Annotated in this window: 52 protein-coding genes (2 of these 52 cut by a window edge); 15 read left to right on the top strand and 37 right to left on the bottom strand. The window is 60.1% G+C overall.

Translation table 11 applies throughout. The features are described 5' to 3' along the window. The 3 genes from PYR65_RS21800 to PYR65_RS21790 form a co-directional block, all read right to left on the bottom strand. Nucleotides 1–926, bottom strand: the 5' portion of a protein-coding gene (locus PYR65_RS21800; RefSeq protein ID WP_276121551.1) for a DUF1403 family protein. 37 nt of this gene lie to the left of the window's left edge; the window shows 926 of its 963 coding nt (coding positions 1–926); the start codon lies at nucleotides 924–926; the stop codon falls past the left edge of the window. A gap of 162 nt (nucleotides 927–1,088) precedes the next feature. After that, a complete protein-coding gene (locus PYR65_RS21795; RefSeq protein ID WP_276121550.1) occupies nucleotides 1,089–2,450 on the bottom strand; it encodes a HAMP domain-containing sensor histidine kinase in 1,362 nt (453 codons plus the stop codon). Nucleotides 2,451–2,491: 41 nt separating this feature from the next. Then, nucleotides 2,492–3,214, bottom strand: a complete 723-nt coding sequence (locus tag PYR65_RS21790) for a response regulator (protein WP_060637566.1) — start codon at nucleotides 3,212–3,214, stop codon at nucleotides 2,492–2,494. A gap of 273 nt (nucleotides 3,215–3,487) precedes the next feature. Here PYR65_RS21790 and PYR65_RS21785 point away from each other — a divergent pair, with 273 nt between their 5' ends. The 3 genes from PYR65_RS21785 to PYR65_RS21775 all read left to right on the top strand — a co-directional run bounded on the left by PYR65_RS21785 (nucleotide 3,488) and on the right by PYR65_RS21775 (nucleotide 8,407). Next, nucleotides 3,488–4,738 carry an efflux RND transporter periplasmic adaptor subunit gene (locus tag PYR65_RS21785; protein WP_060637565.1) on the top strand — a complete coding sequence of 417 codons (1,251 nt, stop codon included), beginning with the start codon at nucleotides 3,488–3,490 and terminating at the stop codon, nucleotides 4,736–4,738. A 9-nt stretch (nucleotides 4,739–4,747) separates the two neighbouring features. Continuing rightward, a complete protein-coding gene (locus PYR65_RS21780; protein WP_276121549.1) occupies nucleotides 4,748–7,894 on the top strand; it encodes an efflux RND transporter permease subunit in 3,147 nt (1,048 codons plus the stop codon). Between the two features lie 312 nt (nucleotides 7,895–8,206). Next, nucleotides 8,207–8,407 (top strand): hypothetical protein, encoded by a 201-nt coding sequence (locus PYR65_RS21775; RefSeq protein ID WP_276121547.1) that lies wholly within the window; start codon nucleotides 8,207–8,209, stop codon nucleotides 8,405–8,407. 396 nt (nucleotides 8,408–8,803) lie between these two features. On the opposite strand, the gene PYR65_RS21770 is transcribed toward PYR65_RS21775, so the two are convergent. The 3 genes from PYR65_RS21770 to PYR65_RS21760 all read right to left on the bottom strand — a co-directional run bounded on the left by PYR65_RS21770 (nucleotide 8,804) and on the right by PYR65_RS21760 (nucleotide 12,138). Then, the gene (locus PYR65_RS21770) at nucleotides 8,804–10,732 is read right to left on the bottom strand and encodes a methyl-accepting chemotaxis protein (protein WP_276121546.1); all 1,929 of its coding nucleotides are present in this window, start codon (nucleotides 10,730–10,732) and stop codon (nucleotides 8,804–8,806) included. 50 nt (nucleotides 10,733–10,782) lie between these two features. Next, nucleotides 10,783–11,055, bottom strand: coding sequence for a hypothetical protein (locus tag PYR65_RS21765; RefSeq protein WP_276121545.1), 273 nt, complete (start codon nucleotides 11,053–11,055; stop codon nucleotides 10,783–10,785). A gap of 138 nt (nucleotides 11,056–11,193) precedes the next feature. Beyond that, nucleotides 11,194–12,138, bottom strand: a complete 945-nt coding sequence (locus PYR65_RS21760; RefSeq protein ID WP_276121544.1) for a helix-turn-helix domain-containing protein — start codon at nucleotides 12,136–12,138, stop codon at nucleotides 11,194–11,196. A 436-nt stretch (nucleotides 12,139–12,574) separates the two neighbouring features. Here PYR65_RS21760 and PYR65_RS21755 point away from each other — a divergent pair, with 436 nt between their 5' ends. Next, a complete protein-coding gene (locus PYR65_RS21755; RefSeq protein ID WP_276121543.1) occupies nucleotides 12,575–14,113 on the top strand; it encodes a putative bifunctional diguanylate cyclase/phosphodiesterase in 1,539 nt (512 codons plus the stop codon). Between the two features lie 91 nt (nucleotides 14,114–14,204). Here the strand turns inward: PYR65_RS21755 and PYR65_RS21750 are convergent, their stop codons facing one another. Then, entirely contained in the window at nucleotides 14,205–15,665 is a 1,461-nt protein-coding gene (locus PYR65_RS21750) for a glycosyl transferase family protein (RefSeq protein ID WP_276121542.1), read from the bottom strand. 241 nt (nucleotides 15,666–15,906) lie between these two features. Between PYR65_RS21750 and PYR65_RS21745 the strand changes: the two genes are divergently transcribed. From PYR65_RS21745 to PYR65_RS21725, 5 genes are all read left to right on the top strand, one after another. Beyond that, on the top strand, nucleotides 15,907–17,943 hold the full coding sequence (locus PYR65_RS21745; RefSeq protein WP_407951358.1) for a TonB-dependent receptor domain-containing protein: 2,037 nt from the start codon (nucleotides 15,907–15,909) through the stop codon (nucleotides 17,941–17,943). Nucleotides 17,944–18,016: 73 nt separating this feature from the next. Continuing rightward, entirely contained in the window at nucleotides 18,017–18,940 is a 924-nt protein-coding gene (locus PYR65_RS21740; protein ID WP_276121541.1) for a siderophore ABC transporter substrate-binding protein, read from the top strand. A gap of 47 nt (nucleotides 18,941–18,987) precedes the next feature. Further along, nucleotides 18,988–19,953, top strand: coding sequence for an ABC transporter permease (locus PYR65_RS21735; protein WP_276121540.1), 966 nt, complete (start codon nucleotides 18,988–18,990; stop codon nucleotides 19,951–19,953). Further along, nucleotides 19,943–20,914 carry an iron chelate uptake ABC transporter family permease subunit gene (locus PYR65_RS21730; protein WP_407951347.1) on the top strand — a complete coding sequence of 324 codons (972 nt, stop codon included), beginning with the start codon at nucleotides 19,943–19,945 and terminating at the stop codon, nucleotides 20,912–20,914. The genes PYR65_RS21735 and PYR65_RS21730 overlap by 11 nt, the downstream gene beginning before the upstream one ends. Further along, nucleotides 20,911–21,669, top strand: coding sequence for an iron ABC transporter ATP-binding protein (locus tag PYR65_RS21725; protein ID WP_060637559.1), 759 nt, complete (start codon nucleotides 20,911–20,913; stop codon nucleotides 21,667–21,669). The genes PYR65_RS21730 and PYR65_RS21725 overlap by 4 nt, the downstream gene beginning before the upstream one ends. A gap of 9 nt (nucleotides 21,670–21,678) precedes the next feature. Here PYR65_RS21725 and PYR65_RS21720 read toward each other — a convergent pair whose 3' ends face one another. From PYR65_RS21720 to PYR65_RS21640, 17 genes are all read right to left on the bottom strand, one after another. Then, complete coding sequence (locus tag PYR65_RS21720; protein ID WP_276121539.1) at nucleotides 21,679–22,404, bottom strand: amino acid ABC transporter ATP-binding protein; 726 nt, start codon at nucleotides 22,402–22,404, stop codon at nucleotides 21,679–21,681. Then, nucleotides 22,382–23,041, bottom strand: a complete 660-nt coding sequence (locus PYR65_RS21715; protein ID WP_276121538.1) for an amino acid ABC transporter permease — start codon at nucleotides 23,039–23,041, stop codon at nucleotides 22,382–22,384. Before PYR65_RS21715 ends, PYR65_RS21720 begins: the two co-directional genes overlap by 23 nt. Next, the gene (locus tag PYR65_RS21710; protein WP_276121536.1) at nucleotides 23,038–23,709 is read right to left on the bottom strand and encodes an amino acid ABC transporter permease; all 672 of its coding nucleotides are present in this window, start codon (nucleotides 23,707–23,709) and stop codon (nucleotides 23,038–23,040) included. Before PYR65_RS21710 ends, PYR65_RS21715 begins: the two co-directional genes overlap by 4 nt. Nucleotides 23,710–23,788: 79 nt before the next feature. Then, nucleotides 23,789–24,574: a transporter substrate-binding domain-containing protein gene (locus tag PYR65_RS21705; protein ID WP_276121535.1), complete on the bottom strand. Its 786-nt coding sequence runs from the start codon at nucleotides 24,572–24,574 to the stop codon at nucleotides 23,789–23,791. A 4-nt stretch (nucleotides 24,575–24,578) separates the two neighbouring features. After that, nucleotides 24,579–25,328, bottom strand: a complete 750-nt coding sequence (locus tag PYR65_RS21700; RefSeq protein WP_276121534.1) for a GntR family transcriptional regulator — start codon at nucleotides 25,326–25,328, stop codon at nucleotides 24,579–24,581. Between the two features lie 227 nt (nucleotides 25,329–25,555). After that, nucleotides 25,556–26,917, bottom strand: coding sequence for an amidase (locus PYR65_RS21695; protein ID WP_276121533.1), 1,362 nt, complete (start codon nucleotides 26,915–26,917; stop codon nucleotides 25,556–25,558). A gap of 10 nt (nucleotides 26,918–26,927) precedes the next feature. Next, a complete protein-coding gene (locus PYR65_RS21690; protein WP_276121532.1) occupies nucleotides 26,928–28,148 on the bottom strand; it encodes an ABC transporter substrate-binding protein in 1,221 nt (406 codons plus the stop codon). Continuing rightward, a complete protein-coding gene (locus PYR65_RS21685; RefSeq protein WP_276121531.1) occupies nucleotides 28,148–29,218 on the bottom strand; it encodes a CobW family GTP-binding protein in 1,071 nt (356 codons plus the stop codon). The genes PYR65_RS21690 and PYR65_RS21685 overlap by 1 nt, the downstream gene beginning before the upstream one ends. After that, nucleotides 29,208–29,543, bottom strand: coding sequence for a hypothetical protein (locus PYR65_RS21680; protein ID WP_060637551.1), 336 nt, complete (start codon nucleotides 29,541–29,543; stop codon nucleotides 29,208–29,210). The genes PYR65_RS21685 and PYR65_RS21680 overlap by 11 nt, the downstream gene beginning before the upstream one ends. Before the next feature lie 222 nt (nucleotides 29,544–29,765). Next, nucleotides 29,766–30,647, bottom strand: coding sequence for a polysaccharide deacetylase family protein (locus PYR65_RS21675; RefSeq protein ID WP_060637550.1), 882 nt, complete (start codon nucleotides 30,645–30,647; stop codon nucleotides 29,766–29,768). 38 nt (nucleotides 30,648–30,685) lie between these two features. Then, the gene (locus PYR65_RS21670) at nucleotides 30,686–31,795 is read right to left on the bottom strand and encodes an ABC transporter ATP-binding protein (protein ID WP_276121530.1); all 1,110 of its coding nucleotides are present in this window, start codon (nucleotides 31,793–31,795) and stop codon (nucleotides 30,686–30,688) included. Between the two features lie 161 nt (nucleotides 31,796–31,956). After that, a complete protein-coding gene (locus PYR65_RS21665; RefSeq protein WP_060637548.1) occupies nucleotides 31,957–33,189 on the bottom strand; it encodes an ABC transporter substrate-binding protein in 1,233 nt (410 codons plus the stop codon). A gap of 110 nt (nucleotides 33,190–33,299) precedes the next feature. Continuing rightward, nucleotides 33,300–34,067 (bottom strand): SDR family NAD(P)-dependent oxidoreductase, encoded by a 768-nt coding sequence (locus PYR65_RS21660; protein ID WP_276121529.1) that lies wholly within the window; start codon nucleotides 34,065–34,067, stop codon nucleotides 33,300–33,302. Between the two features lie 10 nt (nucleotides 34,068–34,077). Further along, complete coding sequence (locus tag PYR65_RS21655) at nucleotides 34,078–34,821, bottom strand: SDR family NAD(P)-dependent oxidoreductase (RefSeq protein ID WP_276121528.1); 744 nt, start codon at nucleotides 34,819–34,821, stop codon at nucleotides 34,078–34,080. Further along, entirely contained in the window at nucleotides 34,821–35,666 is an 846-nt protein-coding gene (locus PYR65_RS21650; RefSeq protein ID WP_060637545.1) for an ABC transporter permease, read from the bottom strand. The genes PYR65_RS21655 and PYR65_RS21650 overlap by 1 nt, the downstream gene beginning before the upstream one ends. 2 nt (nucleotides 35,667–35,668) lie before the next feature. Further along, nucleotides 35,669–36,568: an ABC transporter permease gene (locus PYR65_RS21645; protein ID WP_276121527.1), complete on the bottom strand. Its 900-nt coding sequence runs from the start codon at nucleotides 36,566–36,568 to the stop codon at nucleotides 35,669–35,671. A 45-nt stretch (nucleotides 36,569–36,613) separates the two neighbouring features. Further along, entirely contained in the window at nucleotides 36,614–37,687 is a 1,074-nt protein-coding gene (locus PYR65_RS21640) for an ABC transporter ATP-binding protein (RefSeq protein WP_276121526.1), read from the bottom strand. A gap of 571 nt (nucleotides 37,688–38,258) precedes the next feature. On the opposite strand from PYR65_RS21640, the gene PYR65_RS21635 reads away from it, so the two are divergent. Further along, nucleotides 38,259–39,269, top strand: a complete 1,011-nt coding sequence (locus tag PYR65_RS21635) for a GntR family transcriptional regulator (RefSeq protein ID WP_060637652.1) — start codon at nucleotides 38,259–38,261, stop codon at nucleotides 39,267–39,269. Between the two features lie 72 nt (nucleotides 39,270–39,341). On the opposite strand, the gene PYR65_RS21630 is transcribed toward PYR65_RS21635, so the two are convergent. From PYR65_RS21630 to PYR65_RS21610, 5 genes are read right to left on the bottom strand one after another with little or no spacing between them, the layout of a single operon-like run. Further along, complete coding sequence (locus tag PYR65_RS21630; protein WP_276121525.1) at nucleotides 39,342–40,313, bottom strand: 5-oxoprolinase subunit C family protein; 972 nt, start codon at nucleotides 40,311–40,313, stop codon at nucleotides 39,342–39,344. After that, nucleotides 40,303–41,178 carry a 5-oxoprolinase subunit B family protein gene (locus PYR65_RS21625; protein WP_276121524.1) on the bottom strand — a complete coding sequence of 292 codons (876 nt, stop codon included), beginning with the start codon at nucleotides 41,176–41,178 and terminating at the stop codon, nucleotides 40,303–40,305. The genes PYR65_RS21630 and PYR65_RS21625 overlap by 11 nt, the downstream gene beginning before the upstream one ends. Then, a complete protein-coding gene (locus PYR65_RS21620) occupies nucleotides 41,178–42,563 on the bottom strand; it encodes an acetyl-CoA carboxylase biotin carboxylase subunit (protein WP_276121523.1) in 1,386 nt (461 codons plus the stop codon). Before PYR65_RS21620 ends, PYR65_RS21625 begins: the two co-directional genes overlap by 1 nt. Continuing rightward, a complete protein-coding gene (locus PYR65_RS21615) occupies nucleotides 42,560–42,802 on the bottom strand; it encodes an acetyl-CoA carboxylase (protein WP_060637540.1) in 243 nt (80 codons plus the stop codon). The genes PYR65_RS21620 and PYR65_RS21615 overlap by 4 nt, the downstream gene beginning before the upstream one ends. Nucleotides 42,803–42,823: 21 nt before the next feature. Then, the gene (locus PYR65_RS21610; RefSeq protein WP_276121522.1) at nucleotides 42,824–43,600 is read right to left on the bottom strand and encodes a 5-oxoprolinase subunit PxpA; all 777 of its coding nucleotides are present in this window, start codon (nucleotides 43,598–43,600) and stop codon (nucleotides 42,824–42,826) included. A gap of 285 nt (nucleotides 43,601–43,885) precedes the next feature. Here PYR65_RS21610 and PYR65_RS21605 point away from each other — a divergent pair, with 285 nt between their 5' ends. Continuing rightward, nucleotides 43,886–44,794 carry a LysR family transcriptional regulator gene (locus PYR65_RS21605; protein ID WP_276121521.1) on the top strand — a complete coding sequence of 303 codons (909 nt, stop codon included), beginning with the start codon at nucleotides 43,886–43,888 and terminating at the stop codon, nucleotides 44,792–44,794. Between the two features lie 63 nt (nucleotides 44,795–44,857). Here the strand turns inward: PYR65_RS21605 and PYR65_RS21600 are convergent, their stop codons facing one another. The 8 genes from PYR65_RS21600 to PYR65_RS21565 all read right to left on the bottom strand — a co-directional run bounded on the left by PYR65_RS21600 (nucleotide 44,858) and on the right by PYR65_RS21565 (nucleotide 52,168). Next, complete coding sequence (locus PYR65_RS21600) at nucleotides 44,858–45,577, bottom strand: nucleotidyltransferase family protein (protein ID WP_276121520.1); 720 nt, start codon at nucleotides 45,575–45,577, stop codon at nucleotides 44,858–44,860. Then, on the bottom strand, nucleotides 45,561–46,034 hold the full coding sequence (locus PYR65_RS21595) for a MarR family winged helix-turn-helix transcriptional regulator (protein WP_276121826.1): 474 nt from the start codon (nucleotides 46,032–46,034) through the stop codon (nucleotides 45,561–45,563). The genes PYR65_RS21600 and PYR65_RS21595 overlap by 17 nt, the downstream gene beginning before the upstream one ends. A gap of 154 nt (nucleotides 46,035–46,188) precedes the next feature. After that, complete coding sequence (locus PYR65_RS21590) at nucleotides 46,189–47,502, bottom strand: MFS transporter (RefSeq protein ID WP_060637537.1); 1,314 nt, start codon at nucleotides 47,500–47,502, stop codon at nucleotides 46,189–46,191. Between the two features lie 179 nt (nucleotides 47,503–47,681). Then, the gene (locus tag PYR65_RS21585; RefSeq protein ID WP_276121519.1) at nucleotides 47,682–48,713 is read right to left on the bottom strand and encodes a M29 family metallopeptidase; all 1,032 of its coding nucleotides are present in this window, start codon (nucleotides 48,711–48,713) and stop codon (nucleotides 47,682–47,684) included. A 43-nt stretch (nucleotides 48,714–48,756) separates the two neighbouring features. Continuing rightward, nucleotides 48,757–49,398, bottom strand: coding sequence for an N-carbamoylsarcosine amidohydrolase (locus PYR65_RS21580; protein ID WP_276121518.1), 642 nt, complete (start codon nucleotides 49,396–49,398; stop codon nucleotides 48,757–48,759). Nucleotides 49,399–49,408: 10 nt separating this feature from the next. Continuing rightward, complete coding sequence (locus PYR65_RS21575) at nucleotides 49,409–50,161, bottom strand: maleate cis-trans isomerase family protein (protein ID WP_060637649.1); 753 nt, start codon at nucleotides 50,159–50,161, stop codon at nucleotides 49,409–49,411. 73 nt (nucleotides 50,162–50,234) lie between these two features. Then, entirely contained in the window at nucleotides 50,235–51,035 is an 801-nt protein-coding gene (locus PYR65_RS21570) for an alpha/beta fold hydrolase (protein WP_276121517.1), read from the bottom strand. After that, a complete protein-coding gene (locus tag PYR65_RS21565) occupies nucleotides 51,032–52,168 on the bottom strand; it encodes an FAD-dependent monooxygenase (RefSeq protein ID WP_276121516.1) in 1,137 nt (378 codons plus the stop codon). Before PYR65_RS21565 ends, PYR65_RS21570 begins: the two co-directional genes overlap by 4 nt. A 357-nt stretch (nucleotides 52,169–52,525) precedes the next feature. Here PYR65_RS21565 and PYR65_RS21560 point away from each other — a divergent pair, with 357 nt between their 5' ends. The 4 genes in view from PYR65_RS21560 to PYR65_RS21545 are tightly spaced (at most 13 nt apart) and all read left to right on the top strand, a layout consistent with a single transcriptional unit that may run on beyond the window. Beyond that, complete coding sequence (locus PYR65_RS21560) at nucleotides 52,526–53,050, top strand: (2Fe-2S)-binding protein (protein ID WP_276121515.1); 525 nt, start codon at nucleotides 52,526–52,528, stop codon at nucleotides 53,048–53,050. Continuing rightward, the gene (locus tag PYR65_RS21555) at nucleotides 53,047–56,595 is read left to right on the top strand and encodes a molybdopterin cofactor-binding domain-containing protein (protein WP_276121514.1); all 3,549 of its coding nucleotides are present in this window, start codon (nucleotides 53,047–53,049) and stop codon (nucleotides 56,593–56,595) included. Before PYR65_RS21560 ends, PYR65_RS21555 begins: the two co-directional genes overlap by 4 nt. A gap of 13 nt (nucleotides 56,596–56,608) precedes the next feature. Continuing rightward, nucleotides 56,609–57,634 (top strand): XdhC family protein, encoded by a 1,026-nt coding sequence (locus PYR65_RS21550; protein WP_276121513.1) that lies wholly within the window; start codon nucleotides 56,609–56,611, stop codon nucleotides 57,632–57,634. A 4-nt stretch (nucleotides 57,635–57,638) separates the two neighbouring features. Further along, nucleotides 57,639–57,671, top strand: the 5' portion of a protein-coding gene (locus PYR65_RS21545; RefSeq protein WP_276121512.1) for a carbohydrate-binding protein. The gene runs 2,634 nt beyond the window's last position; only the first 33 of its 2,667 coding nucleotides appear in the window; it begins with the start codon at nucleotides 57,639–57,641; the stop codon falls past the right edge of the window.

The raw sequence follows: 57,671 nt of genomic DNA, 5'->3' as shown, positions 1-57,671 counted from the left end.
AGTTCGCGCACGCCGCCCAGCGTTTCCAAGCGCTCGAACAACCGGCGGCTCGCCCAGCGGGACAGATTGCCGTTGGCCGCAGAAGCCGACAGCGCATCCTCAGCCAGCAATTGCCGGAAGACCGTTTGCGCGCCCTTGGTCCGCACCTTGGGCGCGACGGCCAAAAACTGCGCGGCACGGCGTTCGGTTTCAACCGCCTGGCGCAAGGCCTCCCGGACGCCCTGGATCAGAGCGAGACAAACCGACCGGGGAAACGCCTCGTCATCGGGTTTGATGCGCCCTCTTCCCGCCGTCATCCGGAAGGCTGCGTCGTATCGTTGCGCCATCAACAGGGGAACGGGCCTTTGCCAATTGAGCTTTTTCGCCATAACCAGATCCGCCAGCCACCAGGCCAGGATTTCTGCATCCGGCCGAAGACGGCACACGGTCGTGACCAGCCCGGCAACGGCAAACGGTGCCGCCTGCGCATTCTGGCCCAGATCATGCGCAAGACCGGAAAACTGCGCCAGCGTATCGTCCCACTTCATCGCGAAGAGATCCGCGAGATCGCGCAGCGTTTTTTCGTCAAGCAGTCCGTCTTCTTGTGTACTAGACACCGATAGTTTTCTATAGGCCAAGAAGATATTGCCGGCCGGTCCCGCATCGCCCCCTGGTGCACGCAACAGCACGGCATCGCGCAGCGCCGCGTCGTCTTCCGTTCTCCCGCTGAGCCGCACGGCAGCGGCCGCACATTTCAGCGCAAGACGCTGGCGCCAGACGCCGGACCAGACAGGCTCCGACCGCACCAGCTGATCCAAGCTACTCAGTGCTGCCCCGGACAGAAACACGACATCGGCATCGCTCATTTCGCCGGAAGGCTTGACCCAGCCGGGAATGACGGGCGTAGCAATCGGCGGGACAGGCTTTGACGCTAATTTCGAATCCATGCGAAAAGCATAGGAGATAAGGGCGGTTGTCACTAGAACGAATATTGAAACCGCACAGCATGTTTTGAAAACTGGAACATCAGGTTTCAGACCGGGCTGAGATCATAGCCATTAGATCGGACAAGGCCGGCAAGCCATCTCCAGCCAGGCTGCCTATTGACCCTACCCCACCGGCAAGACGACGACAGCCCGCAAGCCAGGATCGTTGGGCGACAGCACGATATCTCCGCCATGGTGGCGCACGATCGCTCTGGCGATCGATAGGCCAAGGCCGACGCCTCCGGTTTCCCGGTTTCTCGATGTCTCCAACCGGTAAAACGGCATGAAAACCTGCTCGAACTGATCCTCAGGAATACCTGGCCCATCGTCCTCGACGAGGATCTCTATCGAGTCTGGCAGCCTGCTGACCTTCAGCGAGGCCTTGCCGGCATATCTCAGCGCGTTTTCGATCAGGTTTCGAAGTGCGCGCTTGAGATTATCCGGACGGCAGCGATAGCTGATGCGTTCGCTTTCCTGGAACGTGACGTCATGACCGAGTTCGGCGAGATCATCGCAAAGACTGCCCAAAAGCGCGGCAATATCGATCTTGCGCGTTTCCTCAGCTGTCGCTTCGCTTTTCGCAAAGGACAGCGTTGCCTCCGTCATGGCCTGCATCTCATCGACAGTCGCAAGGATCTTGCCCTGCAATTCCGGATCGCTGACGAATTCGGCCCGAAGGCGAAGGGTGGTGAGCGGCGTGCGCAGATCATGGCCGATCGCTGCCAGCATCTTCGTGCGATCATCGACAAAACGGCGCAGCCTCATCTGCATGCCGTCAAAGGCCTCGTAAAGCTGCCTTATATCTTCTGGTGCACGCGGCGGAGACAGCTGAATGGCCTCGCCGCGGCCCAGCGCTTCTGCCGAAATGGCGAGACTGCGCAAGGGACGGGCGATCTGGCGGGCAACGAAGACACCGATAACGCTCAGAATAATCGCCGTGATCCCCATCGAGAGCAGGGATTGCATGCCCCAAAGGCCAGGCTTTGCAGGCTTGTAATAGACCGCATTGAGCCAGGTGCCGTCATTGACGGGTTGCACAATGCCCATGCCTTCCTGACCGGAGAAGTGCAGGAAGCGCGCGTTTGCAATGTCGGGATCGGATAAGAGTGGTTGCCAATCCGAAACATCGGGATCGCCCAGCGCCACTGGCCGGCTGCCGGATGGCATGGTGAATCCGTCAAGACCCTGCGAGCGGATCAGGTCTTCGATAGGAATGCGCAAATGAGATTGCGCTGTTTCGTACCACGCGCGTGCGTCATTTGCCGGATCACGATCCGATAGCCAGAAGCGTGAATTGCCCACCGAACCCGCCAGGAGAACATTCTGCCGCATGTCCGGTGCAACCTCGGCCAGCATGCTCGATAATGCGTCTGTGCGGGCTATGAATTCGCTTTCGATCGTCTGCCGGATCGCTGTTTCGCGCTGCCGCGATGAGATCATGAAGGCGACCGTTTGCCCAACGAGAAGCGCGCCCAAAATGAACACGATGAATTGACCCGCTAAGCTCCTCCTCCACAACGGCACCTTCATTGCACGCTCACCTCCACGGAGAGGCTGTATCCGCCGCCCCAATGGGTTTGAATGATGACCGGGTTTTTAGGGTCCGGCTCGATTTTCTTGCGCAACCGGCTGACTTGGTTGTCGATACTGCGATCGAAAGAATCCGCCGTGCGCCCGACCGTCAGGTCCAGCAATTCGTCACGCGTGAGCACAGAATGAGGATGGTCTAGGAAAACCTTCAGCAGGCGGAACTCGGCCGTACTCAGTGCCACCCCCAGTCCGTCACGGGACTGAAGTTCCCGCCGGCGCACATGCAGGCGCCAATTATGGAAATCGATGATCTGATTTTTCGCCACTTCCCTTGGCGCCGGTGCGTTGGTGGCGGTCCGGCGCAAAACCGCCCGGACGCGGGCGAGCAGTTCGCGCGGATTGAAGGGCTTGACCAGATAGTCGTCCGCCCCAAGCTCCAGCCCGATGATCCGATCGGTCTCGTCAGCCATGGCCGTCAAAAAAATGATGGGAAGCTGGTTGCCGCTTCGAAGCTGCCGGCAGACCGACAAGCCGTCCTCACCCGGCATCATGATATCGAGAATGATCAGGTCGGCTGCGCCACGTTCCAATATTCTGCGCAAGGCAGCACCGCTTTCCGCGACGCTCACTCGAAAGCCGTGCTGGGACAAATAGGCACCCACAAGATCGCGAATGTCGCGATGATCGTCAACGACGACAATGTGAGGTTCGTTGCTCATTACCGGGCCCGTTGGTTGAGAACCGCACTATATCGCCGCACGGAAATGCAGGCACTCAAAAAATTGTAATAAAGTGTCACAAGCTTGCTGCGGTGCAACAAATTTGGGCGGTGGAAACAAAATATTACAGACTGGAACGTCTCTGGCACATCTCTGCGACAAACGGCGGCTAGCGTGGCCGCACAAGAGCTCTTTTAAGGGCTTTTTCCCGGACAGGCCATTCAGAAAACCGGTCCGTATCAACGAACAACGCTGCTTAAACGAGGATTTCCAATGATCGCGCGACGAATGCCCCTCCATTTTGCCGCAGCCCTCTTGATAACGGCCAGCCTGGCTGGCTGCAGCGACGAACAGGCGGCCGCACCCAGGCCAGCACCTGCCAAAGTACAGGTGAGCGCGCAAACACTTCGCCCGCAAACGGTGACATTGACCGCACAATTGCCGGGCCGCACAAGCGCTCATATGGTGTCTGAAGTGCGACCGCGTGTCGGCGGGATCGTCCGCACCCGGAACTTCGACGAGGGTAGTGATGTCAAAGCCGGTGACATTCTCTATGAGCTGGATCCGGCCCCGTTCGAAGCCGCCTTTCGAAATGCTGAAGCGGCCCTGCAGCGCGCAAATGGTGCCATTCCCAGCGCCACGGCCCGCCTTGAGCGCTATATGAATTTGACCACGCGCAACGCCGTCAGCCAACAGGACCTGGACGAGGCGCAGACCACCATGCTGCAGGCGCAAGCCGACGTTGCCGCAGCCGCTGCGGCGCTGGAGACAGCACGGATCAATCTGGAATATACCAAGATCCGCGCGCCGATCGACGGCCGCATCGACGCGTCGAGCGTCACGCCGGGCGCGCTCGTCACTGCAGATCAGGCGACGGCACTCGCGACGATCCGGCAGCTTGCCACGATCAATGTCGATGTCGTTCAATCCAGCGTCAATCTGTTAAATTTGAAGAAAGCTGTCGCGGAAAACCGGATCACCACGAATGGCGGATCCGTGACCGTCGAGTTGCTTTTGGAGGACGGGTCGCGCTACCCGCATCCCGGCAAACTGCAGTTCGCAGGCTCGTCCGTGTCCATGACGGCCGGCACTGTTTCGACGCGCGCGCTCTTTCCCAATCCGGATGGATTGCTGATGCCGGGCATGTATGTCCAAGCCATCGTCGAGGAAGGCATACGCGAAAAAATCTTCCTTCTGCCGCAACGCGGCGTGTCGAGAAACCCAAGGGGCGAGGCAACCGCCAAATTCGTCAATGCGGAGAGCAAGATCGAGGAGCGGGTTATTGCCGTCGATCGCAGTATAGGCAACAGCTGGCTGGTCAGCGGCGGCGTCGCAGATGGTGATCGCCTCGTGGTGGAAGGCTCGCAGCGGGCGCGCGCCGGTCAGGATGTCGAGGTGAGTGCGGTCCGGATCGATGATCGGACCGGTGCTGTGGTGGCCATTACGGAAGGCGCCGACAAACCCGCCGCTCAGGCAAACAGCAACAGCCCTTCACCCGGCATTTCCCTCGCCACGGCCCGCTAGGATTAAGACATGTCGCGCTTTTTTATCGATCGCCCAATCTTTGCCTGGGTCCTTGCCATTATCGTGATGCTCGCAGGCGCCCTGTCGATCACGACGCTGTCGATTTCCCAATATCCGCAGATCGCCCCCACAACCATTCGCATCACGGCGAACTACCCCGGTGCCGATGCCGAGACGGTCGAAAACTCGGTCACCAAGATCATCGAACAGGGCATGACCGCCCTCGACAACCTCTCCTACATCACGTCCAACTCGACCTCGACAGGCCAGGCGTCCATCACATTGACCTTCGACAATGAGGCCGATGCGGACGTGGCGCAGATGCAGGTGCAAAACAGTCTGCAGCTCGTCCAGGGGCGGTTGCCCGACGCCGTACAAAATAGCGGCCTCACCGTCGCGAAATCCGGCGCTGGCTTCTTCATGATCGTGTCCTTCATGTCGACGGACGGAAAGCAGACGGTCAATGACCTCGCCGATTTCATCGATAATTCGCTTAACGATGCGCTGCGCCGCGTGCCGGGGATCAGCGACACGCAGCTGTTCGGCTCGCGTTATGCCATGCGTATCTGGCTCGATCCGGACAAACTGGCAAAATATCAGCTGATCGTCAGCGACGTCACTGACGCGATCGAGGACCAGAACAGCCAGGTCTCGGCCGGGCAATTGGGGGACCTGCCGCAAAGACAGGGACAACAGCTGAACGCCAGCGTTACCGCCGGCAGCAGCTTGCAGACCAAGGAGCAATTCGAAGCCATCATTCTCAAGAGCGAGAGCGACGGTGCCGTCGTTCAGCTGAGAGATGTCGCAACTGTCGAACTGGGTGCCGAGAGCTATTCAACAAGCAGTATCTATAACGACCTCGCCGCCGGCGGCATTGGTCTGCGGCTGACCGCCGATGCAAACGCGATCGAGACCGCAAAGGCCGTGAAAACGGTCATCGAGCAGCAGTTGAGCAGCTTCCCTGCCAATGTGCAGGTGGAATACCCCTACGATACAGCACCTTTCGTGCAGCTCTCGATCGAAGGGGTGTTCAAAACGCTCGTCGAAGCCGTCGTGCTCGTGTTCATCGTCATGTTCCTTTTCCTTCAAAATCTACGCGCGACGTTGATTCCCACGCTGGCAATTCCCGTCGTGCTTCTCGGAACCTTCGGCGTGCTGGCGCTCTTCGGCTATTCGATCAACACATTGACCATGTTCGGCATGGTGCTGGCCATCGGCCTTCTGGTTGACGATGCCATTGTCGTGGTCGAAAATGTCGAGCGCGTCATGGAAGAGGAGGGATTGGGGCCGCGCGAGGCAACCATCAAGTCGATGGGGGAAATCAGCGGCGCGCTCGTCGGCATCACCACGGTGCTCTCGGCCGTCTTCATCCCGATGGCCTTCTTCTCCGGCTCCGTCGGGGTCATCTACCGGCAGTTCTCGATCACCATCGTCACCGCAATGCTTCTGTCCGTTCTGGTGGCGCTCGTGCTCACCCCGGCGCTCTGCGCGACGATGTTGCGCAAGCCGAAACATCACGCGGACAAGAACGCCTTTTTCCGCTGGTTCAACCGGAGTTTCGAACGCTTCACGCAGGCTTATAAAAGCTGCGTGAATGTCCTGATCCGGCGCATGGCATTCTCTCTGATTTTGTTTGTGGCGCTTTTGGCAGGCACCGTCACGCTGTTGGACCGGTTGCCGACCGGCTTCCTGCCGCAAGAGGATCAAGGCCGTATCTTTTCGAGCATCCAGCTTCCACCGGGGGCAACGGCCGATCGAACCCGCAAAGTGCTTGACACCGTGATTGAACACTTCCGCACACAGGAAGCGGACTACGTCACCGGCGTGTTCGGTATTGTCGGCTTCAACTTCACAGGCCAGGGCCAGAATGTTGCGATCGCCTTCGTCGAGCTCAAGAATATGGAGGCGCGCGTAGGCCCGGAAGCCAGCGCACAAGCGATCGTCAGACGTGCCATGCGCGCTTTGGCACCGATCCGGGATGCCAATGTCGTCACCCTCAATCCTCCCGCCATTCAAGGTTTCGGCAACTCGGCCGGTTTCGACTTCTTCATTCGCGACAACCAAAATGCCGGTCACACGGCGCTGATGGAGGCTCGAAACGAGTTGCTCGGCCTTGCACGCCAGAGCGATCTTCTCTCCGGAACACGTCCGAACGGTCTGGAGGACACACCACAATATTCCATCTTCATCGACCGCAGCCGCGCAAGTGCGCTTGGCCTCAATCTCAGCGACATCGATTCAACGCTTTCGACCGCTTGGGGCGGTAATTATGTCAACGACTTCATCGATCGCGGCCGCGTCAAACGGGTCTATGTGCAGTCGCACGCGGATTTCCGCATGCAAACGGAGGATTTCGACCGCTGGCATGTCCGAAACGATCGTGGCGAGATGGTGCCATTTTCAGCCTTCGCAACCGGAAAATGGACCTATGGTTCTCCGCGGCTGGAGCGTTACAACGGCGCCTCGGCCGTCCAAATCCAGGGAGCAGCAGCCGCCGGCGCGAGCTCCGGCCAGGCCATGGTCGAAATTGACCGGATGATGGAGCAACTCCCGCCGGGATTCACCCATGACTGGACGAGCCTTTCGGCGCAGGAACGCCTGTCGGGCAACCAGGCCCTCCAGCTCTACGCCATCTCCGTCCTCGTCGTCTTTCTCGCCTTGGCGGCGTTGTACGAAAGCTGGTCTATCCCCTTTTCCGTCATGCTGGTGGTGCCTGTCGGGATCTTTGGAGCTTTGGCGGCGGCGACGCTGTTTGGGCAGGCCAATGACGTCTATTTCAAAGTCGGCCTTTTGACCACGATCGGCCTCGCCGCCAAAAACGCGATCCTGATCGTCGAGTTTGCAATTGCCCAACAGCAAGCTGGAAAACCGTTGCTTGAGGCGACGCTGGAAGCCTCACGCCAGCGCCTGCGGCCGATCCTGATGACCTCCTTCGCGTTCATCCTCGGTGTTCTGCCGCTGGCGATCGCGACCGGAGCCGGCTCAGGCAGCCAGAACTCGATCGGTATCGGCGTGATGGGCGGTATGATTTCCGCCACCTTCCTCGGCATCCTGTTGATCCCCGTTCTGTTCTTCGCAACCCGGTGGATTTTCAAGGGACGCCAGAAGCAAGCAGCATCTCCCGACCATTCGGGCGTAGCAGCGCCGGCGGAATGACGGCACCATAGCGGTCATCCCCTCTCCCTTCGGTGAAAGGGGATGGCTTTTTGACAAAGACGATGGCCGCAGCGATGCGGCCATCGTCTGTTTGCGTATAACGTCATTTTTCCAGGTGTTTTGCAGTCAGCCAACGACATAAGCGAGAAGCCAAAATGCCTGGTCCCGGTGCTCGCAGGGAACTTGTATGTCTGAACCGTGCCTAAGGGGATGTGCGGAAGACGGCCCGCAGTCCGGTCGTTGGCGACCGCTTGCTGGCTCTGATCCTTCGGCCGCTTTTGAAGCCCCAAACCTGAATAATCGACGGAGGCGGTGGCAGCCAACCTCGCATCACAGGAAGAGGCACGCCGCGATGCCATCGGATGCAATATCGCCAAAGCGCCTTTGGATTCATTCGAAAGCGCCCTCAGTCGCCATGCCCAGATCGGCGATGCGCCTACAGCGGTTGCCGTTTGGCTCGATGGTCTTGGCGACGGCAAGGTCCAGATCGTCCTTGAGACGACGGCGCTATGATCGGTCGTCCGTTTGGCGCTCTTAGCCGGGCAGTTTAAGTCTGAATGAGACGTGTGGCCGGATAGGCGCCGGATTACCGGATGTCCTCCGATCAAACCTGAGGAGGGCAGAGACTTGTGACCGCTTTTGCCAGAAACTCCGCTACATTCTCGTCGGCATGGCGCAGAGACGATCGTGTGCGATCCACCGGACAGGCTTGGCCTTCAGCCTTTGACCCGGTAAAGGAGAAGGCCGCATTCACGCGGCCACCTCCCCTGTTCAATTGCGATGTCTGCGCGCTCACTTGCCGTGCAGCGCAGACATCAGCCTCGGTTTGCGCAGGGCCTGCTAATGCCCAGGCCCCGCAGCTATTTTCGCCCCGGCTTACCCGTCCGAGCCCGGGGCCTGATCCCTGCCTCAAAACTCCTCCCACTGGTTTTCCTTCAGCGCCGCGTTGCCGTTAAAGGCTTTGGCGATGCGGCTGGTGAGCTTGTAGGGGGTGGGGGCAACGGCTGCGTGCCTTGTGTTGTCGGCGAGCATGGCGGCCGGTCTCTTCGCTGCCTGGCCGCCGAGCTGGAACTGGCCGATCAGCTCGCGCAGACGTCCGGCTTCGCTGGCAAGCGTGGCGCTGGCCGCGTTGCTTTCCTCCACCATGGCCGCATTCTGCTGGGTCACCTGGTCCATCTGGTTGACCGCCGTGTTGACCTCGGCCAGGCCGATCGATTGTTCCTTGGCGGAGGTCGCGATTGCATCCATATGGCCGTTGATGACGACGATGTAGTCCTCGATGGTCTTGAGCGATTGTCCGGTCTCGCTGACCAGCCGGACGCCGCTTTCGACTTCCACCGATGAGCTGGAAATCAGGCCCTTGATCTCCTTGGCGGCCTGCGCGGACCGCTGCGCCAGTTCGCGCACCTCCTGGGCGACGACGGCAAATCCCTTGCCGGCCTCACCGGCACGCGCCGCTTCGACGCCGGCATTCAAGGCGAGCAGGTTCGTCTGGAACGCGATCTCGTCGATCACGCTGATAATGTTGGTGACCTGGCGCGACGATTGCTCGATCTTGTGCATGGCCTCGATCGCATCCGTGACGATCTGACCGGAATGCTTGGCGCTCTTGTTGGCTTGAACAGCGACATTGCGGGCCTCATCGACGCGGCCAAACGAATGCGTCACATTGGTGGTGATCTGGTCGAGCGCTGCGGCGGTTTCCTCGAGCGATGCGGCCTGCTGCTCGGTGCGCTTGGCAAGATCCTCGGCACTCTGGCTGATTTCCCGGGTACCGCCGTCGATATGCCCGGTGGAAAGCGCAACCGCCTGCAGCGTGTCCGCCAGCTGGATGACGGCGGCGTTGAAGTCGGAACGCAGGCTTTCATAATCCGGTGCAAAGCGCTCTTCGAGCTTGAACGACAGATCGCCGCCTGCCAGATATTTGAGGCCGCTGGCCAGACCGGAGGTCGCCTGCGCCATTTCTTCAGACCGGATCCGGTCGGTTTCCGCCTTGCGCTTGCGGTCTTCCTCGGTCAGGTTGCGGCTTTCCTGCGCTTCCTCCTCCAGCCGCCGGTTGGCCAGGGCATTGATCCGGAACACTTCGACGGCTGCCGCCATCTCGCCGATCTCGTCGGCCCGGCCGGCAAAGGGGATTGGCGTCGCCGCATCGCCACCGGCGAGCTTCTTCATCGAAGCAGTGATGGTTTCGATCGGCCGGGCAACACCGGAAAACGCAAACCAGATGACACTGACAATCATGATCAGGCACAGCGCCACCGCGATCGACGATATGGCAAAGATCCGGCTGAAAATCTCCTGGGCCTGATCGTGGGATGTCTTGGAGCCGGCAACATTCAGGTCAACGATCTTTTCGATGCCCGAGGCGATCTGTTCGGAGACCGGCTCCATCGATCCATACATGAAGGCCTGCGCTTCCTCGTTGCGGTTGGCGCGCGATAGAACCAGAAGGTTCTCTCCGGCTTTCACATAGTCATCGAATTTGCCGCGCACATCGCTGAGCAACACTCTTTCCGCATCTTCCGAAATGAAGGTTTCGTAACGCGCGGCCTGCGCTTCGAAATTCTTGCGCTCGGTCAGGATCGCCTGTTCGGCCTCGCCCTGGCGGGTCGCATCGATCGAGAGGATGTGGTTCTTGTAGCTGATCTGGACATTGGCAAGGGCTGCATCCATCGCTTCGGAATATTGCACGCTGGGCAGCCAGTTCTCGGCCATTTCCTCGATATTGTTGTTGATCGTCTGCAGCCCAGCCAGCGAATAGACCGCAAAAGCGGCAACGATGGCGGCAAGCAGGCACAGGCTCGATATCAACGCAGTCTTAATTCTGGGACGTCTCATGGCGCATTCCTTGAAATCTGAAGTTCCAACAAATTGCCCACCAGTCCAAATCATTCGTCCAAGGCAATGAAGAGCGAATACATCCCGCCTGAAGCGGCTATACCGGCCAAACTGCTTAATTCGCCCATCACACGCACGCCCCAGCGCATGGCAATATTCGACCCCATCCGATCAAATTGGGTCGCATCCAAAAAGGCAGCATGCTGAGGTTGAAGACACAGCGTAAGCAGCAACGAACGGTTTAGCCGGGTAAGGAGAGGGGTATTGCGGCCTTGCGAATCGGCGGCAGCGTCCCCGGCCGCGATCGGGTCCGGTAAACGCATCCCGGATGCCTGGAAAATGAAAACGCACAGCTGCTATCCGCAGCAATGCTCGGCCCGTCACAGTGCAATCACACGTGCCTTTGACCGCTTGAAAAACGGCCCGGAAAAACCAGGAATTTGGAATTACTAACCGAAGATTTACGGTGCCATTGGACCCGGCAGCTCATCGACGGGAACAGCGGCCGCAGCTGCATCGGCAGCGCGCAAAACAAGCGCGAATTCGAGCGCCGCCATGGTTTCCACCAGGTCGACAAATTTCGGCAGCAACTCGACGGACCGTCCACCGGCCGCCTGAATGATCAGGAGGCCGTTTTTTTCGCTGCTTTCGATCAGCCGCCTCACATGCCCGCGGGAAACGCCGAGCGAGCGGGCAATCTCGCCGTAGGAGCACGAGACCGTTCGCTGCCCTGTGGCCTCCGCGTCTATCAGCGCAAGCCACAAGATGAACAGGATTTCCCGTCCGCCATTCTGATCAACAAAAAGGCTGTAAACCGGAATTTTCGGGGCAAACCGCCCACCTTCAGCGTAAAGCCGCAGGATTTCTGCGTAGAAATTTCCGATAAAACGCGGGTTTGAATGCAGCACATCTTCGTACTTGTGTTTCTCGGACAAGAGCTGCAGTGGCCGCAGCATTGCAACCGTGAAGGAGTGGGCAAGGGACAGTCCCCGCTCCGTCAATTCCAGCCGTTTCACCCGCCGGTCAAAGCTCACACTGTCTTGGCGGAGATAGCCGGAATGCACCATAAGGGCCACGAGAGCGGAGACCCGGTTCGGGCCGGAGAGATTATTCTGTGCCGAAAACAGCCGCAATTTCGACAGTGTGGCGCCCGAGCTCGGATCGGAGGCATCCCTGTTCAGACACAGGGCCAGCAGCGCCGCGCCGATCATGTAGCGGGTTTCCTCGCTGACAACCCTGACAAGCATGAAATTGCGGTGAAAAATCTCGATCGACAACTGCGCGAAGAGCCGCAGCGCAGCCTGAAAATTGTCATGCCGGTACACCGCCTTTGCGTCGTCAATAAACCATTTCGGCAAATCGATCGCGTCGATGTTCAAAGCACCGGCTTTGTCAGAAATACTCATGGTCTTGCTACAGAACTCCGTTGATTCCCAATCGGCGGGTTTGCGCTATACACATCTGCAACCAATTCCGGCAAGGCCGCCATCGGTCACGGCATGTGGGTTGCAAGCCAGATGTATGAACCGGCGCGCGGCGGCCGCCGAGCTGGTTTCGCGCCAGCGCAAGTCCACACCGAAATTTGCACCGTGCCTCCCCGTCCGGCGCGATGATCTGTATTCCAGTCTACGTCCGATTGTGTTTTAGCACATTATACATTAATGTCAGTCCGCAAAATTCCTGTTTGATATCGGGGAGGGCCTGCCAAACACGCGAGAGAGAGTCTTTAGATTTCTGTTTTGCAATGTCTACCGTTCTAGAATTCCGGCAAACCAGGCAGGTTGAACCATGGAGATTTCCTCAGCAATACCGCGTATCACCGCAGCAAGGCGTCGTTGGCCCATGCTGGAAGAGGTTATTTTGGCTGCATTCCTGCTGGGTGCCGCCATCTTCGCTGCTTATGAGTATAACATATTTTCGGACGCCCCCGACAAATCTGTGCACGAGCATGCCATCGATCTCGGCGAGGCGCTGATCCTTGCGCAGATCATGTTGGGCGGCCTGCTTTTGCTCTGCTGGAGGGTCGTTTTTCTTCAGCGCCGCGAAGTGGCGCGCCGGATCGAAGCCGAATCGCACGCCCATAGGCTTGCGCATCAGGATGCCCTGACGGGATTGCCCAACCGCCGCCAGTTCGATGAAGCTCTCAAGGCCATCCTGTCCAAACGGTCCAGAGCGACTGAACTTCACGCAGTCCTGCTTCTGGATTTGAACGATTTCAAACGCGTCAACGATGTCTACGGGCATGGCGCGGGTGACGATGTCCTCATCCATGTCGCCAAACGCCTGCAGCATGCGATCCGGCAACAGGATCTGGTGGCGCGGTTCGGCGGCGACGAATTCGCGATCCTGGCGCATCTGGGAACCGGTGAAGACGACGCCAAGGCCCTTGCGCTGCGGGTCATCCACGAACTGGACCAACCAATCACCGTCGGTTCCATCCAGCATCAGATCGGTGTCGCCATTGGCATCACGCTGCTGGCCCAAAACAGCGGCGACGCGCCCGAAATCATGCGCAAGGCGGATATCGCCCTTTACCGCGCCAAAGCCGAACCCGGTTCGGCACTTTGCGTTTTCGAAGCCGGCATGGATGCGCATGTTCGCGAACGCGACCTGATCGAGCGTGAATTCCGCACCGCCTTGAAACAGGGGACGATACAGCCGCATTACCAGCCCCTGATGAATCTGCAAACGGCCGATATTGCCGGCTTCGAAGCGCTTGCCCGCTGGAAGCACCCGAAACTCGGCAACGTGCCGCCGGATCGCTTCATCCCCATCGCCGAAAGCTGCGGTCTGATGAGCGAACTGACGGACCATCTATTGCGCCAGGCCGCGCAGGCGGCATGCCAATGGCCAAACGATATGACCTTGGCATTCAATATTTCGGCATCGCAACTGAAAGACCGGACCCTGGGCTTGCGCATTCTCTCCATTCTCGGAGAGGCCGGATTGCCGCCGTACAGGCTCGAAATCGAGATTACGGAATCGGCGCTGGTGCAGGACCTCGAAGGCGCGCAACAGGTGGTCGGCGCCCTGCGCGAAGCGGGCGTGCGCGTTGCATTGGATGATTTCGGCACCGGCTATTCCAATCTCTACCATCTGCGCAATTTCAAGGTCGACCGGATCAAGATCGACCGGAGCTTTATCGACAAGATGGAAGAGGATGCCGAAGCCTCCGCGCTGATCCGCGGTCTGATGGGATTGAGCCAGGGACTGGGTCTGAACGTCACTGTCGAAGGCATCGAGCTGCCCTCACAGGCCGCAGCGCTGCTGGCGCAGGGATGCCAGCAGGGACAAGGTTATCTGTTTGGCCGCGCCATGCCTGCCGCAGATGCCTTGGCCTATATCGCCAGGCATGAACCCAATATGGCAGTCCATAAATGAGCGCACGGTCCGGTGCATCCGGATCTTTTGGGTTCGCTCACGGCGTCTTTGAGTTGGCGCAGAGCAGCGAGAAATATGCCCGGAAAATGGTCTAAGCTTTGGCCATCCTGCGGTCGCTCCACAGCGTTGCGGCTGCCGCCCTCGCGGCGTCGAACGATTGCAGCGGGCAGGCTGGCATCGTCAGCAAGGCGGCTGCAGCCGTATCGACAATGACCGCCACAGCTGCATCGTCGCGCGCAGCACCGGTCCACACCGCATTCCAATATTCACGGCTGGTATAGGCAACGGGCGGGGTCACCGCCGCGATATTCCGGCGCGCAGCAATGCGCGTATCGAGCGGCTCACCGCCCACCAGCCTATAGAGTTCCGTGGCACGAAAAGGCGTGGCCTCCGCGAAATCGCGATTGCCGCCGAGGATCGACATATCGCGGACGCCGAGCAGCATCGCCGTATCGCGCATGATATCGCGCTGCGAGGACAGCGTGACGCCGAGCAGGCTTGCCGGCGCGCCCAGCGGGTTCAAGAGGCGCACGACCGCATTGACCGGCAGGCGCATTTCCAGAATGGAATAGAGCCCGAACAGGCTCTGGATCTGGGGCGAAGCTGCGCCGATTGGCAGATAGGCGATAGAACGGTTGGCAAGCGCCAGCTTTGCCTCGCTCAGCGATGCGCAAACCGGAATCCTGGCGGTTTCGGCTGCCAGTTCGAGCTTGCCGGCATCGGGTCCATGACCATAGTGACCGTGCAGGATGACCCTGTATCCGGCCTGGGCGACCAGTCGTGCCGCATGCAGGAACCACGGCGGGCTCCGGAGCCTTGGCGAAAGATAGGCCGGCCAGTCCAGATCCGCCAAGCCATCGGATGGCGCATAGACACCCACATGGCGGCGCAAGGCTTTCACAAAGCCCGCCATCTCCGCAGCGCTCGCACCCCGGTATTGCAAGATGGCCAGAAGCGCGCCGGCCTGCACCGGATCGGCCTCACCCGCAAGCACGATCGTCAGCGCGTCTTCGGCCTCTTCCACCGTCAGCGGGCGGCTTCGGCCGATGCCGTTTCCGGCGGTGGCGATGTATTTCGCAAGCCGTTTTTGCGGCTCTGCATTATGGCCGATGCGGGCGAGCTTGCGGGCAAAGGCTTCCGGTGGCGGCTCGCCTTGCAAAAGTGCGCTTCGGCGCACGGCAAGCGGCGGCGCGGCGATCAGCGGCGATCGTGTCCAGCCGTCGGCAACCGCTGGCGCGCCCGAAACCGGCATGGCAAGCGGCGCAAGGATCAGCTGCTCGGTTTCGGCAGCCAGCGCCCGCAGGCGCAGGCGCAGCCCCTCGGCGAGCGGCGTCGGCACGAGGCCCTTTGCCGTGCGCACAAAAAGCGGATCACCATACATGTCGCGCAATTGCCCCAGCATGCGGCTTACCGCCGAACTTTGCAGACCAAGACCGGCGGCGGCCTTCCCAACGCTCCCTTCCCGCAACAGCGCATCGAAGACCACGAGCAGGCGCAACTGGTTTGGACGGTCCAGTTTTCCCGCGCCGTCTTCGCGGTTCGCTTTTGCCATGTCACCATCCGATTTCACGCCGTCCAGCCTCTGCAAGTTGCGATAATTCGAATTTAGAACCGTTCGAAATCATCGTCATTGACCGCCCGTATACCGACTACATAAGTGGAACGGTTTCCTCAAGTTAAGACCACGAGGAATAACACAGATGTGAATGCAGGGGGCATCCATGACGGACGTGACAACGACAAAAGGCAATCTGTATCAAGGCGGACGAACCCGGCAGCATTGCGCCATCCTGATGACAGCCACGGCGTTGATGGCACCGGCTTGCGCATTCGCGCAGGCTCAGGAAGAAGCCACCGCTCTGGAGCAGATCGTCGTCACCGCCAGCGGTTTCGAGCAGAGCGTCAAGGAAGCGCCCGCAAGCATTACCGTCGTCACGCGTGAAGAGCTGGAAAAGGGCTCGTTCCGCGATTTGACCGACGCGCTGCGCGAGGTTCAGGGCGTGTCGGTGACCGGCACCGCCAACGAAAGAGACATCTTCATTCGTGGCTTGCCGGGCACCTACACGCTGATTCTGGTGGACGGCAAACGCCAGGGCACCCGCGATGCGCGCCCGAACGGCAGCGCCGGTTATGAGCAGAGCTTCATTCCGCCGCTTTCGGCGATCGAGCGCATCGAGGTCGTGAGGGGGCCGATGTCCTCGCTCTATGGCTCCGATGCCATGGGCGGCGTCATCAACATCATCACCCGCAAGATCGGCACCGCCTGGTCGGGCTCCGTCACCACGGAAGGCACGCTCCAGCAACATTCGCGCTTTGGCGATAGCGGCAAGGTCTCCTGGTATGCGAACGGTCCGCTTATTCAGGATACGCTCGGCCTTCAGCTTTGGGGTAGCGGATATCGCCGGGGCGAAGACGAACTGCTCGGCGGCGTTCTCGGCGCCAAGGATTTCGACCTTTCAGGCCGCCTGACCTGGACGCCGAACGAAGATCACGACATCGCTCTGGAAGGCGGACGCCAGCGCATACGCCGCGACGAAACGATCGGCAACACGCTGGATGTTGGAGATAACGAAGCCTACCGGGTCAATTCACGCGACCGCTGGTCGCTGTCCCATACCGGCCGTTGGGGGCCGACCACCTCCGATTTTTCCATTCAGCAGGAATGGGGCCAGCGCGACGCCTATACCTATAACCCGGTCTCCGGCCGCTACGATCTCGATCCTCGCAGACCCGAAATCCGCAACACCGTCATCGACGGAAAATTCACCACGCCCTTCGATCTGCTGGGTGAACACACGCTGGTCACCGGTGGCCAGTATTTCGAAGCGCGGCTGAACGACCAGAACCCCGGCCGCCGCTCAGGTCAGGCAGAGACGTTTTCCGCAACGCAATGGGCGCTTTTTGCGGAAGACGAATGGCGCATGATCGATGACTTTGCGCTGACCGGCGGCCTGCGCATGGACCACCATGAACAGTACGGCTCCCATTTCAGCCCGCGTCTCTACGGCGTTTGGAATGCGACGAGCGAACTGACGGTGAAGGGTGGCGTATCGACAGGCTTCCGTGCGCCGGAAATCCGCCAGATCGCGCCGGGCTATGCCATGACCACCGGCGGCGGCGGCTGCACCTATGGCCCGGCCGGCACCTGCGGCGTCATCATCGGCGATCCGAACCTCAAGGCCGAGAGCAGCACCAGCTACGAACTCGGCGCCATCTGGGATAATGGTGACGTCCTTTTGAGCGGCACTTATTTCTATACCGACTTCAAGGACAAGATCGGCAATGCCATGGTCCTGAACCCCGATGGCACCCCGGCCCGCTGGGACGAGGACCCGAACTATCGCCTTTGGTACAACTACAATATGGATGACGCCGTGATGCAGGGCGTCGAACTGGCTGCCACCTGGCATGCGACGCCGGATCTTTCGCTGCGGGCAAGCTACACCTATACCAAGTCGGAGCAGAAGACTGGCCTCTATTCAGGCTTTCCGCTCGCCCGCACGCCGGAGCATACGGCCAATATCCGCGCCGACTGGACGACCGGCATCGAGGGCTTGACGACCTGGACGAGCGCCAATTATCACGGTTCGGAGATTGCAGCGGGTGCCCGCATCGGCACCAACGGCAAGGCTGTGACCATCAACGGTCAGCCGGGCCGCAAATACGATCCCTATGCGACGCTCGATTTCGGCCTGCAATATGCAGTCAACGATACGGTGACGCTGAATGCGGCCGTCTACAACATCTTGGACAAGAAGGTGGAAGCGACGGATTTCAATACGGTGATGGAGGGCCGCCGGCTCTGGATCAGCATGAAAACGCAGTTCTAAACATCAAGCGCGGGGTTTCCCCGCGCTTCTCTTCATGGAATGGCGGTCTCGACGAGGCCAAGGGAGTTATCGCATGAGTTTCTTCAAGCCCGCATCGCTGCTTGCAGCACTTGCCTTCACAGCGGCCGCCGCCTTCGGCAGCGCGTCTGTCGCGGCCGATATCGTCATCAAGCACAAGCAGGGCGAAACGGCATTGCCCGCCAAGCCGGAGAAAATTCTCGTTTTCGATCTAGCCTCGCTCGACACGCTCACAGCGCTCGGCGTCGAAGTCGCCGGCGTGCCCAGCGGCCCCAAGCCGGACTATCTGAAGGGCTTTAATGACGACAAATACCTGAAAGCCGGCACGCTGTTCGAACCGGATTATGAGGCGGTCAATGCTGCCGAACCGGACCTCATCATTGTGGCAGGCCGCTCGTCCGGCAAATATGCGGAGCTCGCAAAGATCGCACCGACCATCGACCTTTCCGTGGACGCGAAAAACTTCTTCCCCGAAGCAAAGGCCAATGTGGAGACACTTGGTGGCCTGTTCGACAAGAAACCGCAGGCTGACGCTCTCATTGCCAAGCTTGATAGTTCGGTTGAAGGTCTCAAGACGCTCGCAAACGGCAAGGGCACGGGCCTGTTCATCCTGACGGCCGGTGGAAAGATCAGCGCTTTTGGTCCGGGCTCCCGTTTCGGCATGATCCACAGCGTCTATGGCATCGCGCCGGCTGCGGAAACCCCGCAGGCCGGCGGCCACGGCCAGGCGGTTTCGTTCGAATATATCCTGGAGACCAATCCGGACTGGCTCATCGTCCTCGATCGCGACGCCGCAATCGGCAACGAAGGCGTGGCCGCCGCGCAGTTTCTCGACAACGAGATCGTGCGCAAGACCAAGGCATGGCAGGCGGGTCATCTCGTCTATGTCGATTCCGGCGCCTGGTATCTGGTCGGCAGCGGCATCTCCGCCATGCAGCGCACGGTCGATCAGTTGACAACAGCGTTCAGCAAGGATTGAAAACTGATGGGGGGCCGGCTACGGCCTCCCATCGACATCACTGGTGCATGCGCGTTTTGAAATATTTCTTAGCCCTTACAGCCCTGTTGCTGCTGTCGGTCGCGAGCGTCCTCATCGGCGTCAGCGACATTTCGCTGTCCGGCCTCCTGTCCGGAGAGAATGCGACCGCGCGGCTGGTGCTTGTCGAGGTCCGTATCCCGCGCACGCTGGCGCTGATCTTTGCCGGGGCCGGCATGGCCGTGTGCGGCACGATCATGCAGATGCTGGCGCGCAACCGCTTCGTCGAACCCTCGACCGCCGGCACGGTGGAATCTGCCGGTCTCGGCATCCTCTTCGTGCTGCTTTTGGCGCCGGAATTGCCGGTCTCCCTGAAGATGCTGGTTGCGACACTTTTCGCACTGGCCGGTACCAGCCTGTTTCTTTTGATCCTCAGCCGCATTCCACTGCGCACACCGCTGATGGTACCGCTTGTCGGCATCATGCTCGGCGGCATCATCAATGCCATCACGACTTTCTTTGCCTATCGCTACGATATGATGCAGTCGCTGGGAGCCTGGACAACCGGTGACTTTTCCGCCGTTCTGCGCGGGCGCTACGAGCTTCTGTGGCTCACATTGGGATTGACGGCGCTGGCCTATGCCGCAGCCGACCGTTTCACCGTCATCGGCATGGGCGAGGCTTTCGCCACCAATCTCGGCGTCAACTACGGCCGCGTCGTCGCATTCGGTCTCGTCATCGTCTCGATGGTCACGGCCGCCGTGGTGGTGACCGTCGGCATGGTGCCGTTCCTCGGCCTCATTGTCCCCAATGTCGTCGCCATGGTGATGGGGGACAGGCTGCGGCGCTCGCTGCCTTGGGTCGCGATCTGTGGAGCGGGGCTCGTGCTGGTCTGCGACATGATCGGCCGCCTGGTCATCGCGCCCTTCGAAATCCCGGTCGGCAATGTGCTTGGCGTGCTCGGAAGCGCCTTCTTCCTTTATCTCGTGCTTCGGAGGCGCTCGCGTGCAGCCTAGAGCCGTTCTCCTTAGCAGCTCCCGGCGCACCCTGATCGTGCTTGGCATTCTGGCGCTGGCCGTCTGCTGCGCCTTCATGACGCTGGATGCGAAGGGAAGCTGGTCGTTCATTCTTCCGTTTCGCGGTGCCAAGCTTTTGGGCATGCTGCTCGTCGCCTATGCCATCGCCGTCTCGACCATCCTGTTCCAGACCATCACCAACAATCGGATCCTGACGCCCTCGATCATGGGCTTCGATGCGCTCTATGCGCTGATCCAGACGATCCTGGTCTTCTTTCTGGGCGCTCAGGCGACAAGCGCGCTCGATCCGCGCCTGCTTTTTGTTGCCGAATGCGGCGCCATGGTGCTCTTCTCCTGCCTGTTGTACCGCTGGCTGTTCTCCGGCGCGGTGCGCAGCCTGCATGTGCTGATGCTGGTTGGCATCATCTTCGGCATCCTGTTCCGCAGCATCTCCAGCTTTCTCCAGCGCGTCATCGATCCCAATGATTTCATCGTATTGCAGGATCGCCTGTTTGCCAGCTTCAATAGTTTCGATACCGGCCTTCTCGCCTTATCCGCTGTCCTGATCAGTGCGGCAAGCCTGGGAGCATGGCGGCTGTTTCACACATACGACATCTTGTCGCTTGGCCGCGAGAACGCGATCACGCTTGGGGTCGATCATCGCCGCGTGACGACACAGATCCTCGTGCTGATCGCCATATTCGTCTCGGTCTCGACGGCGCTCGTCGGGCCGGTCACCTTCTTCGGCCTGTTGGTGGCAAGCCTTGCCCATCAGATGATGCCGCTCAGCCTGCACCGTTTCACGCTGCCGGCAGCGATCCTTGCCGCCATCATCAGTCTTGTCGGCGGCCAACTCGTCCTGGAACGGCTCTTCGCATTCGATACGGCCGTTGGCATCGTTATCGAATTTGCTGGCGGTCTTGTCTTCCTGATCCTGCTCGTAAGGGGAAAAACCCGATGATCCGTGTGCACGGCGCAACCAAGCGTTATGACGAGACCGTCGTCGTCGATGGCGTCGATCTGGAGCTTCCCGCTGGCGGCGTCACCGCCATCATCGGCCCGAACGGCGCGGGCAAATCGACGCTGCTGTCGATGATCAGCCGTCTGATTGGCCTGGATGCCGGCACGGTCACGATCGATGGGCTGGATGTTACGAAAACACCGGGGGACGTGCTGGCAAAACGCCTGTCGATCCTGCGCCAGGATAACACCATGACGGCGCGTCTGACGGTCGGCGACCTCGTCGCTTTTGGCCGCTACCCGCATTCGCGCGGCCGTCTGACGGGCGAGGACGCCAGGCATATCGAACAGGCGCTCGATTACATGGACCTGACTGCGTTGCGCGACCGCTTCCTCGACGAGCTTTCCGGCGGCCAGCGCCAGCGCGCCTTCGTCGCCATGGTGCTGTGCCAGGATACAGATTACGTGCTCTTGGACGAGCCACTCAACAATCTCGATATCCGCCATGCCGTCTCGATGATGCGGATGATCCGCCGCGCCGCCGGCGAATTGAACAAGACCGTCGTCGTCGTCCTTCACGACATCAATTTCGCCTCCTGCCATGCCGACAGGATCGTGGCGATGCGCAATGGCCGCATCTTCCAGCAGGGCACGCCGGAGCACATTATCTCTGCGCCGCTGCTGGAGGATCTGTACGGCACGGCCTTCAGGGTCAGCGTCGTCGATGGCCGCAGGATCGCAAACTACTATCTGTAGCCGCTGCGCTTAAAGCATGCCGAGAAACTGGGTCAATTCCGGGGTTTTCGGATTGGCAAAAACCTCTTCCGGCGGCCCGATCTCATGCACCCTGCCCTGATGCATGAACACGACGCGCGAGCAGACATCGCGGGCAAACTTCATCTCGTGCGTCACCATCAAAAGCGTCATGCCTTCCGAGGCGAGTTCCCGCACGACGGCGAGAACTTCAGCAACAAGTTCCGGGTCGAGCGCCGACGTGATCTCGTCGCATAAAAGCGCAATCGGCTGCATGGCAAGCGCCCGGGCGATCGCCACGCGCTGCTGCTGGCCACCCGAAAGCTCATCCGGATAGGCATCGAACTTGTGGCCCAGGCCAACGCGGTCAAGCATCTTGCGCGCCACCACTTCGGCTTGCGCATCCGGCGTCTTGCGGACGACTTTTTGCGAGATCATGACATTGCCGCCGGCCGTCAGGTGCGGGAAAAGATTGAACTGCTGGAAGATCATGCCCACCTTCAATCGCAGCGCCTTCAAATGAACCTCATCATTAAGGAGTTGCGCGCCAGCGACGGAGATGGAGCCGCCGGAAATGGTTTCCAGCCCGTTGATGCAGCGAAGCAGGGTGGATTTTCCCGATCCGCTCTTGCCGATGATAGCGATGACCTCGCCCGGTTCCACATCCAGATTGATGCCTTTCAGGACCTCGTTGGAACCAAAGCTCTTGCGGACTTCAGTGATTTCGATGAGCGACATTGAGCTTCCTTTCCAGGATCTGGCTGCTCTTGGACAGAGGCCAGCACAGGCAGAAATAAATGAGGGCGACGAGGCCGTAGACGATGAAGGGCTGGAACGTGGCATTGGTGACCACCGTGCCGGCCTTTGACAGTTCGACGAAGCCGATGATGGAGGTCAGCGACGTGCCCTTGACCACCTGCACCGAAAAGCCGACCGTCGGTGGCACGGCGATCCGCATGGCCTGCGGCAAAATAATGTAGCGCATCTGCTGGAGCCGCCCCATGCCGAGACTGGAGGACGCTTCCCATTGGCCTTTGGCAATCGCCTCGACGCAGCCGCGCCAGATTTCCGCAAGGAAAGACGCCGTCCACAGGATGAGCGCCAGGCCGGCGGCGAGCCAGGCGGGCACGTCAATGCCAAAAAGCCCAAGGCCGAAGAACGCGATGAAGAGCTGCATCAACAGCGGTGTGCCTTGAAACAGCTCGATATAATATCTGCCGGCGGCTCGCAGCCAGCGGCGGTGGCTGATGCGCATGAAGAGGATCAGGAGGCCGACCGCGCCGCCACCCACGAAGGAAACGAGGGACAGCACGATGGTCCAGCGCGTGGCGAGCAGAAGATTGCGCAGAATGTCCCATGTGGTGAATTCGATCATCGCGCCAGCCTCCGGGGAAAGATCATGCCTCCGATGAGGGCAAGCACCTGCCGCAGCAGGATGGCAAGGGCGAGATAAATGGCGGTCGAGACCATGTAGGCCTCAAACGCGCGAAAAGTGCGGGACTGGATGAAGTTGGCGGCGAAGGTCAGGTCTTCCGCAGCGATCTGCGAGACAACGGCCGAGCCGAGCATGACGATGACCACCTGCGAGGACAGTGCCGGCCAGATTCTCTGCAGCGAAGGTACAAGCACGACATGACGGAAAGTCTCGAACGGGGTCATGGCAAGGCTGGCGCCGGCCTCGAACTGGCCTTTCGGCGTCGCCTGAATGCCGGCCCGGATGATCTCGCAGCTATAGGCGCCGAGATTGACGACCATGGCGATATTGGCTGCCTGCAATTCGCTCAATTGCAGCCCAAGCGATGGCAGGCCGAAAAAGATGAAGAACAGCTGGATGAGGAACGGCGTGTTGCGGATCATCTCCACATAAGCGGTCACGACGGGTTTCAGCCAGGCCGGTCCGAGCGCACGCGTCCAGGCGCAGGCAATGCCGAGTACAATACCAAGGACTGCACCGACAGCGATCAGTTCAAGGGTGATCAGGATGCCCTTGATTATTTGCGGATAATACTGAAGCAGCCAGTCAAATTTGAAATCGTAACTCAAATCGTTGCCCTCTCTTTATCGACGGCGGGACTGTCACCCCGCCGGCGGTTGGCGGGGTGACAAACGGGACTGAATGGGATCAGAGGTCGGCGGGAAGGCCGGTTTGCAGCCATTTTTGCGAGATGGCATCCAGCGAACCGTCAGCCTTGGCGGCGGCGATGATCGCATTGACCTTTTCCAAGAGCGCCGCTTCCCCCTTGTTGAGGCCGATATAGCAAGGCGAATTCTTGATCAGGAATTTCATTTCCGGGCGCTTGGGCGGATTGCGTGCAATAATGGCGGCCGCCACGACATTGCCGGTCGCGATCGTATTGACCTGTCCGGACAGGAAGGCGGAGATCGTGCCGTTATTGTCTTCGTAACGCTTGATGTCGGTGCCTACAGGCGCGATCTTTGTCAGTTCAAGATCTTCGACGGCACCCCGTGTCACGCCGACCGTCTTGCCCGCGAGATCCTCCACCTTCGTCACGGCGACGTCTGCCGGGGCAAAGACGCCGTTGAAGAACGGGGCATAGGCGGTTGTAAAGTCGATCACAGCTTGACGCTCGGCATTCTTGCCAAGGCTGGAGATTACCAGATCGACCTTGTTGGTTTGCAGATAAGGAATGCGGTTGGCGCTGGTGACGGGGACAAGCTCGGTTTTCACGCCGAGCTTTTCGGCGATCAGGTTTGCCACATCGATATCGTATCCTTGCGGCGACATATCGGTGCCGACGCTGCCAAAGGGCGGAAAATCCTGGGGGACAGCGACGCGGAGCGTCCCACGGGCGGCAATATCGGCGAGCGCATCGGCATGCGAAACCGATGCGAAGCCGACAGTGGCTGCGAGTGTCGCAATGGCAAAAAATACGCGTCTTGTAAGCATGTGTTCAAAACTCCTTTGAGGTTGTGGATCGTTTCACCAAAGGCAAATGCAATGCCAATGGTGCAGTCTTGGGGGGAAGGTCCAGGGACAGGCGCAGCTCGGAAAGCGCGTCGGGACGCATCGTCAGGTCCAGCCCTGTTTCAACATCGTCGAGATGCTCGACCGACAATTCCGCAGCTTTCACAAAATCGCCTGCGGCCATCGCATCGAAGATGCGGCAATGGCCGTGATGGGACTGTGCCGCATGAAAATCCGATTGGTAGAGCATCGAAATGAGAATGGTTCGCGCCGTCAGATCGCGCAGTATCTCGATGAGCACGGTGTTGCCGCAAAGCTCGGCGATGCGGATGTGAAAGTCGCCCATGAGACAGGTCAGGCGCTGGCGGTTGCCCGCAGCCATTGCAGCCTTTTCTTCCTGCAGATGTGCAACCAGAATGTTGCGCCCGGTTTCGGTCAGCGGCCGCATGCCGCGCAGCAATCCGGATTCAATGATGCGCCGCGCCTCATAGACCATCATCGCGTCTTCCGCAGATGGCTCAACGACAAACCACCCGCGCTTCGGGCTGACATGCACGATGCCGCGCGTCTCAAGCCGCATCATCGCTTCGCGCACCAACGTGCGCGAAACACCGAACAGGCCGGCCAACTGGTTCTCGCTCAGACGCGTGCCCGGACGTATGCGCGCAGAGAGAATTCCGGAAACGATGGTTTCCTCGATGTTCATCTGACGGGGCTCGGTATGTAAGTCTTGCATACATGTTAAAAAGCAAAGGCCGTGCCAGATTGCGGTATGCAGTTAAAGCAGCCGGTTCAGCGGAGGTGATTTTTTCCGCTGAGTAAATATTAAGCCAAAGCAATCATAAGTTGCCAAAAAAGTCATAAATCTGCCAAAACCTTCATCGTTCTGCAGGGGACAGATGTCGGTATCGCGACAATGAAAATTTCAATGAAGGTAATCGAAGTGCAGTTCGCGCTTTGCAGCTATCGTATGATCTCATCTGCGGCGAGAGCGGCTGACAGCAGATGCTCGTCACCATCCGGCAGGCCGGATATCAACAGGCCGACGGGCATGCCGGCGTCGCCGGTGCCGCAGGGAATGGAGACGCCGCAGCCATCGAGGAAATTGCCGATCAGAGTGTTGCGCAACGTCCGGGCGTTGGTTTTCACGAAGAGCTCGTCATCGGTCAGAAGCGGTGCAGTCAAGGGCGCAACATGCGGCAAGGTTGGAGACACGACCAGTTCACCCGGTCCGATACTGGATGCAAATTCCGCCTTCAGCCGCTCGCGAGCGGCAAGTGTTTCGATGTATCCGGTCACGGTGATCTTTTCACCCAGCCGCGCGCGAGCCACAACACGCGGGTCCATGCCTTCGGCCTGCGGTCCCACCAGACGTTCCCGATGCATCGCAAAAGCTTCCGCGGTCACCATCGGACCATTTTTTGCCATCAGCTCGAATATCTCGGCATAGGCCGGAAAAGCCTGCCGACGGATTTTCGCGCCGGATTTTTCGAGCCGCTTCAAAGCCGCTTCAAAGGCTAAGATGACGCCCTTTTCCGCACCGTCGAAAACGATGGTTTCGGGGACGACCAGCGACAGGCCCTCAACCGAGCCACGGCGAATATCAGGCGCGCCCAGACCGCGCATCGCCGCATCGATCCATACGGCGTCCTGCACCGTGCGGCACAGCGGACCGAGCGAATCGAGACTTTTCGACAGAGGATAAACACCGCGCATGGAATAGCGGCCGCGCGTTGCCTTATAGCCCACAATACCGTTGAAGGCGGCGGGAATGCGCACTGATCCTCCGGTATCGCTGCCGATCGAGACCGGCACGAGCCCTGCGGCCACCACAACGCCGGAGCCGGACGACGAACCGCCAGGGAGCCGCGCGCCATCTTTGGAGGCCGGATTTTCAGGCGTTCCGTAATGCGGGTTAATACCCAGACCGGAAAAGGCGAATTCGCTCATATTGACCCGGCCGATGCTGACCATGCCGGCGCCGGCAAGAGCTTGGACCACATCGGCGTCGCGGATGGCTGGTTCCGCCGTTGTCAAGATCGCCGATCCGGCTGTCGTTGCGATGCCCTCAATATCGAAAAGGTCCTTCCAGGCAACGGGAATGCCATCGAGCAACCCAAGCGACCGGCCCTCCCGGATCCGCTTCGATGAGGCCGACGCTTCCTGCAGAGCGCGCTCTTCCAGAAGGCTGACAAAGATCGACTGATCCTCGTTTGCACGAATTGCCGTAAATGTTTCCTCAGCGAGTGCGACAGGATCGAGCACACCGCTCTGGATCAGCACGGAAAGCTGGGCGATGGTTTTTCCACGGTTGCTCTTAGCCATCGTTCCCTCTCTATCGTCCGACGAGCTGCATCCAGCGGCGAACCAGATAATTGTGTTCATCCATCGTCGTGTTCCACACGGCGATGCAATTGGCTCTCTGCCAATAGGATCCGCCGGCCCTGACGCTGCCCTTGCTGATCCGCACCGATCCATCCGGCCCCGGAAGATCGGTCTTGGCGGGCAAGCCTTCGTACCAGTAATCCCATTCTGCCGGCGTCATGAACTGCCGGGAACGCTGCGGGGTCGAAATATAATAGCCCTGACGGGCGACGACCGAGCCGGGCCAGCCGGAAATCCACCAGTTGAGATAGTCATAGGCCACATCGAGTGCGCGTCCGCTCAAATCCCTCGACAGGCAAAGACCGCCATGCCAGGCGCGATAGCCTTCGACAGGGACGGCCTGCTCAACGGGAATGCCCTGCCCGTTGAGAATATTGATCCCGGTCGACCACATGCTTTGCACATCGGTTTCGCCCGTCACCATCAACCGCGCGGCATCTTCCGCCGTCCGCCAGAAACCCCGGAAGAAGCCATCCTTCTTGCGGGTTTCCAGCAGGTCGATCAGCCGGTCGATCTCCGCCACGCTCATATTGCCGATATTGTCGAACGACATCAGCCCGGCCGCTTGGGCTGCGAGCGCCGCATCGAAAATGCCAATGGCGGGCTCATCCACCAGAGAAACGCGGCCCGCCCATTTCTCGTTCAGCAGCGATGCCCAGGAATTCATCTCCACCGGCTGCTTCACGACATCGGTGCGATAGGCGAAACTGTCGAAATTATGCGTGGTCGGCAGCATCGAAATGCGATGCGACGGTGTATCGCCGAGCGCAAGATTGGGCTGAACGAACAGCTTCTTGGCCGGCACATCGCCCTGCCCCAGCCGCGCGTTCGGTCCGATATGCCCGGTCTTGGTCAGATCGTTGATCTCGGACCACAGCGTGATCCGCTCCGTGCTGATCGGCTGTACGGCGCGCCAGTACCAGACGATATCGAGATTGTGAAAACACTGATCGTAGATGTCGTAGCTGCCCGGCTCCTGTGCCGCCTTGTGCTGCGTCGTGAGAAAGTCGTTATTGTCGAAAGTCACGTCAATGCCGAGATCCTGCTCGGCCCGCAGACGCAATTCCTCCAGAAGGGAAATCGCGGTACCCAGCACGCGCAGTTTCGGCCGGCCTTGAAGATGGAGTGCAGGCGTGGCGGGTGTCTGTGGTGCTGGCTGATGCTTGTTCATCAAGAGGTCTGGACGTCCTGTCGTGTGGCCCGCACACCGCCCGTGATGGACGGCACCGGCCCTGCAAGGGTAAAGGCCTCGAAAGACCGTTTCAGCAGACTGGCATCGAGTCCGTCAACAATAAAGACGATATGCGACCGCCGGTCGTCCGACGGCCAAGCCTCCATATGGGTGGGCGGGTGCACCAGATGCTGGACGCCATGAATGGCCACCGGGCGAGCCTCGCCTTCCAGATTGAGAATTCCCTTGACCCTGAGCACGCGTTCGCCGTGCCGGTTCAGCAGCATGGTCAGCCAGACGCCGAAGGCCGTCCAGTCGATGGCACCTTCGACGCTCATGACGAAAGAGGTGACCGCCGCCTGATGGACGCCGCCACCAGCCGTTTCCAGCATGGCTGGCGTTTCGCAATAAAATCCGCTTGGCGACTGGGCAAGACTGCCGCGCGTGGACTGCGTCTCGTCAAACAGACCGGCGATATCAAGCACCTCATCGGCGGCCGACAGCAGAGCCGCATCGGGGTTGATGCGGCGCAGGCGTTCCAAAAGCAGCGCCAACCCGGCTTCGTGTGCAATATCCGTCTTTGTCAGCACCAGCCGGTCGGCGATCGCCACCTGCCGGTTGGATTCGATATAGGTATCGAGCTGGCGCATGCCGTTGACCGCATCGACGGTTGCGATCACATTTCCCGGCCTGAAATGATGCCGCAGCACGGGGTCTGCCTTGAGCGTCGATAAAACCGGAAAGGGATCGGCAAGGCCGGTGCTTTCGATCACCACGCGTTTGAAATTCGGAACCAACCCGCGCTCGCGCTTGGAATGCAGATCGCGCAGCGCGTCGGCCAGCTCGCCGCGAACCGTGCAGCACAGGCATCCTGATTGCAGCAGGATCATCGTCTCGTCGATCCGCTCGAGCAGATAATGATCAAGGCCGACTTCGCCGAACTCGTTGATGAGAACGGCTGTGTCTGCCAAAGCGGGATCGGTCAAAAGCCGCTTCAAGAGCGTCGTCTTGCCCGAGCCAAGGAAGCCGGTGAGCAGGTTGACGGGGGTAAAGGCCGGGCTATCCGCCATCGCGCGCCGCCTCCATCCGCTCGATGATCTGAATGTTCAACGGATCGCAATCCCGGCCCGACAGCCGCTCGGCCGCCGGCCAGAGGTGGCCGAGATCTTCGATGATCTCGCTCTTGCCGGTGCGTGTCGACAGCACGAAGGATGCCCCCTGCCAGTCCGACAACGTCATGCCGAAACCTGAAAGCACGCGGTTGGCCACCCGCACCCGGTTGGCGCGCTCACGCCGCCGGTCGATCCTCTCGACATTGCGCGTGAAAACACCCGGCCGCGCCACCGCATCGGCCCAGTGTTCATTGCCTCCGAGAACCCCGCAAAGCGAGCACATGATCTCTCTCCGAACCTGGGTTTGCTACAAACCGAGCGACTAAAACATCGTAGTAGAAAAAAACCCCTCCCCAACCCCTCCCCACAAGGGGAGGGGCTGAATCTGCCGCACCCTCAACGCGTTTAAACACGTTTATAGGACGGAGAGCCAACCCCGGATCCTCTCCCCCCTTGTGGGGGAGATGGCCGACAGGCCAGAGGGGGTTTTTTATCTCAAACCGCCCTACTTCTTGCGCGGAAAGCGCTTGGCAAAATCATCGGCGATTTCGTTCATGGTGACGAACTTCACGCCCGGATGCTTGCTCATATGGGCAAACAGCCGTTCCAGCATCATCAGCACCTGCGGCCGGCCGGCCACGTCCGGGTGGATGGTGATCGGGAAAACAGCGTAATCCATTTCGCGGTAGACCCAGTCGAACTGGTCGCGCCACATCTGTTCGATATCATGCGGATTGACGAAACCGTGGCTGTTCGGGGCTTTCTTGATGAACATCATCGGCGGCAGGTCGTCGAGATACCAGGATGCCGGAATTTCGATGAGATCGGTTTCCTGGCCACGCTTCAAGGGCACCATCCAATCGGACGGCTTCTTGGAATAGTCGATCTTGGTCCAGCTGTCGCCGACCCGCACGTAATAGGGCGTGAAATCGTTGTGCATCAGCGAATGGTCGTACTTGATGCCACGCTCGAGCAGCAACTCATTGGTGACGTTTGAAAACTCCCACCATGGCGCAACATACCCGGTGGGCCGCTTGCCGGAGAGCTTGGTGACGAGATCGATGCACTTGTCGAGGATCTCGGTTTCCTGCTCGCGCGTCATCGCGATCGGGTTTTCATGCGTATAGCCGTGAATGCCGATCTCGTGGCCCGCATCGGCCACAGCCTGCATCTGCTCGGGAAATGTCTCGATCGAGTGGCCGGGAATGAACCATGTCGTCTTGATGCCGAAGCGGTCGAACAACTTCAGGAGACGCGGGCTGCCAACTTCGCCGGCAAAAAGACCGCGCGAAATATCATCAGGCGAATCCTCGCCACCGTAAGAGCCGAGCCAGCCTGCAACGGCATCGACGTCGACGCCGAAACTGCAAAAGATTTCCTTCGCCATGGTATGTCTCCTTGTGGTTTCTTGTTTGAAAAGTCGTCTCAGTGAACGGGAATGACGGTCGCTAGCGCCGGGTTCCACGACAGAAGAACGCCGGACCCGACGGGAAAGGCCTCTGGCTGATATTTATCGATATGCGCCTCGAGCGAGACCGCGCGGCCATCCGGCAGGCTGGCTGTCAGATGCGAGATGTGACCAACCACATCGAACCGCTCGATCCGAGCATCGACGACATTGCCGCCGATATTGCCGACGAGACGCTCGCGCAGGCCAGCGTCTGCCGCATGCACTTCCATGGCCTCTGCGGGGATGACCAGATTGACCTTCGTCTTGCCAGGCACGGCGCCATTGGCGCGCCCAGACAACATGCCCACAGGCGTGGACACGGCGATATTGTCGCCCTCCGCACCCTGCACTTCACCCTGGAAGATCGTGTTGCGGCCGATGAACTGCGCGACGAACGGCGTGTTCGGGCGGGTATAGAGCTGATGCGGCGGGCTGATCTGTTCGATGCGGCCCTGGTTCATAACGACGATACGGTCGGACAATGCCAGCGCTTCCGACTGGGCATGGGTGACGAAGATGAAGGTGATGCCCAAAGTCTTTTGCAGCAGTTTCAGCTCGTTCTGGATCGCCTTGCGCAGATTGGCGTCAAGCGCGCCCAGCGGCTCGTCGAGAAGAAGAATATCTGGTTCGACCACGAGGCCGCGGGCAAGCGCGATGCGCTGGCGCTGACCGCCGGACAGCTTGTCCGGCTTGCGCTCGGCAATATCCTCCAGCCCGAGCGTGGCGAGGATCCGGTCAACCTTGGCGTCGCGCTCGCTTTTCGCCATGCCCTTGACCTCAAGGCCATAGCCGACATTGCGGCGCACGGTCATATGCGGGAACAGGGCGTAGCTCTGGAAAATCATCGACGTTGGCCGCCCCTGCGGCGGCACATCGTTCATCCGCACGCCCTTGATCATCATGTCGCCGGAGGAAATGCCTTCAAATCCGGCGATCATCCTCAGCGTCGTCGTCTTGCCGCAGCCGGATGGTCCCAGAAACGCGATGAACTCGCCCTTGGTGACGGACAGATTGAAATCAATGACCGCCGGTGTCCCGTTGTCGTAAACCTTGCCGACATTGATGAGTTCGAGGTCGTAGATCATGAGTGTCGCTCCGGACAGGATAAGGAATGCGTCAGATTGTGACCCTTCCCTTTACGGGAAGGGCTGGATGCAATGCCGGGTGGGGTGACTTTCGAGAAAACCAAAAGATCACCCTAACCCGCGCGTTCGCGCGACCTCCCCCCTCAAGGGGGAGGTAGAGGTTATGCGCTCAGGAATTCGTCCCATTTCTGGATGAGATGGTCGTATTCATCCGGCCACTGATGCCAGTAGGCGACATTGGCCGCGCGCTCTTCGAGCGAGCCGCCATCGCGCAGATCGCCTTCCTTGATGCCGCGCTCCTCGGCGCCGGCCCAAGGCTTGCCCTCATACCAGAAGGCATATTTTTCCGGCGCCATGACATCCTTGATGTTGGTCGAAGGCGAGTAATAGCCCTGTTCGGAAACGGCGATCCCCGGTTCGCCAGAGAGCCAATAGTCGGCATAGGCGATGACGGCTTCGCGGTTGGCCGTACCGGCGATCATGGTCGGGCCGATCGCCCAGCCGCGATAGCCTTCCTTCGGGACGGCATATTTGCAAGGCTTGCCCTGCGCCTTGACGGCCATGACAGCTGGCTGCCAAGCATCGCAGACGACCATTTCGCCCGACGCCATGAGGTTGACCAGTTCGCCGAAATCACCCCAGAGAGCGCGGAACTGGCCTTCCTTCTTCTTGGAAATCAGGAAGGCTGCAGCCTCGTCGATTTCCGCAGCTGTCGCGTTTCCGGGGTTTTTCACGTCGGAGAGACCGAGCGTGTTCATGGCCATGATGGCCTGACCGAAGGCGATCAGCGGATCGGTGTTGAGGCCGGACTTGCCCTTCCACTTCGGGTCGAAGATCGCAGCCCATGTATTGGCTTCTTCGGCGCTGACCACGTCGGGATTGTAACCGATCGAATCGTAGTTATAGACGGCAGGCACCATGTTGAGCGTGGTCTGCGCCTCGTCTGCCCAGATCTGGCCGGTGATCTGCGCCTTGGCATCCCACTTGTCGCTCGGCTTGGTGAAGACTTCGCGGATGTTGGCCCAGTTCTTCAACGATGCGGCCGGGATGACCTCGACATTGTCGGTCATGACGATCGACGGCAGGCGCTCGGCGATGATTTCCCAGCAATCGTAATCCTTCGAGCCGGACAGGATCTTGGTCTGCGCATCCGGGAAGGTCGCGGCCGTGCCGGACGTGCTGCCGACGCCCGACGCCTTCTTGAACTCTTCCAGAATACGCTCCTGTACGGTCACCGAAAGACCGATGGTGCGCAGGCTCTGGCTGGCAAGATCGGCAGCCTGGGCATAGGCTGCACGAGACGACAGAAGGTGCGTGCCGCCGCCCATGGCGAGCGCCATCATGCCTGCGGACCGCTTCAGAAGGGAGCGGCGATTGATTTCCATGTTGGACATGTCTCTTCTCCAGTTGATTGTTGTTCCCCGAACCCCGTTTGATCGCGGCTCATTCTTCAGTCTCCGCAGGCCGCAGGCGGCGGTAGCGCCCGCCGTGCGGCCCAGACGGTTCAGTAGCGCCCCACGAGGAGGCCTCCATCCACGACCAGCACCTGGCCGGTCATGTATCTCGCGCCATTCGACGCCAGAAACGCGATGACGTCAGCGATATCCTCTGGCGTGCCGAGCCGCCCCATCGGGATGAATTCGGCGGCTTTTTCAGCGCCCGCCGGACCCAGCGAATTTTCTTCCGACAGCAGCTGCGCCGTGCGGATATATCCCGGCGCGATGCCGTTCACCCGTACACCGTCGCGGGCGAGCTCTACGGCGAGACCCCGCACCAGGCCGATGACGCCGGATTTGGCGGCGGAATAATGCACATGTTCGTCCCAGCCATAGGCAATGCCCATGATTGACGAGAGCGCGACAATGCTGCCGGATTTGCGCGCCCGCATGCCGGGTGCTGCGGCCCGAACCAGCCGGAAAATACCTTTGAGGTCGATGTCGAAGGTCAGGTCCCACTTTTCGTCGGTGAGATCAGCGAGAGGCGTGCGGTGCGCGATTCCGGCATTGGCGACGATCACGTCGATGCCGCCATGGCGGTTTTCGATATCCGCAACCAGGGCATTCGTCGCCTCGGTCGAGCGCACATCGTAAAGCTTGAACTCGGCAGAGCCGCCAGCGGCCACGATGGCCTGCGCGGTCTCCGTTCCCTTGTCTTCAAGAATATCGGTGACGACGACGTGGTCGCCGCGTGCGCCAAGAGCCTTGGCCGTCGCTTGCCCGATGCCGATCCCGGCGCCGGTAACGATGGAAATACGTTTTGATGGTTCTGTCATACTCGCTTCCTCACAACATCACATCGCCGGAATTCGGCCCAAGCGTCTGGCCGACGAACAGGCTTGCGGCCGGCGACGCCAGAAAGGCCACGGTCTCGGCAACTTCCTCCGGCTCGCCGAAACGTCCGAGCGGCAGTTCGGCCTTCTTGGCTGCACGCCAGCCGTCCGAAAGCTCCATGACGAGCGGCGTGTTGATCGGACCCGGCGCGACCGCATTGACGCGCACGCCGCGCTTGGAAACCTCGCGGGCCAGCGCCTTGGTCATGCCGATGATGGCAGCCTTGGCACCGGAATAATGGGTAAGCTCGACGCCGCCGATCTGGCCGAGTTGCGATGCGACATTGACGATCACGCCCTCGCCGCGTTTCAGCATGGCGGGCAGCACCGCCTTGGTCATCAGGAACGTGCCCCGCACATGGACGGCGAACATCCGGTCAAAATCCTTGACCTCGAGATTTTCAAACAGCGCCTGATGCGCAATTCCTGCGTTGTTGACGAGCAAATGCGTCTCGCCATGTGCGGCCAGAGCGGCCGCATGGATTGCGGCAACATCCGCCTCAGACGAAACGTCGCCCGCAACGGCTGCCGCAGCTCCGCCAGCAGCCTGGATTTCACGCACGACGGCTTCGGCTCTCTCAAGCGAAAGATCGTTGACCGTCACCGCATATCCGTCGGCGGCGAGCTTTTGCGCAATCGCACGGCCGATACCGGAGCCTGCACCGGTGACGATGGCAGAGCGTTTTTCCACCGCCATCAAGCTTCCTCCTGGATCGCCATTTGCTTGGCGCGCCGCACCGACAGCGTCATCAACACGGCGTAAGTGCCCAGCAATGCGAAGGAGAACAGTGTTGTCAGCACGCCGAAGGCAAAGACGTTCGGATGCACCTCGACCGAGAAGGTGCCGTAGATGGCAAGCGGCAGCGTCAGGTCACGGCCAGAGGCAAACAGGGTGCGCGAGAACTCGTCGTAAGACAGGGTGAAAGCAAACAGCATGGCCGACAGCACGCCCGGAAAGATCAACGGGAACGTGATCTTACGGAAGGTACGGGCCGGCGAGACGCCGAGCGACCAGGCCGCCTCTTCAACGCTCGGATCGAAGCGATTGAAGATCGCCAGCATCACCAGGAATGCGAAGGGGAAGGTGTAGACCACATGCAGCACGAAGGCCGTGCCCCACCAGTGGCGGTCGATCCCGAGCGAATTGGCGACCAGCGCCATGCCGAGGCCAACGAGAACGCCAGGCACCATCATGCCAAGGACGATCAGATAAAAGACAAAACCAGAGCCTTTGAACTTGCGGCGGAACGCCTGGGCTGCGGAAACGCCAAGAACTGTCGAAACGATCATCGTCATCACCGCCAGCGCCATTGAGCGGAACAGCGCCTCGTTGATCGGCAAAGGCGAGATGCGCGACGGCGGTGTCAGGCCGAAAAGATGCTTGTACCAGTAGGTCGACCATTCGATGATCGGAAATTGCGGCCCGCCTTCGGGGCCCGTCTGGAACGACAGGATCGCCAGAACCACGAGAGGACCATAGAGGAAGACGAGAAAGAGCGCGGTATAGGTGCCAAGACCGAATTTGATGCCGGATGCGTTCATGATCAAAGCTCCTTTCTGAGATCGACGACCCTGAGGAGTGCGGCAACCACCGCGCCCATCAAGACGGTCAGCACGACGCCGGCCACCGCCGCAAAGGCCCATTTCAGCGACCCGACCTGGGTCACGATGATATTGCCGAGCAGGTTGACCTTGCGGCCGGACAGTGCGGCAGAGGTTGCGAATTCACCGAGAACCATGACCGAGACGAAGATGCCGCCAACAACCACGCCCGGCATGGACAGAGGCAGGATGATGGTACGGAAGATGCGGCCAAAGCTCGCGCCAAGGTCCTGCGCCGCCTCGATCACCGAGGGATCGATACGGCCGAGCATGAAGGCGATCGGCCCGACCATGAAGACGCAATAGATCTGGGTCATGCCGATGATCACCGACAGTTCGGAAAATAGCAGGACCTCGATCGGCTGCTGTACAATGCCGATCTTCATCAGGATCAGGTTGATGGCGCCTTCCTTGCCGAGCATCGGCCGCCAGGCAAGCACCCGGATGAGGAACGAGGTCCAGAACGGAATGACGCACAGGACCAGAAGGACGGTCTGGATTGTCTTGTTCTTGACGAACAGGCCGACGAAAAGTGCGGCGGGATAGCCAACAAGCACTGTCGAGACCAGAACGATCAGCCAGATCCGCACCGTCGTCCAGAGCGCACCCAGATAGGTTTCGCTGCTGAAAAATGTGATCCAACTCTTCAGAGTGAGCGTCGGCTCGATCTTGAAGGTGGTTTGCGTCCAGAAGGAAACATAGACCATCATCAGGATCGGCAGCACCAGGAACAGCACCATCCAGATGACGCCGGGCGCCAAAAGCCAGAGCGCGGGGCCGGAGAGCTTTCTTTTGGCTGAAGTTTCAACCTGCGTTTCATCGCCAATCGCGGCCATCGTCATCTCTCATTCTCCACAACAGGCAAAGGCGTTTGTGACAGGGTTTTTTCACGCAAAGACAAGAGCATCCTCCCGCTTCCAGACCAGCGCGTAGCGGCCTTTCTCGGCATAGGCCTGCGGTGCCGCGCGGCTGAGATGAGATTCCACCTCGAACATGCGGCCATCATCGAGCGAGAAGAAGGAATTGATCGCCGCCCCGGAATATTCGCTGGCGACAAAATTGCCTTCGAGACGAACTTCGTCGTCTTGAACCGGCGCATCAGTGCCCCGGATCTCCACCCGGTCGTAGCGGATCGCATAGGCAGGCGGCGATGCCACCTGGCGAAAGCCTCCAAGCGCAAATCGACCGGCCGGACTGACGAAGACATCGTCCGTGACACCGCCGGAAAACAGATTGTAGCAATTGAGAAAGCGCGCCACGGCGGGCGAAGCCGGACGATTGTAGAGAAGATCTGACTGCGCGGACTGGGCGATGTGGCCATGATCGAGAACCAGAACCGTATCGCCCATCGCAAGCGCCTCGCTCTCGCTGCCCGTCACATGCAGGAAGGTCACGCCACAACGCTCGCGGATGGCCCGCAATTCCGTGCGCATGCGCGAGCGTAGATTGGCGTCAAGCGCGCCGAGCGGCTCGTCGAGCAGAACCATCTTCGGCTCGGTCACCAGCGTGCGGGCAAGAGCCACGCGCTGGCGCTGACCACCGGAAATCTGCGTCACGCCCCGATCTTCGAGGCCGTTCAGACCGACCAAAGAAATGATGTCGCGGACCTTTGCCTTGACGAGGGCTGCGTCGGTGACCGGGTTGAGCTCGCGGTTGACGAGACCGAAGGCGATGTTCTCGGAGACGGAAAGATGCGGAAACAGGGCGAAATTCTGGAAAACGAAACCAATGCCGCGATTGTGCGGCGCGATGCCGTCGATCCGCTTGCCGCCAAACTGGATCGACCCCTCTTCGGGTTCCTCGAAACCTGCAATGACGCGCAGAAGCGTGGTCTTGCCGGAACCGCTCGGCCCCAGAAGCGAGATATAGGCATTGTCGGGCAGAGACAGCTTGACCCTATCCAGCGCCTTTTGGCCGCCATAGGATTTCGAGACGTTCGTGAGTTGAAGAGCTGCCGACACCGCTATCCTGCCAGTTTCAAGGCAAGGAACATCCTTCGGCAAAGCTTCGCCGATGCCCAAATCGCTGATGGGTTCCGGCAGGCAAGCAAAAGCCGTCAGCGCAAGCGTCACTTGCGCGTCAAAATGATGTTCCTTGGCGTTTCAAAAATGTTCCACCTGTCACGCTTCTTGCGAGCGTTTCGAGTAAGGAAATCATGACATGAATGATTTTTGTATTCAATAGGCTTTTTCAAAAAATCAAATTCACATCGAATTTATCTTTTGGGCGATCAAAATACATCATAAAAACAACCGCTCTCGGCAAACCCCCAGGTCAATGGCGCGCCCAGAGATCGCATCACAGTGTTATAAAATAACGAATTCGATCAAAATTATGCGCAAACGCACAGCTTAGCGACGAAAATGACGGCGCATCAGTGCTTAAGCGGCTTCGATTTTCAATCCCGCTATAAAATGAATATTTTCGCGATAATGTATTCAATATTCATTTTAAAGCACCCTTGTCCTTGCTCCCTGCAAACGCGTAAAACTGAACCGTGGGCGATGAGCCAAAAAGAAAGTGCCGGATTTGATGACTGAAGATCGCAGCGGGTCGAATGTGCAGAAGCGATACGAAATCGCTGAGGATATTCTGCGCAGCAACATCATTGGTGGGGTACTGCCGGAGGGTCTGGTGCTGCTCGAAGGGCCGATTGCAGACATTCTGCAAATCTCCCGCGCGCCGGTCCAGCGTGCGCTGCAGACCCTGGAAGCCGAGGGGCTTCTGCATCGCTTCAGCGGCCGCGGCTATCTCGTCGGGCCGCCGGACCAGGGGATCGAGCCCAATCGCACCGATATCAAGACGCTCGGCCTGCACATCCCGCAACATGCCGACCAGGCGCTTCAGAGCCGGTCGTCCTGGGAGCGTATCTACAACACCGTCGAGGCGGATGTCGCCGGCTGCGTGGTGTTTGGCCAGTACCGCATTGTCGAGATCGAGCTTGCGAACCATTTCAACGTCAGCCGCACCGTGGTGCGCGACGTGTTGACCCGCCTGCGCGAGCGCGGTCTTGTCCGCAAAAACCAGAGTTCGCACTGGATCGCCGGGCCGTTGACGGCCCAGATCGTCAAGGATCACTTCGTGCTGCGCCGCATGCTGGAGCCGCAGGCAATCGTCGTGGGCGCCGGGCATGTCGATCATGCCGTGCTGACCAATCTGTTTACGCACCTCTCGGCGCTGGAGCGCGAGCAGCCGAAGGATTATTTCGGCACGGTGGAAACCATCCAGTCGCGCTTTATCGAGACCTGCGTTCTGGCGACGCCGAACGAGCGGCTGAAAGACCTGATCCGCAACAACCTCTTGCCGGTGACGGCAACCGAGCGGCTCCTGCGCCGCCTGGGCCTGCCCGGCGACCCGGCCATCATTACCGAGCTTCGGCTGATCGTCGAGCTTTTGATGCGCGGCGCGGCGACGGCGGCGGCCGCCATGATGGAGAGCCATCTGGACGCTTCCGTCAATCGCACCATCGCCCAGATGAAGATCGTTGCGATCATTCCGGGGCCGAGCGTCACGGCCGATTACCTGACGCGGGTTCTGGAATAGCGGCAGCGCCGCCTTCCGAACTCCCTTGCCGCAATCGCCGTGTCGCAAAGCCAGCACCGGATAATCCTCCGTTTAAGCCAAAGCCGCGCGAAGCTCGGCCAACAGCGCCTGCCTGTCGGCCCGCGCCTGCAGCGCCTCCTCCATCGTCACCTTGATGAACCGCGCCGGCGTATGCGGCTGCAACTGGCCGATCAGGTCCATGTCGGCTGAAATCACCGTCCCAACCATGAAATATCCGCCGCCGGAAACGGCATCGCGGTGCAGGATGATCGGCTCCGTGCCGCCGGGCACCTGGATTGAGCCATAGGGATAGCAACTATCGACAATGTTGGACGGATCAGAACCGGCGCCGAACGGCTGGTCACGATCGACGAAATCGAGCTTGCGGCCGCCCTTGAAACGATAGCCCATGCGGTCGGCTTCCGGCGCAACCTTCCATTCGTCATCGAAGAAATTTACCTGCGACTGCTCGGTGACGCGGTGCCAGTAGAGGCCTGGCAGCACACGCAGTTCCACCGGCGCGCCCGGCTTGCGGCGCAGCGCTTCCGGCACGGTCTTGCCGTCGGTTGCAAGGCTGCCCTTGCCCACCGGCAATTCGTCCCCCGGCGCGATCGGCCGGCCCTTGAAGCCGCCAAGCGCACCGATCGGATAGGTCGAGCGGCTTCCCAGCGCTTCCGGCACATCGATACCGCCGGACACTGCAATGCAGATACGAGCGCCGGCTTTCAGGAAATCGAACGTCAGCGTCTGCCCCGCCTTGACGAGAAACGCGGTCCAGCCCGGCTGGATGGCGCCATCGACTTTCGGCGGCATGTCGGCGCCTGTCACGGCGACCAGAGCATCCTGCGTGAACTCGAGCTTCGGGCCCATGAAGACGGCCTCAAGCCCCGCGGCCCCTTCGTCATTGCCGACGAGAAGATTGGCTGCCCGCATCGCATAGCGGTCCATCGCGCCGCCAACGGGAATGCCGAGATGAAAATAGCCCGGACGGCCGAGATCCTGAACGGTGGTCGCGAGACCATGATGGAGAACCTTAATGGCCATGGAGCATCCCCTCCAGCTTGGCATTGGTGCCGTCAATATCCTTCTGGAATTCGCGCAGATCGAAACTGACCTCGCGGATCGGCGGTGCAAACCGCCCCTTGTCGACATCCTCGACTGCCTGATCATAGGCATCACGGCCGATCGGCTTGAATTTGACGATATCGCCCGGACGGAAGAACACCATGAAATCCTGGAGGTAGCTGGTGGTCTGCGTCGGATCGAAGATCGGCATCGGCGTGATGCCGAACATCTGGTAGCCGCCGGCACCGCGCACGGAATAGATGCAGCCGAAGCAGCCGCCGTGGCCGACAGTCAGCCTCGGCGTATCGGTGCGCGGGCGCAGATATTTCGGCACCTGGATTTGCCTCTGGCGCTCGACCATCTGATACATGAACGGCAGCCCCGCGACGAAGCCGACCATAGAGACGAACCAGGGCGAGCCCGAATGCGCCGCGATGAAATCATCGACAGAGCCGAAATCGTTGATGCGGGCGGCATAATCGAGATCGGTGCCGGCCGGGTCCTGATGGCGTTCGCGAAAACGCATCAGCGTTTCATGCGTCCAGGGATCATTGTAGAAAACCGGGATCTCGACGATGCGGGTCTTTAACACCGGTTCGGCCTTGGCGGCCGCGCCTTCGATCGACTTCACCTCGCGGAGGATATCGTTGGGATGGATGATGTCGGGATTGAACTTGATCTGGAACGAGGCATTGGCTGGGCAGATCTCGGTGACCCCTTTGATACCGCTGTCGCGCACGCCTTTCGCCATCGACAGACTGGTGAAGAACGCCTCGAGCGACATCTCCTCGCTGCATTCGACGAACAGATGTTCATCGCCTCCGAATGTATAACGCAAGCCCATCAGGCAACCTCCGCAATCTTGCCGGACAGGCCGGCGAATTCGGTCTCAAGCCATGTTTCAAGAAAACAGGTATGGAAAGCGCCACGCTTAACGCTGTCTGCGCCGGCAAGCGCCAGATGCAACGGGATCGTGGTTGGAATGCCGGTGATCACCAGACCTTCGAGCGCAGCCTTCAGCCGCTCAAGGCAGGCATCGCGGCTTTCCGCCCAGACTATCAGCTTCCCGACAAGGGAATCGTAAAATGGCGGGATCGAATATCCCTCGTAGAGCATGGTGTCGAAGCGGATGCCCTCGCCTTGCGGGATCGTCAGCGCCTCGATCCGCCCCGGTGCGGGCATGAAGTTGCGGGACGGGTCCTCGGCATTGATGCGGCATTCGATGGCATGGCCGTGCGCCAAGATATCTCCTTGCGCGATCGACAGTTTTGCGCCGCCGCAAACCTTGATCATCTCCTGCACGAGATCGATGCCGGTGATCATCTCCGTCACCGGATGCTCAACCTGGATGCGGGTATTCACCTCGATGAAATAGAAGTCCTGCGTGATCTCGTCATAGAGATATTCAACGGTGCCCGCGCCGCGATAGCCGACCTCGCGGGCAAGCGCCACGGCGCTGGCGCAGAGCTTTTCGCGCACTGCTGCCGGTAACAGCGTGGACGGTGCTTCTTCCCAGACCTTCTGGCGGCGGCGCTGCAGCGAGCATTCGCGTTCGAAACAATGGACGAAGCTCTCGCCGTCGCCGAGGATCTGAACCTCGACATGGCGCGCCTTGGTGATCACCTTTTCGAGGTAGAGACCACCATCGCCAAAGGCGGCGGCGGCTTCTGCGGATGCTTGCGGGAAATGACGCTCGAGATCAGCCATGGTCTCGGCAATGCGGATACCGCGCCCGCCACCGCCTGCGGCCGCCTTGATCATGATCGGAAAGCCGGTTTTTTCCGCAATGGCGCGGGCCTCATCGAGGCTGGCGATCCGTCCCGCGCTGCCGGGAACGGTGGGCACCCCTGCGCGGGCCGCCACTTCACGGGCAGCGACCTTGTCGCCCAGCAGCCTTATCGCATCGCCCTTCGGCCCGATGAAGATCAAGCCGGCCGCCTCGACCGCATCGGCAAAGTCGGCATTTTCAGAAAGAAAGCCATAGCCCGGATGAACCGCATCGACCCCTGCGGCCTTGGCGGCTGCTACGACGGCATCGATGTTCAGGTAGGATTTCGCGGCGGATGGCGGGCCGATATTGACGGCCTCGTCGGCCAGCTTCACCGCCAGCATATCGGCATCGGCAGCACTATGGACCTGTACGGTGCGGATGCCGAGCGCCTTTGCCGCCTTGATGATGCGCACCGCGATCTCGCCGCGGTTGGCAACGAGGAGCGAGCGGATGGTCATACCTCCACCTCCGCGATCACCTGACCGGCCATCACAGGCTCTTCGTTATCGACCAGGAAGCGGATGGCCTTGCCATCGACACCGGCCGGGATTTCCTGGAAGGTTTTCATCACTTCGATCATGCCGATCGTGTCTGCACTCGCCACCGCGTCTCCGTCCGCCTTGAACGGGGCGGCGTCCGGCGCCGGTGTCCGGTAGAAGGTGCCCGGCAGGGGCGATCTGATCTCAAATGTGCTCATGTCTCTCTCCGCTTTAATCTATCAATGGCCTGTGATGGCCGAAACCGGTGCGATACGAATGCCGGCTGCAATCAGCGCCTCGCGCATCTGACGCACGATTTCGAGCGCGCCGAGCGTATCGGAATGGAAGCAAATGGATTCAAAGGCGATATCGACATCTCCCCCGGAGACGGTCTTTACCTTTCCCTGCTTGCAGGCACGCACGACTTTCTGGGCGATCGCGGCAGGGTCCGGGCGCCCGGCATCACGGGTAAACACGATCGACCCGGTGTCGCCGTAATCGCGGTCTGCATAGAATTCGCGCACGACCGGCTGCCCTGCTTCCCTGGCTGCCCGCTCCGTCGCCGAACCGCCCATGCAGAAAATATAGGCCTGGGGCTCCACCGTGCGCATATATTGCACGAAGATCTGCGAAAGTTCAGGATTAACCGCCATTTCCATATAAAGCGCGCCATGCGGCTTCACATGTTGCAGGCGGGCACCATGGCGGCGGGCAAATTCGCGCACTGCGCCGACCTGATAGATGATGTCGTTGACCAGTTCCCGAGGCGTGCCTTCGATCTTGCGGCGGCCAAAGCCCTGGAGGTCGTTATAGCCCGGATGCGCACCGATGCCGACACCATGCTCGGCTGCCAGCCGCACGGTTTGATCGATGAGGTTTGGATCGCCGGCATGGAAACCTGCGGCAATATTGGCTGAACTGATCAGCGACATCAGCGACGCATCGTCGGTATCGCCGACACGCCAGCGTCCAAACGCTTCGCCCATATCGCAATTGATGTCGACTGCTTCAATCACCGTCTGTCCCTCGCCTGCCTGCCATGAAGCAACGTTATCGCTTTGCCGCTTTTTTTGACAAAGACACGCTAGGGCGAATTGACTCATTTGAAAAATTCTATTTTTAAATGCATCGTATCTGAAAATCAGAACATGCTGCCCACAAATATTGCAGCGCAAACATGTGGGTTATCAACAAGTTGACGGCAGCTGAACCATTAAAAGGCGGATAGTTGCCCTTTTTGCGATCGGTAGTTCTGATTTTCGGATACTGAAATTCTGCTTTTTCGATGGGAGGGTACAGTTATGACGATCAGTTTGAGACAGCTTCGCTACTTTGTCGCGACCGCAGAGCTTGGACAAATATCGCAGGCGGCGATCGATCTTTCCATTTCCCAATCGGCCATCACCACAGCGATCAAGGAGCTGGAGCAGACAGTGGGAGCCGGCCTGTTCATCCGCACGCCGCACGGCATGGACCTGACCGCCGCCGGACGCCAGTTCCTATCGCATGCCTATGAGATCCTGAAGAAAGTTGACGAGGCGACGCATTTGAACGTCGTCAATAATGAGGTCGAAGGCATTCTCACGGTTGCCGCAACCTATACGGTCATCGGCTATTTCCTGCCTTTGCATATCGAGCGCCTTCGACGGCTTTTTCCCAAGCTCGAGATCCAGCTTTTCGAGCTGACGCGGGAATCCATTGAGGAAGGCCTGTTGGCGAACCGCTATGATATGTCGGTGCTGCTCACCTCAAACATTCTGAACCCGTCGCTTGTGACGGAAAAGGTCTTGAGCTCGACCCGCCGCCTCTGGGTCCCCGCGCAACATCATTTGCTGCAGGCAGAAAGCGTCGGCCTGGCGGAGATCGCCGAGGAGCCCTACATCATGCTGACCGTCGACGAGGCAGCCCATTCATCGTTGAAATACTGGAGCGCCTCGTCCTACCAGCCGCAGGTGATCCTGCGCACGTCGTCGGTCGAGGCGGTACGTTCGCTTGTCGCCAACGGCCAGGGCGTGGCCATTTTGTCTGACATGGTGCATCGCCCCTGGTCGCTGGAAGGCCGGCGCATTGAAACCATCAATGTTCGCGATACCATACCGGCGATGGACGTCGGATTGGCCTGGCGCAAGAATATTGACCTCTCCCCGCAGATGCTCGCCTTTCGCGCCTACTTCCAGCAGGCATTTCACCTGCCGGGCAATGCGCGCTGACACGGCATTTCTGTTTGGTTCGATAGGTACCGAACAGAGTCTTTAATCCGACAGCGTGCAGGTCTATCCGCGCAAAACACCACCGGCAACGATGACCTCTTGCGGCGTATCGACGTCCAGATGGGCGGCGTCGCCGATATCGACATCGATCACCGGCAAGCCGGAGGTCTCAATGAGGTGCCGCGCGCCGGTATCGCCAACAAGCACCTTTACTGCAGGCCCCAAAGAGCGTGGCAGGATCACCGGGTTGCCGCGCTTGCCGTTAGACACCGCCCGCACGATCACATCTCCCGACGACGTCCGGAACGCAGCGATCAGCGCGTTGAGATCGGCATGTGTAACGCCCGGCATGTCAGCGAGCATGACAAGCACGCCGTCGGCTTCATGCACGCCGGGTGCGTCAAAGCCGGTCACCAGCGAACTTGCAATACCCGTTGCATAATCGGGATTTTCGGCAATGTGGATGCCAAGACCGTCAAGCGCGGTTTCGATCTCCGCGCGGCGATGGCCGGTGACGGCGACAACGGTCGCGGCATCGGCACCAAGGGCAGCAAGCGCTGAACGCCGCACGAGCGGGATACCGTCGAATTCGGCCAGCAGCTTATGAGCTCCCCCCTCGCCCATACGGCTTGCCTTGCCGGCAGCCAGAAGGACGATCGCGACGGATGCCGTGCCATCGAGCATATCATTTGCGCCAACCGGTTTTGATTGCGGATCGATCTCCATCGGGAACACTCCGGTCGGTTCTGGCAAGGCGCGCTGGCTTTCAACTGTCCTGTTCATCCTCTTCCGCGATCTTGCGCAGAAGGTAGAGAAGCGCCACCCGCTCGGCCGGGTTGAGACGGCCCATCGTCTTTTCACTGATAAGATGGCCTTGCGGATACATCTGTTCCAGCACCGCATCGCCCTTGGGCAGAAGCGAAATCACCACCTTGCGGCCGTCTGCCTCATCCCGGGAAAGATCGATCAGGCCCCGCGCCTTCAGTCTTTCGACGATGCCGCGGATGGTTGCCTGATCGACCGAGGTCGCCTTGACGAGTTCGACCTGCGAGCTGGGGCCGAGGTCATGCAGGGCGCAAAGTGTCACGAATTGCACGGATGTGAGGTCGGGATCGCTGGCATTGCTCTGGAAGATGGCGAGATGCCGCTGATAGGCTTTGCGCAGCAGATGGCCCACCTGCTCGGTGACCAGATAAGGGTCGCGCCGGCTCAAGTCCTTCCTGTCATCGCCGCCAGTCATTGTTGTCACGCTCGCTCCCATTCCATTCTGTCTTCTTCCAAAACGCTGCAAATCGCAAGCGGATCGATCGTCAAGACCGGACTGACACGAGCGGCTGTGGGCGAGGGTGAGGTCTCGCGGCACGGTGCTGGCGTGCCGCGAGACAGCTTGTAATTTACTCGAGGACGCGATCCTTCGATTCCGCGTTGATCAGCCAGACGCTGACGGCAGCGACAACCAGCAGGCCGGAGATCACGCCCAGAGCAAGGCCGAAGTTCGAGGTCATCAGAGGGGCCACGATCGACGGTGCCAGGAGACCGCCAAAACGTGCGACCGAACCGGCCATGCCCATGCCGCTTGCCCGCAGGGTCGTCGGGTATATCTCGGGCGTAAATGCATAGATTGCACCCCATGTGCCCAAAAGCGCAAAGCTCAGCAGCAGGGTTGCGGCCACGATAATCTCCGCCGTCTGCCCCAGGCCGTAGGCCAGCGTTCCAATAGCGCTGAGCAGCAGGAAGCCGATCAATGTGGGCTTCCTGCCCCATTTCTCGACGCCATAGGCCGCAAGTGCATAGCCCGGCAACTGTGCGATTGCCAGAATGACGAGGAAGACCTGGCCACGGACAAAACCGAAACCATCGGCGGCAAGCTTTACCGGCAGATAGACGAACACGCCGTAATAGGAGACCGAGATCAGCATCCAGGCGAGCATCAGGAAAATCGTCCGGCGGCGCAGATCGCCGGAAAAGAGTGCTGATATCGACTTGCGTTGCGGCTTCTGCTGCACGAGCGGCGGAATTTCAACATTCGTGCCGTTGGCCTTGGCGACCGTCTGCAGCACTTTCCGCGCCTGGTCCGAGCGTCCCTGCTGATTGAGATAGAGGGGCGATTCCGGAACGTAGAAGCGCAGCACGACGCCGATCAGGGCGGGAAGACCCGTCACGAAGAAAATCGTCCTCCAGGCTTCACCACCTTGTGTTCCGGCACCGAGCGCCAATAGAGCGAGGGCGACGGTGCCAACAGCCCAAAAGCCTTCAAGTAGAACCAGCCAGCGGCCGCGCCTATCGGAGGGAAGGAACTCGGCCATCATGGCGTAATCGACCGGAAGCGTGCCGCCGACGCCAAGGCCGGTCAGGAACCGTGCCACAAGCAGCCACTGGAGATCGGGGGCGAAAGCCGAGGCGACACCGCAGATCGCATCGAGGATGATGGCGATGAACAGCACGGGCCTGCGGCCAATCCTGTCCGCCAAGCGTCCGAAAACGAAGGCACCGATGAGCATTCCGAGGAAAAACAAAGTGCCGGTCTGCAGCGCCTGCGGAACGGTAATGCCGAAACTGGCGGCAATCGACGGCGCGCTGAAACCGATCGCCAGCACCTGCATGGCGTCCGCCGCCCAGACCAGGCCGAAAATGACGAACAGACGCTTTTGGAAAGCGCCGACACCGGCCATTCTCAGACCGTCTTCAACTGTAATTGGTGACTGCATGGTACCCCTCTTTATTTGAAATCATGCCGGTCGCTGTGGTTCAAGAGCGGTGGTCTCTGCCACCTTGTCTCTCGACAGCGAACGCACGGGTTTGCCGTGCCCAGGCCACCACGCATGGCGGCCAGGGCTCTTAAAATTTCTCCATCGTTTCGATGAGAATTCGGCCGGAAGCCGAAGGATCAGTCGAATTTGTACTGCATTTCCTTGACGGCGATGTCGCCGTTCAGAACCATCGGCTCGTCATCCAGGAACAGCGAGCAATTGCGCATCGGGATGTCCAGATGGCAGGCCGTATCGTTCGGTCCGCCCAGCTCGTTGTTGGGGCCGGTCGAGAACATCACGTTGCCGTAGAAGGAGCGTGCTTCCATGCCCATGCCGCCTGGGAATTCGCCGGGCACCATGCGATGCCATTTGGCGTTCTGATTGAGGCCCCAGCCGACATGGCTCATGCCCATGCCGCGCGGATCGTTGAAACCGTCCATGTACGACTTCACAAGCTCGGCATCGAGGCCGCCGCGGATATCGGTGATCCAACCGTTTTCGATCGTGTAGATGATCGGATCGCGCACGTAGATATTCTGCGGCAGCAGGATATCGCCGGGAGCAACGACGATCGTCCCGTCGACGCCGTCATCGTCACCACCGGTGAATACGAAGCCGGACGGCCAATGGTCCCAGCGGCCCGGCTCGTCGGTGCAGGCATATTCGGTGATGGCGGGATAGGTGTTGAGCTTGTAGGTCACGTCCGTGCCATGCTCGGACGTGATCCGCATCACCTTCGCCTTGGAGAGCAGGTCGCCGGCAAATTCAACGCGCTCGCGCAATTCCTTCGTCGGCAGCATGCGGGCGAGAAGCTCCGGCGGTTCCACGGCCGTCAGAATACGCGTGCCGGACGCCTGGATTGCCATCTGTTCCGGGCTGAAGAGCAAAAAGATGCAATCGATCAACATGTCGGCGGCCTTCAGCGCCTCGACCGCTTCCGGCATGGCTGCAAGACCCGTCTGGCCGACGGCCCATGCGCCGGCCGGCGGCACCGGCGGCAAACGCATGTGATACATCTTGGCGCCAAGACGCATGCCCGCCGCCATGAAGGCATCGGCATAATCGAGGCGCTCGTTGCCCTGGGTCAGGACGATGAGTTTTTCGCCCTCGTGGACGCCCGACATCTTCAACTGATGCAGGCAGATTTCCGTGAAGCTGAAGTGATCCATGCTTGTTCCCTTTATTGATTCAAGGCGTGGGTATTTTGTCCCGTTACGGACAGCCGATCTTGACCTTGGCGATTTCGGCGATCGCTTCTTCCTTTGAGACGACATCGCCATATTTGCTGTCGATGTCGAAGAGGTTGGCATTGTGCGGGTCGGGATGCCGGTCGCCGACGCAATCGCGCACGACGATGGGCCTGAACCCGTATTGAACCGCATCGACGGCACTTGCCCGGATGCAGCCGCTGGTCGAGCAGCCCGCCATGATGACCGTGTCGATGCCCTGCGCGTGCAGATGCGACGCCAGGCTGGTGCCGAAGAAAGCGCTGGCATATTGTTTGACGATGACGAGCTCACCGTGTTCGGGCTGCACCTCATCGCAGAACTCAGCCAGTACATTGCCCTCGACCATCGCCTTCATGACCGGCGACTTCTTCACCCACATGCCGCCATCCGCGCAGTTTTCCGCCAGATAGAGAATGCGGGTATGGATGATGGGAATGCCGGCGGCGCGGGCGGCCTTGATCAGTTCGGGCGCCTGCGCGACCGCATCGACCACGCCGGGTGCATAGAGGGGCGCGCCCTCGATCGTATAGGCTTTCAGGAAATCAATAACGAGAAGAGCCGGACGTTGACCAAAACCGATCCGGTTGCCCCATACACCCTGATAGTTCGTTTCCGCGCTTTGCATCATCGTCTCCCTAGTAGGCCCCGGACAGAAGCGCACCGGCACCCGGCGCGACCGCTTCCAGACCGAGCGATTTCAGCATGCAGTAGGTGGTGGCGGCCGCCGCCGTCAGAACCGGCTTTCCGGTCATCGCCTCGACCTTGGCAATGACAGGCAAAGACGGCATCTGCACGCAGGCCGACAGCACGATCACGTCGACATCCGTCAGATCGAGCGTCTGCACGATGGCGGGCAAGTTCTCCGGATCGTGGCGCGCGACATCGAGATTGTCGGGAATTTCCAGCGCGCGCCAATCCACAACCTCGAAACCTTCTTCGCGGATATAATCGACGACGAGTTCGGTGAGCGGCTTCATATAGGGTGCCACCACGGCGATCTTCTTCGCCTTCATGACCTTCAGCCCTTCGATCAGGGCACCGGCGCTGGTGACGACCGGGATATCCGTTCCGTTTTCCTGGGTGCGGCCGGTCAGGCGCTTTTCGGACTGGCGATGGTAGCCGAGCCCCATGGCCATGATTGCAACCAGGCAGGCGTAACCCAGCACATCGACACGGGCATCGGAGAGTTCGATGGCGCAACGGTCGGATTCCGCATCCATCGCCGCCAGTTCTTCCTTGACCACCTTCTTCATGCGCATGCGGCTGGAATGGAAGGTGAAGCGTTCCGGGCGGATGGATTGCCGCGCTGTCAGCATGGCCGGGATTTCGGTTTCCATGGTGGTGTTGGAACTGGGTACGATCTGACCGATACGGTAATATTTCTGCATGGATGACATCCTCTGCTTCACGAACATTGGCAAACAAGAAACAGCGGCGGATCGGATGATCCGCCGCTGCCGGTCAGCGGGAGAGAAAATCTCCAAGGGCTGCAAAAAACCCGTCAAAATCATCCCAGGGGATCATGTGTCCGGCGTTCGGCACGCGGACGATCTCCAGCGCCGGCAAGAGCGCGCGCGCTTCGTCCTCGTCCACCTGTTCGATCACACCGCCACGGCCAGCCACCATCAACAGGGCGGGCTGCTTCAGCTTCGGCAGATCAGGAAAGATGTCATCCTTGTGGAAGTCCTCGAACGCGGTGACGATGGCCGGCTCGTAGCATGTGTGCAGCCATTCGGCACGCAGCGTCAGCTGTTCGCCAGTCCAGGTCGGGCAGAATGCCTTCATTCCCTCAGCGTCAATACCCTTCAGCGCCAGCCGGATGCTATCAACATACCATGGCAGCTTGCTCGGATAGGCCCGGCGGCCGGGTCCGGAGACCGGCGGATCGATCAGCGCCAGGCGCGAAAAGGCCAAGGGAGCGGCAACCGCCGCACGGATGGCAATGCGCGCGCCCATCGAATGACCGAGCAACGCCGGCCTGGAAAGCCCAAGGGCCGCCGCAAACCCGACGACGTCTGCCGCCATGGCGTCCAGACCATAGTCGAGATCCGGACCTGTCGAGGACAGGCCACGTCCGCGCACGTCGAGCACATAAACGTCATACCGTTCGGCCAGCCGCTCAGCGACAAAGCCCCAGGTGATTGCCGGGCTGGTGATGCCGGGGATCAGGATAACGGCAGGGCCTTTGCCGCCATAGCGCAGGTAGTGCTGGCGGATCCCGTTGGCAAAAACATTCGCGCCGTATAGCGCCTGCCCGCTCATGCCGCAGTCTCGCTCTTCAGCGGCTCGGCATAGATGTCATAGCCATAGACCCAGGACGGATCTTCCTGGTTCAACAGGAACGTATTGGCATTGGAAACGGTCTGCACGCGCGTCGCGCGATCACGGCGATTGGCTTCGTAAAGCTTGAAGGCCGTATTGAAATCACTGATGCCGGTTTCCTGCAGGCAGCGGGTGAGCATGGCCGCGTCTTCGATGGCCATGGCCGCACCTTGCGCCATATGTGGTTTCATCGGGTGGCAAGCATCACCGAGCAGGACCAGGCGGCCCTTGCTCCACAAAGGCAGGGGATTGCGATTGAACAACGGCCATTTGGTCACCGTGTCGGTGCTTTCGATTAGCGCCTGAATGATCGGGTGATAGCCCTCAAAGGCTGCCGCCATCTCCTCACGGCTGCTGTCGACAAATGCCGAATCGAACTCCCAGGCCGGATGCGGAACGCCCGTGACATAGTAATATTCGTCGCGCCGTGCCGTTGTATAATAGACCATCATATGACGGTCCGGGCCCCACCATTTGACGCAATCTTCAAAGGTCAGATCGTATTTTTTCAGTTTGTCCGAGGATATCAGCGCGCGATGTCCGACCCAGCCGCTGTAATTCGGCTTTTCCTCGCCCAGAAGCGTTTCGCGCACCCTCGAATTGATACCGTCGGCGCCAATGACGATATCGGCGCGAATTGACGTTCCATCTTCGAATTCGACCAGCACATCCGTGCCGTTATCATCGACGCGTGACAGCTTCTTGCCGAAATGCAAGGTGCCGGGCTGAAGCGCATCACATTGGATCGCTTGCAGATCGCCGCGATGAACCGTGCAATAGGTTGCGCCATATCCCTCAAGCGGAATGCGCGAGCGATAGTCGCCGGTAATGCCGTCGCGGCTGAACCAATGGGACGGCGTGCTGCTGATATCGATGACCTGCCGGTCGACGCCGATGCGCTCGAAGATTTTCAGGACATTCGGTCCCATGTGAATACCGGCACCGAGGCGGGAGAAGCTGGGCGCCTGCTCATAGACATTGACATCAAAACCGGCATGCTGAAGCAGAGCACCGGCAACGGCGCCGCCGAGGCCCGCGCCGATAATCGCGATCTTTTCATTTTCCTTGGACATGGCGACCCCTCTATCCGTCTTTCGACGTGTTGTTCTCAGAATTGGATGATCGGCATAATTTGTAGCGTATACGCTTTAAATAGCAAGCACCAGGCGTCAGTTTTTCTCGGCTTTGCAATTTATAAATCAAAGCCTACCGGGTTTCTCGCCGTTTGCAACGGTAAAATTTGACTTGCCAGCTTACCATATGAAGCGTATACGCTTTTTATATAAAAATAAGGGGCAGCAGATGCGTGATGTCGGTGACAGTCGCATCGTTATGAGGAACAGGCACCACAAAGGGGCCAGCCTGATAGCGATCGGTCCGGGTGCAAAAGGCTTTGGCCGAACCGCTGACGCGGCGCCGGAGCAGGTGCCTTGACGCGGCCCGTTTCCGTTTCATTGACTGTAAACGACGCCCTCTGGCACGTTGACGCCAAGCCGGAAACACCGCTCCTCTATATTCTGCGCAACGACCTTTCCCTGAACGGCCCGAAATACGGCTGTGGCCTGGGCGAATGCGGCGCATGCGCTGTTCTGGTTGACGGCCGCCCGGTGCGCTCCTGTACCGTGCCGCTTGGCGCAATCGGGACGCGGCGCGTGACTACGCTCGAGGGGCTTTCGGTGGCCGGAGATCTGCACCCGGTGCAGCGCGCCTTTATCGAGGAAGCGGCGGCGCAATGCGGCTATTGCCTCAACGGCATGATCATCGCTACGGTCGGACTGCTCAAACGCAATGCCGATCCTGACGAAAGCGATATTCGCGAGGCACTAAAGCATCATCTTTGCCGGTGCGGCACGCATCTTGAGATACTGGCCGCCGCGCGGCGCGCCGTTGCCTATGCCAAGGCGGAGCTAGCACATACGACAATGACGGACGGCACGACGGAGGTTTCGCCATGACCCTGCACCGCGAAACACCCAAATCGGCCTATATGGCCGCCGCCGAGATGCTGCTGATCGTTTCCGATGTGGAACTGGGCGACGCGGCCGAGCTTTTTATCGCCATCGGACCGGATGGGCGCGTTATGGCGTTCAATGGCCACGTCGATCTGGGAACGGGCATCCGGACGTCGCTGGCGCAGATCGTCGCCGAAGAACTCCATGTCCCGTTCGAGCAGGTCGATATGGTGCTTGGAGCAACATCGGCCGCCCCCAACCAGGGCGCGACCATTGCCAGCGAAACCATCCAGATCACCGCCGTTCCCCTGCGCCATGCCGCAGCGACCGCAAGGCGTCACCTGCTTGTCAGGGCGTCGATGCGGACCGGCACGCCGGTCGAAAAGCTCATCCTGGACGACGGCATCATTCGCGCTGCGACCGGTGAAAACTGGAGCCTGAGCTTTGCCGATCTCGTCGCCGGCGCGCATGTGCGTCTGTCGATCGACGCTTCTGCCGAACTCAAACCGGCCTCTGCCTATACGATTGTCGGCTCCTCGCGTCCGCGCGTCGATATTCCCGCGAAAGCGACGGGGCGCTGGACCTATGTGCACGACGTACGCGTACCCGGCATGCTGCATGGCCGCGTCATCCGCCCGCCCTATGCCGGCTTTGATCATGGCGAGCATGTCGGCAACAGTCTGATCTCCATCGATGAGACATCCGTTGCCGGTATCGACGGCCTGGTTGGCGTGGTCGCCATCGGCGATTTCGTCGGGGTTGTCGCCTTGCGCGAGGAAATCGCCATCGAAGCGGCAAAGACACTCAAGGTGGTCTGGCGTGCCGCGCAGGAACGCCCGGACCTCAACGCACCGGAAGCAGCGCTGCGCGCCAATCCTTCGACCCCGCGCAAGCTTGCCGATCGCGGCAATGTCGATATGGCGCTCGCCGGCAGCGCCCAGCCGATGAACCGAACCTATGTCTGGCCCTACCAGATGCACGGATCAATCGGACCGTCCTGCGCCGTGGCAGACTATCGCGACGATGGCCTGACCGTCTGGTCCGGGACGCAAAACCCTTTTCCCATGCGCCGCGACCTCGCCCTGCTTTTGGACATGCCCGAAGACTTGATCCTCGTCGAACGGCTTGAAGCGGCCGGATGCTATGGCCGGAACTGCGCCGACGACGTCACCGCCGATGCAGCCCTTCTATCGCGCGCTGTCAAAGCGCCGGTCAGGGTACAATTGAGCCGCGAGCAGGAACATGCCTGGGAGCCCAAGGGGGCAGCACAGATCATGGACGTTCGCGGCGGCCTCGATCTGGAGGGCGGCCCCTCGGCCTATGATTTCGAAACACGCTATCCCTCAAACCTCGCCCCGACCCTGCCGCTCATCCTCACCGGCAAGGTGCCGCCGGTCTCAGACGTGGTGCAGATGGGCGACCGCACCGCGATCCCGCCCTATGCCTATGGCAATCTGCGCGTCACCGTGCATGACATGCCGCCGATCGCCCGCGCCTCCTGGTTTCGCGGTGTTTCGGCCATGCCCAACACCTTCGCGCACGAATGCTATGTGGACGAACTGGCGGCCGCAGCCGGTGTCGATCCGATCGAATACCGGCTGCGCTATCTGCAGGATCCGCGCGCGGTCGATCTGGTCAAGGCACTGGCCGAGCGGGCAAACTGGGTGCCGCACACCACATGGGGTACGCTGGGCGGCGAAGGCGATCTTCTCTACGGTCGCGGCTTTGCCTATGCCGTCTATATCCATGGCCCCTTTCCCGGCAAGGCGGCGGCCTGGGCCGCATGGGTCGCTGATGTCGCCGTGAATACCAAGACCGGCGAGGTGGCGGTCACGAAAGTGACCTGCGCGCAGGATTCCGGGATGATGATCAATCCCGATGGCGTCCGTCACCAGATCCACGGCAATATCATCCAGTCCACCAGCCGGGTGCTGAAGGAAAAGGTGGAGTTTTCATCGACAGCCGTGACCTCGAAGGAATGGGGCGGCTATTCGCTCATCACCTTCCCCGAAGTCCCCGATATCGATGTCCTGATGATCCCACGGCAGGACGAGCCGCCGCTTGGCGTCGGCGAGTCCGCATCCGTGCCCAGCGCCTCGGCCATCGCCAATGCCGTCTATGACGCAACCGGCATCCGTTTCCGCGAATTGCCGTTGACGCCGGAACTGGTGCTGGCCACGCTGAACAGCGGCAAGAACGCGGCATCGCCGGCCGAACCCGCAAAGAAACGCAGATGGTGGACAGTCGGTCTGTCCGCCGCAGGGGCCGTCGCCGCCCTTTCGGGGATTGTCACCATGGCCTCGCCATGGCGCCCCGCGATCGGCACGATCCCGACACCCGACAGCAATGTCTATAGCGCTGCAACGATCGAACGCGGACGCATGGCTGCTGCTGCGGGCGCCTGCAATGTCTGCCATGCCGGCCCCGACGGAACCCCGTTCGCTGGCGGACGGCGTTTCGACACGCCGTTCGGCGCGGTCTATGCCACCAACATCACCCCTGATGCGAAAAACGGTATCGGCGCCTGGTCCTACCCTGCCTTCGAGCGCGCCATGCGCGAGGGTATCAGCCGCGACGGCCATCACCTCTATCCCGCCCATCCCTATACATCGTTTGCCGGCGCAGAGGATGCCGACCTCCAGGCGCTTTATGCCTATATGATGACGCAAAGTCCGGCTCCCGATAAGCCGCCGGAAACCAAGCTGACGTTTCCCTATAATATTCGCGCGATGATGGCTGGCTGGAATGCCCTGTTTCTGAAGGCCGAGCCGTTCCGCTATGTCGAGACGCGCGATGCACAATGGAATCGCGGCGCCTACCTGGTCGAAACCCTTGGCCACTGTTCGGCCTGCCATACGCAGCGCAATGTGCTGGGTGCGGAAAAGACCGGCAATGCCCGCTTGTCCGGCGGGTTTGCGGATGGCTGGGAAGCGCCCGCGCTCAACACCTTTGCGAAAGGCCCTGTCGGCTGGACGGCCGACGCCTTCTACGACTATCTGCGCACCGGGCATTCGCGCGACCACGGCAGTGCCGCTGGCCCGATGGCGCAGGTGGTCGATGTCATGCAGCCGCTTCCCGATAGCGACATCCGCGCCATGGCCAGCTATCTCGCAAGCTTGAACGAGGGGACCGAACCCGCCGTCGCCGCCGCCCAGAGAGAGGCTGCCATTGCCGCGAGCGAAACGGCCAAGTCCACCGCAGCTCTTTTGTCGCCCAAGGGCGAACGGATCTTCAACGGGGCATGCGCGACCTGCCATACCGGCAACACCATCCTGCCGTCGCTGGCGCTGAACAGCAACCTGCATGCCGATACGCCGGATAACATTCTGCAGGTCATATTGCACGGTGTCGAAGCACCGGCCATCCTTGCCAAAACCAGCGGACGCGAAGCGCCGGAAGTCATGTCTATGCCCGCTTTCGGCGATACGTTGAACGAGGACCAGATCAAGGATCTCGCAGCCTATCTTAGGGCGCGTTTTGCGCCGGGAAAACCGGCATGGACAGATACGGCAGGCGCCATGCAGCGCGTAACGGCGGCGAGCCACTGAAGGAGCGGGCAACGTGCAGCAGTTTGAGACCGGCATCACCGCACGCGGGCTCTTCGAGAGCGAGGGCATTTTTGTCAGCGGCAGTGCGCGACACGCCGCCGTATCGAACACGCGATCGCTTTATGACGTTATCCCCACTGTGCCTTTCTGCGCCATCATGACGGATGATCCGGAAACGATCTTGAACTATGCCGCCGAGCGTTTTGAGAAAGAAGGAAAAAGCGCGCTGGTAACATTGGTCGACATCCGCGGCGGGTCCGCACGCGCGCTTGGCGCCCAGATGGCTGTTGGTATGGATGGTGGCTATTGCGGCTATGTCTCGGGCGGCTGCACCGAGGCAGCCGTTGCCGCCGAGGCGGTCGATGCGATGAAGCGGGGAGCCGACCGGTTTCTGCTTCTTGGCGAGGGATCGACCTTTTTCGACATCCAGCTTCCCTGCGGTGGCGGTATCACGCTTGCCATCCACGTTTTGAAAGACGTGGGTCCGCTTCGCCGTGTGCTCGCCAGTCTTCGGTCCCGTAAGGTGGGCGCGCTCTGCTACGACGCCGTGAAACAGAGCATCACGGATATCGAGGACACGGAAAACGGTGCATCCTATATTCGCCGCTACAGACCGCGCCCACGACTGGTGATCTGCGGCCGAGGCATCGAACTGGATTGCGCAACGCGGGTCGCACGTCACACGGGTTTCGAGACGTTTGCCTTTGACGGACAAGCGGAACCACGATTCGATGAAACGCTTGTTGATGCCGACACCGCAGTCGCGCTGCTGTTTCACGATCTCGCCCAGGAACTGCCATTCCTGAAAGTCGCACTGCAACGCAATCCTTTCTATATCGGCACGCTGGGCAGCAAGCGCACGCATGAAAAGCGCCGTGAAGACTTGCGGAAACATGGATATAGCGATCACGATATGGATCGCATCAAGGCCCCGATTGGCCTCTTCGGACCGGCCCGTGATGGAAATGCACTGGCGCTGTCCATTCTCGCCGATGTCGCTGCGGCGCGCTCCACCATGAAGTTCAACGGCAATGTGTGATCATATGCAGATCACAAACCGGGCGCTGTTTGCAAAT

This window comes from Pararhizobium qamdonense, assembly GCF_029277445.1.
GTDB classification, from domain to species: Bacteria; Pseudomonadota; Alphaproteobacteria; order Rhizobiales; family Rhizobiaceae; genus Pararhizobium; species Pararhizobium qamdonense.
This window is presented reverse-complemented; position numbering and strand designations above follow the sequence as displayed.

Bases quoted from the DNA above. Each gene is read 5' to 3' on its own strand.
- PYR65_RS21790 (WP_060637566.1), bottom strand. From the start codon at position 3,214: ATGAGCAACGAACCTCACATTGTCGTCGTTGACGATCATCGCGACATT.
- PYR65_RS21785 (WP_060637565.1), top strand. From the start codon at position 3,488: ATGATCGCGCGACGAATGCCCCTCCATTTTGCCGCAGCCCTCTTGATA.
- PYR65_RS21780 (WP_276121549.1), top strand. From the start codon at position 4,748: ATGTCGCGCTTTTTTATCGATCGCCCAATCTTTGCCTGGGTCCTTGCC.
- PYR65_RS21770 (WP_276121546.1), bottom strand. From the start codon at position 10,732: ATGAGACGTCCCAGAATTAAGACTGCGTTGATATCGAGCCTGTGCCTG.
- PYR65_RS21765 (WP_276121545.1), bottom strand. From the start codon at position 11,055: ATGCGTTTACCGGACCCGATCGCGGCCGGGGACGCTGCCGCCGATTCG.
- PYR65_RS21760 (WP_276121544.1), bottom strand. From the start codon at position 12,138: ATGAGTATTTCTGACAAAGCCGGTGCTTTGAACATCGACGCGATCGAT.
- PYR65_RS21755 (WP_276121543.1), top strand. From the start codon at position 12,575: ATGCTGGAAGAGGTTATTTTGGCTGCATTCCTGCTGGGTGCCGCCATC.
- PYR65_RS21750 (WP_276121542.1), bottom strand. From the start codon at position 15,665: ATGGCAAAAGCGAACCGCGAAGACGGCGCGGGAAAACTGGACCGTCCA.
- PYR65_RS21745 (WP_407951358.1), top strand. From the start codon at position 15,907: ATGACAGCCACGGCGTTGATGGCACCGGCTTGCGCATTCGCGCAGGCT.
- PYR65_RS21740 (WP_276121541.1), top strand. From the start codon at position 18,017: ATGAGTTTCTTCAAGCCCGCATCGCTGCTTGCAGCACTTGCCTTCACA.
- PYR65_RS21735 (WP_276121540.1), top strand. From the start codon at position 18,988: ATGCGCGTTTTGAAATATTTCTTAGCCCTTACAGCCCTGTTGCTGCTG.
- PYR65_RS21725 (WP_060637559.1), top strand. From the start codon at position 20,911: ATGATCCGTGTGCACGGCGCAACCAAGCGTTATGACGAGACCGTCGTC.
- PYR65_RS21720 (WP_276121539.1), bottom strand. From the start codon at position 22,404: ATGTCGCTCATCGAAATCACTGAAGTCCGCAAGAGCTTTGGTTCCAAC.
- PYR65_RS21715 (WP_276121538.1), bottom strand. From the start codon at position 23,041: ATGATCGAATTCACCACATGGGACATTCTGCGCAATCTTCTGCTCGCC.
- PYR65_RS21705 (WP_276121535.1), bottom strand. From the start codon at position 24,574: ATGCTTACAAGACGCGTATTTTTTGCCATTGCGACACTCGCAGCCACT.
- PYR65_RS21700 (WP_276121534.1), bottom strand. From the start codon at position 25,328: ATGCAAGACTTACATACCGAGCCCCGTCAGATGAACATCGAGGAAACC.
- PYR65_RS21695 (WP_276121533.1), bottom strand. From the start codon at position 26,917: ATGGCTAAGAGCAACCGTGGAAAAACCATCGCCCAGCTTTCCGTGCTG.
- PYR65_RS21690 (WP_276121532.1), bottom strand. From the start codon at position 28,148: ATGAACAAGCATCAGCCAGCACCACAGACACCCGCCACGCCTGCACTC.
- PYR65_RS21685 (WP_276121531.1), bottom strand. From the start codon at position 29,218: ATGGCGGATAGCCCGGCCTTTACCCCCGTCAACCTGCTCACCGGCTTC.
- PYR65_RS21680 (WP_060637551.1), bottom strand. From the start codon at position 29,543: ATGTGCTCGCTTTGCGGGGTTCTCGGAGGCAATGAACACTGGGCCGAT.
- PYR65_RS21675 (WP_060637550.1), bottom strand. From the start codon at position 30,647: ATGGCGAAGGAAATCTTTTGCAGTTTCGGCGTCGACGTCGATGCCGTT.
- PYR65_RS21670 (WP_276121530.1), bottom strand. From the start codon at position 31,795: ATGATCTACGACCTCGAACTCATCAATGTCGGCAAGGTTTACGACAAC.
- PYR65_RS21665 (WP_060637548.1), bottom strand. From the start codon at position 33,189: ATGTCCAACATGGAAATCAATCGCCGCTCCCTTCTGAAGCGGTCCGCA.
- PYR65_RS21660 (WP_276121529.1), bottom strand. From the start codon at position 34,067: ATGACAGAACCATCAAAACGTATTTCCATCGTTACCGGCGCCGGGATC.
- PYR65_RS21655 (WP_276121528.1), bottom strand. From the start codon at position 34,821: ATGGCGGTGGAAAAACGCTCTGCCATCGTCACCGGTGCAGGCTCCGGT.
- PYR65_RS21650 (WP_060637545.1), bottom strand. From the start codon at position 35,666: ATGAACGCATCCGGCATCAAATTCGGTCTTGGCACCTATACCGCGCTC.
- PYR65_RS21645 (WP_276121527.1), bottom strand. From the start codon at position 36,568: ATGACGATGGCCGCGATTGGCGATGAAACGCAGGTTGAAACTTCAGCC.
- PYR65_RS21635 (WP_060637652.1), top strand. From the start codon at position 38,259: ATGACTGAAGATCGCAGCGGGTCGAATGTGCAGAAGCGATACGAAATC.
- PYR65_RS21630 (WP_276121525.1), bottom strand. From the start codon at position 40,313: ATGGCCATTAAGGTTCTCCATCATGGTCTCGCGACCACCGTTCAGGAT.
- PYR65_RS21625 (WP_276121524.1), bottom strand. From the start codon at position 41,178: ATGGGCTTGCGTTATACATTCGGAGGCGATGAACATCTGTTCGTCGAA.
- PYR65_RS21620 (WP_276121523.1), bottom strand. From the start codon at position 42,563: ATGACCATCCGCTCGCTCCTCGTTGCCAACCGCGGCGAGATCGCGGTG.
- PYR65_RS21615 (WP_060637540.1), bottom strand. From the start codon at position 42,802: ATGAGCACATTTGAGATCAGATCGCCCCTGCCGGGCACCTTCTACCGG.
- PYR65_RS21605 (WP_276121521.1), top strand. From the start codon at position 43,886: ATGACGATCAGTTTGAGACAGCTTCGCTACTTTGTCGCGACCGCAGAG.
- PYR65_RS21600 (WP_276121520.1), bottom strand. From the start codon at position 45,577: ATGAACAGGACAGTTGAAAGCCAGCGCGCCTTGCCAGAACCGACCGGA.
- PYR65_RS21595 (WP_276121826.1), bottom strand. From the start codon at position 46,034: ATGACTGGCGGCGATGACAGGAAGGACTTGAGCCGGCGCGACCCTTAT.
- PYR65_RS21590 (WP_060637537.1), bottom strand. From the start codon at position 47,502: ATGCAGTCACCAATTACAGTTGAAGACGGTCTGAGAATGGCCGGTGTC.
- PYR65_RS21585 (WP_276121519.1), bottom strand. From the start codon at position 48,713: ATGGATCACTTCAGCTTCACGGAAATCTGCCTGCATCAGTTGAAGATG.
- PYR65_RS21580 (WP_276121518.1), bottom strand. From the start codon at position 49,398: ATGCAAAGCGCGGAAACGAACTATCAGGGTGTATGGGGCAACCGGATC.
- PYR65_RS21575 (WP_060637649.1), bottom strand. From the start codon at position 50,161: ATGCAGAAATATTACCGTATCGGTCAGATCGTACCCAGTTCCAACACC.
- PYR65_RS21570 (WP_276121517.1), bottom strand. From the start codon at position 51,035: ATGAGCGGGCAGGCGCTATACGGCGCGAATGTTTTTGCCAACGGGATC.
- PYR65_RS21565 (WP_276121516.1), bottom strand. From the start codon at position 52,168: ATGTCCAAGGAAAATGAAAAGATCGCGATTATCGGCGCGGGCCTCGGC.
- PYR65_RS21555 (WP_276121514.1), top strand. From the start codon at position 53,047: ATGACCCTGCACCGCGAAACACCCAAATCGGCCTATATGGCCGCCGCC.